Source organism: Bacteroidota bacterium, from assembly GCA_035506275.1.
Taxonomy (GTDB): Bacteria; Bacteroidota; Ignavibacteria; order UBA10030; family UBA8401; genus JAGVPT01.
In genome coordinates this window covers 1-57,671 of the sequence record DATJPT010000011.1, presented here as the reverse complement: position 1 = coordinate 57,671, position 57,671 = coordinate 1, and the positions used below count along the sequence as shown (strand labels likewise).

The 57,671-nt window shown below is 51.2% G+C and carries 56 protein-coding genes, 1 tRNA gene and 1 other RNA gene (1 of these 58 running past the window's edge); 10 read left to right on the top strand and 48 right to left on the bottom strand.

From position 1 onward, the window contains the following. The 3 genes in view from VMF88_09915 to purL are tightly spaced (at most 15 nt apart) and all read left to right on the top strand, a layout consistent with a single transcriptional unit that may run on beyond the window. A protein-coding gene (locus VMF88_09915; GenBank protein ID HTY11373.1) for an acetyl-CoA carboxylase biotin carboxylase subunit crosses the window boundary here: on the top strand, positions 1–1,474 show its 3' portion. 32 nt of this gene lie to the left of the window's left edge; 1,474 of the gene's 1,506 nt are visible here — the last part of the coding sequence; its start codon lies off the left edge, out of view; its stop codon occupies positions 1,472–1,474. Continuing rightward, a complete protein-coding gene (locus tag VMF88_09910) occupies positions 1,475–1,972 on the top strand; it encodes a biotin/lipoyl-containing protein (protein ID HTY11372.1) in 498 nt (165 codons plus the stop codon). It begins immediately after the preceding gene. A gap of 15 nt (positions 1,973–1,987) precedes the next feature. Further along, positions 1,988–4,246, top strand: coding sequence for a phosphoribosylformylglycinamidine synthase subunit PurL (gene purL, locus VMF88_09905; protein HTY11371.1), 2,259 nt, complete (start codon positions 1,988–1,990; stop codon positions 4,244–4,246). Positions 4,247–4,310: 64 nt separating this feature from the next. On the opposite strand, the gene VMF88_09900 is transcribed toward purL, so the two are convergent. From VMF88_09900 to VMF88_09845, 12 genes are all read right to left on the bottom strand, one after another. Continuing rightward, the gene (locus tag VMF88_09900) at positions 4,311–5,213 is read right to left on the bottom strand and encodes a diacylglycerol kinase family protein (GenBank protein HTY11370.1); all 903 of its coding nucleotides are present in this window, start codon (positions 5,211–5,213) and stop codon (positions 4,311–4,313) included. Further along, a complete protein-coding gene (gene dapF / locus VMF88_09895) occupies positions 5,213–6,061 on the bottom strand; it encodes a diaminopimelate epimerase (GenBank protein ID HTY11369.1) in 849 nt (282 codons plus the stop codon). Before dapF ends, VMF88_09900 begins: the two co-directional genes overlap by 1 nt. Before the next feature lie 62 nt (positions 6,062–6,123). After that, positions 6,124–6,492, bottom strand: a transfer-messenger RNA (tmRNA) gene (ssrA, locus tag VMF88_09890). 11 nt (positions 6,493–6,503) lie between these two features. Continuing rightward, positions 6,504–7,241 carry a transglutaminase-like domain-containing protein gene (locus tag VMF88_09885; GenBank protein HTY11368.1) on the bottom strand — a complete coding sequence of 246 codons (738 nt, stop codon included), beginning with the start codon at positions 7,239–7,241 and terminating at the stop codon, positions 6,504–6,506. Between the two features lie 123 nt (positions 7,242–7,364). After that, positions 7,365–8,213, bottom strand: coding sequence for an LOG family protein (locus VMF88_09880; GenBank protein ID HTY11367.1), 849 nt, complete (start codon positions 8,211–8,213; stop codon positions 7,365–7,367). Next, a complete protein-coding gene (locus VMF88_09875; GenBank protein HTY11366.1) occupies positions 8,210–8,713 on the bottom strand; it encodes a GAF domain-containing protein in 504 nt (167 codons plus the stop codon). Before VMF88_09875 ends, VMF88_09880 begins: the two co-directional genes overlap by 4 nt. Continuing rightward, on the bottom strand, positions 8,688–9,674 hold the full coding sequence (locus VMF88_09870; protein ID HTY11365.1) for a hypothetical protein: 987 nt from the start codon (positions 9,672–9,674) through the stop codon (positions 8,688–8,690). Before VMF88_09870 ends, VMF88_09875 begins: the two co-directional genes overlap by 26 nt. A gap of 96 nt (positions 9,675–9,770) precedes the next feature. Then, positions 9,771–11,579 (bottom strand): FliG C-terminal domain-containing protein, encoded by a 1,809-nt coding sequence (locus tag VMF88_09865; GenBank protein HTY11364.1) that lies wholly within the window; start codon positions 11,577–11,579, stop codon positions 9,771–9,773. 37 nt (positions 11,580–11,616) lie between these two features. Further along, positions 11,617–12,285, bottom strand: coding sequence for a flagellar motor protein MotB (locus tag VMF88_09860; protein ID HTY11363.1), 669 nt, complete (start codon positions 12,283–12,285; stop codon positions 11,617–11,619). A 4-nt stretch (positions 12,286–12,289) separates the two neighbouring features. Beyond that, on the bottom strand, positions 12,290–13,138 hold the full coding sequence (locus VMF88_09855) for a MotA/TolQ/ExbB proton channel family protein (GenBank protein HTY11362.1): 849 nt from the start codon (positions 13,136–13,138) through the stop codon (positions 12,290–12,292). 18 nt (positions 13,139–13,156) lie between these two features. Then, positions 13,157–13,864 carry a tetratricopeptide repeat protein gene (locus VMF88_09850; GenBank protein HTY11361.1) on the bottom strand — a complete coding sequence of 236 codons (708 nt, stop codon included), beginning with the start codon at positions 13,862–13,864 and terminating at the stop codon, positions 13,157–13,159. A 25-nt stretch (positions 13,865–13,889) separates the two neighbouring features. Further along, complete coding sequence (locus tag VMF88_09845) at positions 13,890–14,816, bottom strand: hypothetical protein (protein HTY11360.1); 927 nt, start codon at positions 14,814–14,816, stop codon at positions 13,890–13,892. 813 nt (positions 14,817–15,629) lie between these two features. On the opposite strand from VMF88_09845, the gene VMF88_09840 reads away from it, so the two are divergent. Beyond that, positions 15,630–16,604 carry a nucleoside hydrolase gene (locus VMF88_09840; GenBank protein ID HTY11359.1) on the top strand — a complete coding sequence of 325 codons (975 nt, stop codon included), beginning with the start codon at positions 15,630–15,632 and terminating at the stop codon, positions 16,602–16,604. Positions 16,605–16,746: 142 nt separating this feature from the next. Here VMF88_09840 and VMF88_09835 read toward each other — a convergent pair. Together VMF88_09835 and secG are read right to left on the bottom strand one after the other, a co-directional pair. Further along, positions 16,747–16,819: transfer RNA gene (locus tag VMF88_09835), tRNA-Lys, on the bottom strand. Between the two features lie 18 nt (positions 16,820–16,837). Then, the gene (gene secG / locus VMF88_09830; protein ID HTY11358.1) at positions 16,838–17,179 is read right to left on the bottom strand and encodes a preprotein translocase subunit SecG; all 342 of its coding nucleotides are present in this window, start codon (positions 17,177–17,179) and stop codon (positions 16,838–16,840) included. 369 nt (positions 17,180–17,548) lie between these two features. Between secG and VMF88_09825 the strand changes: the two genes are divergently transcribed. The 3 genes from VMF88_09825 to VMF88_09815 all read left to right on the top strand — a co-directional run bounded on the left by VMF88_09825 (position 17,549) and on the right by VMF88_09815 (position 20,223). Beyond that, on the top strand, positions 17,549–18,655 hold the full coding sequence (locus tag VMF88_09825; protein ID HTY11357.1) for a metallophosphoesterase: 1,107 nt from the start codon (positions 17,549–17,551) through the stop codon (positions 18,653–18,655). 113 nt (positions 18,656–18,768) lie between these two features. Then, complete coding sequence (locus VMF88_09820; protein ID HTY11356.1) at positions 18,769–19,341, top strand: thymidine kinase; 573 nt, start codon at positions 18,769–18,771, stop codon at positions 19,339–19,341. A gap of 54 nt (positions 19,342–19,395) precedes the next feature. After that, positions 19,396–20,223 (top strand): purine-nucleoside phosphorylase, encoded by an 828-nt coding sequence (locus tag VMF88_09815; protein HTY11355.1) that lies wholly within the window; start codon positions 19,396–19,398, stop codon positions 20,221–20,223. Positions 20,224–20,295: 72 nt separating this feature from the next. On the opposite strand, the gene VMF88_09810 is transcribed toward VMF88_09815, so the two are convergent. From VMF88_09810 to VMF88_09710, 21 genes are all read right to left on the bottom strand, one after another. Further along, positions 20,296–22,071, bottom strand: a complete 1,776-nt coding sequence (locus VMF88_09810; GenBank protein HTY11354.1) for a T9SS type A sorting domain-containing protein — start codon at positions 22,069–22,071, stop codon at positions 20,296–20,298. 330 nt (positions 22,072–22,401) lie between these two features. Beyond that, on the bottom strand, positions 22,402–23,064 hold the full coding sequence (locus tag VMF88_09805) for a response regulator transcription factor (GenBank protein ID HTY11353.1): 663 nt from the start codon (positions 23,062–23,064) through the stop codon (positions 22,402–22,404). Between the two features lie 66 nt (positions 23,065–23,130). Further along, the gene (locus VMF88_09800; protein ID HTY11352.1) at positions 23,131–26,103 is read right to left on the bottom strand and encodes a two-component regulator propeller domain-containing protein; all 2,973 of its coding nucleotides are present in this window, start codon (positions 26,101–26,103) and stop codon (positions 23,131–23,133) included. Between the two features lie 23 nt (positions 26,104–26,126). Next, positions 26,127–26,540, bottom strand: a complete 414-nt coding sequence (locus VMF88_09795) for a DUF420 domain-containing protein (GenBank protein HTY11351.1) — start codon at positions 26,538–26,540, stop codon at positions 26,127–26,129. Between the two features lie 4 nt (positions 26,541–26,544). Further along, positions 26,545–27,174: an SCO family protein gene (locus VMF88_09790; GenBank protein ID HTY11350.1), complete on the bottom strand. Its 630-nt coding sequence runs from the start codon at positions 27,172–27,174 to the stop codon at positions 26,545–26,547. Next, a complete protein-coding gene (locus tag VMF88_09785; GenBank protein ID HTY11349.1) occupies positions 27,171–27,950 on the bottom strand; it encodes an ABC transporter permease in 780 nt (259 codons plus the stop codon). Before VMF88_09785 ends, VMF88_09790 begins: the two co-directional genes overlap by 4 nt. Beyond that, positions 27,947–28,891 (bottom strand): ATP-binding cassette domain-containing protein, encoded by a 945-nt coding sequence (locus VMF88_09780; protein ID HTY11348.1) that lies wholly within the window; start codon positions 28,889–28,891, stop codon positions 27,947–27,949. The genes VMF88_09785 and VMF88_09780 overlap by 4 nt, the downstream gene beginning before the upstream one ends. A gap of 109 nt (positions 28,892–29,000) precedes the next feature. After that, positions 29,001–29,948, bottom strand: a complete 948-nt coding sequence (gene cyoE / locus VMF88_09775; protein HTY11347.1) for a heme o synthase — start codon at positions 29,946–29,948, stop codon at positions 29,001–29,003. Next, positions 29,945–30,970, bottom strand: a complete 1,026-nt coding sequence (locus VMF88_09770; GenBank protein ID HTY11346.1) for a COX15/CtaA family protein — start codon at positions 30,968–30,970, stop codon at positions 29,945–29,947. Before VMF88_09770 ends, cyoE begins: the two co-directional genes overlap by 4 nt. A gap of 19 nt (positions 30,971–30,989) precedes the next feature. Further along, entirely contained in the window at positions 30,990–31,958 is a 969-nt protein-coding gene (locus VMF88_09765; protein ID HTY11345.1) for a cytochrome c oxidase subunit II, read from the bottom strand. Then, positions 31,959–32,231, bottom strand: a complete 273-nt coding sequence (locus VMF88_09760; GenBank protein HTY11344.1) for a hypothetical protein — start codon at positions 32,229–32,231, stop codon at positions 31,959–31,961. After that, a complete protein-coding gene (locus VMF88_09755; GenBank protein HTY11343.1) occupies positions 32,228–32,434 on the bottom strand; it encodes a hypothetical protein in 207 nt (68 codons plus the stop codon). Before VMF88_09755 ends, VMF88_09760 begins: the two co-directional genes overlap by 4 nt. A gap of 3 nt (positions 32,435–32,437) precedes the next feature. Continuing rightward, positions 32,438–32,740 (bottom strand): cytochrome C oxidase subunit IV family protein, encoded by a 303-nt coding sequence (locus VMF88_09750; protein HTY11342.1) that lies wholly within the window; start codon positions 32,738–32,740, stop codon positions 32,438–32,440. An 8-nt stretch (positions 32,741–32,748) separates the two neighbouring features. Continuing rightward, the gene (locus VMF88_09745) at positions 32,749–33,333 is read right to left on the bottom strand and encodes a cytochrome c oxidase subunit 3 (protein HTY11341.1); all 585 of its coding nucleotides are present in this window, start codon (positions 33,331–33,333) and stop codon (positions 32,749–32,751) included. Positions 33,334–33,339: 6 nt separating this feature from the next. Beyond that, complete coding sequence (locus tag VMF88_09740) at positions 33,340–35,076, bottom strand: cbb3-type cytochrome c oxidase subunit I (GenBank protein ID HTY11340.1); 1,737 nt, start codon at positions 35,074–35,076, stop codon at positions 33,340–33,342. Between the two features lie 57 nt (positions 35,077–35,133). Next, complete coding sequence (locus VMF88_09735) at positions 35,134–35,826, bottom strand: carboxypeptidase regulatory-like domain-containing protein (GenBank protein HTY11339.1); 693 nt, start codon at positions 35,824–35,826, stop codon at positions 35,134–35,136. A 31-nt stretch (positions 35,827–35,857) separates the two neighbouring features. Continuing rightward, positions 35,858–38,419 carry a c-type cytochrome gene (locus VMF88_09730; protein ID HTY11338.1) on the bottom strand — a complete coding sequence of 854 codons (2,562 nt, stop codon included), beginning with the start codon at positions 38,417–38,419 and terminating at the stop codon, positions 35,858–35,860. 45 nt (positions 38,420–38,464) lie between these two features. Continuing rightward, positions 38,465–39,370: a cytochrome C gene (locus tag VMF88_09725; GenBank protein ID HTY11337.1), complete on the bottom strand. Its 906-nt coding sequence runs from the start codon at positions 39,368–39,370 to the stop codon at positions 38,465–38,467. Positions 39,371–39,394: 24 nt separating this feature from the next. Further along, the gene (locus tag VMF88_09720; GenBank protein HTY11336.1) at positions 39,395–40,174 is read right to left on the bottom strand and encodes a cytochrome b N-terminal domain-containing protein; all 780 of its coding nucleotides are present in this window, start codon (positions 40,172–40,174) and stop codon (positions 39,395–39,397) included. A gap of 21 nt (positions 40,175–40,195) precedes the next feature. Further along, on the bottom strand, positions 40,196–40,834 hold the full coding sequence (locus tag VMF88_09715; protein HTY11335.1) for a Rieske 2Fe-2S domain-containing protein: 639 nt from the start codon (positions 40,832–40,834) through the stop codon (positions 40,196–40,198). A 67-nt stretch (positions 40,835–40,901) separates the two neighbouring features. After that, positions 40,902–41,225 (bottom strand): 4Fe-4S binding protein, encoded by a 324-nt coding sequence (locus VMF88_09710; GenBank protein ID HTY11334.1) that lies wholly within the window; start codon positions 41,223–41,225, stop codon positions 40,902–40,904. Between the two features lie 326 nt (positions 41,226–41,551). Between VMF88_09710 and VMF88_09705 the strand changes: the two genes are divergently transcribed. From VMF88_09705 to VMF88_09695, 3 genes are read left to right on the top strand one after another with little or no spacing between them, the layout of a single operon-like run. Continuing rightward, a complete protein-coding gene (locus VMF88_09705; GenBank protein ID HTY11333.1) occupies positions 41,552–42,568 on the top strand; it encodes a hypothetical protein in 1,017 nt (338 codons plus the stop codon). A 4-nt stretch (positions 42,569–42,572) separates the two neighbouring features. Continuing rightward, positions 42,573–43,289: an SDR family NAD(P)-dependent oxidoreductase gene (locus tag VMF88_09700; protein HTY11332.1), complete on the top strand. Its 717-nt coding sequence runs from the start codon at positions 42,573–42,575 to the stop codon at positions 43,287–43,289. A gap of 3 nt (positions 43,290–43,292) precedes the next feature. Further along, positions 43,293–45,077 carry a M28 family peptidase gene (locus VMF88_09695; GenBank protein ID HTY11331.1) on the top strand — a complete coding sequence of 595 codons (1,785 nt, stop codon included), beginning with the start codon at positions 43,293–43,295 and terminating at the stop codon, positions 45,075–45,077. A 50-nt stretch (positions 45,078–45,127) separates the two neighbouring features. Here VMF88_09695 and VMF88_09690 read toward each other — a convergent pair whose 3' ends face one another. From VMF88_09690 to VMF88_09630, 13 genes are all read right to left on the bottom strand, one after another. Further along, complete coding sequence (locus VMF88_09690) at positions 45,128–45,604, bottom strand: hemerythrin domain-containing protein (protein ID HTY11330.1); 477 nt, start codon at positions 45,602–45,604, stop codon at positions 45,128–45,130. Positions 45,605–45,650: 46 nt separating this feature from the next. Further along, positions 45,651–45,950, bottom strand: coding sequence for a hypothetical protein (locus VMF88_09685; protein HTY11329.1), 300 nt, complete (start codon positions 45,948–45,950; stop codon positions 45,651–45,653). 50 nt (positions 45,951–46,000) lie between these two features. Beyond that, on the bottom strand, positions 46,001–46,357 hold the full coding sequence (locus VMF88_09680) for a metallopeptidase family protein (GenBank protein ID HTY11328.1): 357 nt from the start codon (positions 46,355–46,357) through the stop codon (positions 46,001–46,003). Positions 46,358–46,372: 15 nt separating this feature from the next. Next, positions 46,373–47,074: a Yip1 family protein gene (locus tag VMF88_09675; protein HTY11327.1), complete on the bottom strand. Its 702-nt coding sequence runs from the start codon at positions 47,072–47,074 to the stop codon at positions 46,373–46,375. Positions 47,075–47,267: 193 nt separating this feature from the next. Then, positions 47,268–48,638 (bottom strand): tryptophanase, encoded by a 1,371-nt coding sequence (locus VMF88_09670; GenBank protein ID HTY11326.1) that lies wholly within the window; start codon positions 48,636–48,638, stop codon positions 47,268–47,270. A 32-nt stretch (positions 48,639–48,670) separates the two neighbouring features. Further along, positions 48,671–49,204, bottom strand: coding sequence for an adenine phosphoribosyltransferase (locus VMF88_09665; GenBank protein ID HTY11325.1), 534 nt, complete (start codon positions 49,202–49,204; stop codon positions 48,671–48,673). 192 nt (positions 49,205–49,396) lie between these two features. Then, entirely contained in the window at positions 49,397–50,830 is a 1,434-nt protein-coding gene (gene glnA / locus VMF88_09660; protein HTY11324.1) for a type I glutamate--ammonia ligase, read from the bottom strand. 37 nt (positions 50,831–50,867) lie between these two features. After that, positions 50,868–51,335, bottom strand: coding sequence for an Lrp/AsnC family transcriptional regulator (locus VMF88_09655; GenBank protein ID HTY11323.1), 468 nt, complete (start codon positions 51,333–51,335; stop codon positions 50,868–50,870). A gap of 762 nt (positions 51,336–52,097) precedes the next feature. Next, a complete protein-coding gene (gene glnA, locus VMF88_09650; protein ID HTY11322.1) occupies positions 52,098–53,450 on the bottom strand; it encodes a type I glutamate--ammonia ligase in 1,353 nt (450 codons plus the stop codon). Beyond that, the gene (locus tag VMF88_09645) at positions 53,450–54,433 is read right to left on the bottom strand and encodes a serine/threonine-protein kinase (protein ID HTY11321.1); all 984 of its coding nucleotides are present in this window, start codon (positions 54,431–54,433) and stop codon (positions 53,450–53,452) included. Before VMF88_09645 ends, glnA (VMF88_09650) begins: the two co-directional genes overlap by 1 nt. A 213-nt stretch (positions 54,434–54,646) precedes the next feature. After that, on the bottom strand, positions 54,647–55,480 hold the full coding sequence (locus VMF88_09640) for a protein phosphatase 2C domain-containing protein (GenBank protein ID HTY11320.1): 834 nt from the start codon (positions 55,478–55,480) through the stop codon (positions 54,647–54,649). 91 nt (positions 55,481–55,571) lie between these two features. Further along, positions 55,572–57,098: an APC family permease gene (locus VMF88_09635; protein HTY11319.1), complete on the bottom strand. Its 1,527-nt coding sequence runs from the start codon at positions 57,096–57,098 to the stop codon at positions 55,572–55,574. A 47-nt stretch (positions 57,099–57,145) separates the two neighbouring features. Further along, a partial coding sequence (locus VMF88_09630; protein ID HTY11318.1) for an outer membrane beta-barrel protein occupies positions 57,146–57,671 on the bottom strand: 526 nt, incomplete at its 5' end.

Sequence of the window (57,671 nt, the reverse complement as noted above, 5' to 3'; positions counted from 1 at the left end):
CGCCAACAGAGGGGAAATTGCCATACGGATCCACCGGTCTGCCTCGGAAATGGGGATCGCGACTGTGGCGATCTTTTCGGACGTCGATAGAAGTGCTCCCCATGTTTTGAATGCAACCGAAGCATACCCGCTCTGCGGGAACCCTTCCAACGAGACGTACTTAAATATTGAGAAGATACTAGCCATCGCTGCAAAAGCAAACTGCGATGCGGTTCATCCTGGATATGGTTTTCTGTCAGAGAATTCCGAGTTCGCTCGCGCCGTGATTGCCAGCGGCCTGACCTTTATCGGGCCGCCAGCTTCAGCAATGAAAGCGCTCGGCGGCAAAACGTCGGCACGGAATCTCATGAAGGAAGCGGGAGTTCCGATCGTCCCAGGAACCACGACAGCCGTAAAAAACAGCAGGGAAGCGAGTAAGGCCGCTAAAGAGATCGGATACCCGGTGCTCCTCAAAGCGGTGCACGGTGGCGGAGGAAAAGGGATGCGGAAAGTCGACCGGGAAGAGGATCTCGAGCAAGCTTTGCTGCAAGCACAGTCTGAATCATCCAAGGCCTTTAATAGCGGCGATGTTTTCATCGAAAAATACCTATCTAATCCGCGCCACGTAGAGATTCAAATTCTGGCGGACATGCACGGTAATATCGTCCACTTAGGAGAGAGGGAATGCTCAATCCAGAGAAGACACCAAAAACTCGTCGAAGAGTGTCCGAGCTCTCGGCTGTCCGACTCATTGAGGTCAGCAATGGGAGACGCTGCTGTTGCTGCTGCTCGGAGTGCTGGATATGTTAATGCTGGCACAGTGGAATTTTTAGTGGATTCAGATAACTCATTCTATTTTCTAGAAATAAATACGCGTCTTCAAGTTGAACATCCGGTTACTGAGCTCGTCTATGGAATCGATTTGGTGAAAACTCAGATCCGGATCGCAGAAGGGGAATCGCTGCCGTTTAGGCAGGAAGAACTCGTCCCGCGGGGACACGCCATTGAGTGCAGAATATGTGCGGAGGATCCGTTCGAGAACTTTCTTCCGTCGACCGGCACGATTGAAGAATATGCTCCCAGCGGAGGATATGGAATCAGGAACGATTCCGGTGTGATGAGGGGAACAACTGTCCCTCACTTTTACGACCCGCTTCTTGCAAAACTCATCGTCTGGGGGTCTGACCGGAAGGAAGCTATTAGACGACTTGATAGGGCTCTTTCGGAGTACGTTCTCTCCGGAGTAAGCACAACGATTCCGTTTTGCTCATTTGTGGTGAAACATCCGGCCTTCATGAAGGGGGACTACGACATCCGGTTCGTCGAAAAGCACTTTCGGCCGGCCGAAGAGCCTCGCACGAACGAGGAAGAATTGGCTGCCTCATACATTGCAGCATTTGATTATCATTCATCCTCTGGCGAAGCAACGCCCGGCATTGGAAATCGGATGCTTGCTCCAAGTAAATGGAAAACCCTAAGATACGAAGAGCTATAAATGGCGAATGTCACCACTGTTGTCAACGGCAGGAAATACAGTTGGACCTTTGGGACCGACGGTTCGCTCGCGCTCGATGACAAGGAATGTCAAGCTGAAGTCCTCAGCGCTGCCGCTGGCTGTTGCACCGTATCGATCGGCGGAAAACTGTTCAGGGGACTGATATCTAGAAATAATTTACAATACTCGGTGCTAATCAATCAAAAAAAATACATCTTAGACATTGAACCTTCTACTAAAAAATCCCCTGGGTTTGGAAATAATCATGCTCAGAAGACTCATTCACAGATCGAAGTACGGTCGCCGATGCCCGGAATGGTAGTTCGCTGCGAAGTTAAGGAAGGAATGAAAATATCGCTGGGCGACGGACTTTTGATCCTCGAAGCTATGAAAATGGAGAATGAGATAAGGTCAGCTCATGGTGGGATAGTCAAAAAGGTTCTCGTCACAGACAGGCAAGTTGTAGATAAAGGGGCACTACTTCTCATCATTGAATAAAGGTCATTGAGCAACATGGGTACAGTTTTACATCAGGAACCGGTCGTAACCAAGGATGTAGCTCTTCAGCATGGACTCACAGAAGAAGAGTTCCAGAAAATTATTAATCTACTCGGTCGAACTCCTTCCTACACTGAACTTGGCATCTACAGTGTCATGTGGAGTGAACACTGCAGCTACAAAAATTCCATCGCACTCTTGAAAACACTCCCGCGATCTGGAGGCCGGCTGCTCGTGAGCGCTGGAGAAGAGAACGCCGGGCTGGTTGACATCGGTGACGGACTCGCCGTTGCATTCAAGATTGAAAGCCACAATCATCCATCTGCCGTTGAGCCTTATCAGGGAGCGGCAACAGGCGTCGGCGGCATTATGCGAGATATCTTTACTATGGGAGCACGCCCGATTGCCTCTCTTAATTCCCTGAGGTTCGGTGAGTTATCAGACGAGCAAGCCAGACAATTATTTCGCGGAGTCGTCAAAGGAATAGGGGATTATGGTAATAGTTTCGGCGTGCCGACGGTGGCCGGTGAAGTTTACTTCGACAAAAGTTATCAGGGAAACCCCCTGGTGAATGCAATGGCGGTTGGGATCGTAAAACACGCTGAAGTGGCATCCGCAATCTCTAAGGGCGTCGGCAATCCGGTCATGATTGTCGGCTCATCGACGGGCAAGGACGGAATTCATGGCGCTACGTTTGCTTCAGAAGAAATTTCCGAGGCATCGGAGAGCAAGCGCCCCTCTGTCCAGGTCGGCGATCCGTTCACCGAGAAGCTTTTGCTCGAGGCAACGCTTGAAGCGATCCGGGCTGACTTGCTTGTGGGCATACAAGATATGGGCGCTGCCGGAATTACCTGTTCAACGACTGAGATGAGCGCAAAAGGAAAGTCGGGGATGCGGATCGACCTCGACAAGGTTCCCGTGCGCGAAACGGATATGTCGGCATACCAGATAATGTTGTCGGAATCGCAGGAACGAATGTTGCTCGTGGTCAAACGCGGATACGAAGAAAAGGTGCACGAAATATTTGACAAGTGGGACCTTCACTCGGTCGTGATCGGCGAGGTGACTGATGACGGACTTGTATCAATTTTTCATAAGGGGGAATTGAAAGCACAAGTTCCAGCTGAATCGTTGGTGCTCGGCGGCGGTGCTCCGGTCTATCAACGTGAAACAAAAAAGCCCGGCTATATTGAAAGCCCAGCCGAGTCAATATTTGATTCCATCCATGAACCTCAAGACCTGAATGCCGTCGCTCTGAAGTTGCTCGGCAGCCCGAACATCGCCAGCAAGCGCTGGGTCTATGAGCAGTACGATTCAATGGTGCGGACGGGAACACGGGTTGGGCCGAGTTCTGACGCCGCGGTTATAAGGATCGATGGGACCGATAAGTTCCTTGCAATGAAGACCGATTGTAATGCACGGTACGTGTACTTAAACCCTAAGCTTGGAGCAGAAATTGCGGTAGCAGAGGCTGCCAGGAATGTAGTTTGTTCCGGAGGCAAGCCGCTCGGCATTACCAATTGTCTGAACTTCGGGAATCCATACAAACCTGAATCTTACTGGCAGTTCAAAGAAGCTGTCGAAGGGATCGCAATCGCATGCAGGACTTTTCAAACGCCGGTGACGGGCGGTAACGTGAGCTTCTATAATGAGAATCCGCTGGGAGCAATCTATCCAACGCCTGTGATCGGCATGGTCGGCCTAATCGAGGGCGAGAACCGTGTTACAACAAGCGCGTTCAATGACGCCGACGATGATGTTATTCTGCTGGGACCAATGCGGGGAGACATTAATGGAAGCGAATATCTGAAAGAGATCTTCGGCAATATTGGCAATAATGCGCCATACTTCGACATTGACGAAGAGAAAAGACTGCATGATTGCATCCTTCAGCTTATCGAATCCGGCCTCATACAGTCGGCACATGACATTTCTGAGGGGGGGCTCGCGATCAGTTTGATCGAGGCCGTGATCACAAGCCCGCGTCAAACCATTGGATGTCACGTGATCATCCCGCAACATCAACTGCGTGAAGACTTCCTGCTGTTTGGGGAAGAACAAAGCCGAATAGTCATTTCTGCAAATCCTCTGCATAGAGCTGCTATAGAAAGGGCTTGCGTAAGAAATCAGATAGCATTCACGCACATTGGAAAAGTGACCGCAGATCAGCAGATTCGAATTGGTGCGAAAATTAGTCTGAGCAGGAAGGGCACCGAGACGACTTATTTTGATTCGATTGGAGAAATAATGGACGGCGGCAAGAAAGCAAAATGATTTGTTCAGGAAAAGGATAACTTTACATAACACATATTATATCGTAATATGTGTTATTGGGAGCCTAAGGAACCAGGACTTTGATTGCGGCAGCCTTTACTTCCAGTCTCACTTCTCGTATATCTAATCCTAAGACCTCACCATCCACATGAACCGGCAGATCCGTGTTTGATGCAACTGAGAGTTTTTTTGTCCTCTTGAGCTCGATCTTCCCAAACCTGCCATGCCTTCCAATGAGCACAAAAGGAAAAATTCTTAAAATCTCTGACATAGAAAGGTTCTTCGCGAGGCAAACATCCAACATTCCATCGTCGAGGATCGCATCCGGCGTCAGAAAAAACCCGCCCCCGGAGCTTTTGCCGTTGCCTATCGATATCAGCAGATGTTTTCCCGTGCTCTCGAATTCGGGACTGATTGCCGTTGAAGCTTCCGCTTTGTAACTAGCCAACACCTTTATCGCAGCTATACCGTACTTTGCAAGACCGCGGACCCAAGAAATTCGTCCCGCTTCATGTGCAACCTGTGCATCTAATCCAATTCCGACAGAATTGATAAAGAACTTCTCCGTTGTTCGTCCGGACGAATTTACTACTTCAATATAACCGAGATCAATCGTTTTAATCGATTGTCTCGTAATTGATTGTAACGAGTTGCTTAATCGTTTAGAATAAGCGAGTGTCCTTGCGAAATCGTTCCCGGACCCGAGGGGCAATATGCCGAGTGCACAATCTGTCCCTGCGATGCCGTTGACCACTTCGTTCACTGTTCCGTCGCCGCCGGCCGCTACAAAAATTGGATAATGCTTGCTCATCTCAGCAGCGACCTTCGTAGCATCACCCTGGCACATCGTAACGTGTAGGTCAAACGGAATGTTCTTTGCCTTAAAATGGTCGCGAATGGACGGGATCAGTTCCTCACTTCGTCCGCGGCCTGAACGAGGGTTAAGAATGAGATAGGTCGGGAGCACTAATCGAAGTCGACGATGGATTGAGAAGAGAATTCATAAGATATTTTCCCACTAAAGACAACATGAGCGCTGCCGCTCAATGACACTTCGTGGTACTTTCGGTCCCCGTTCTTTTGGAAGCCGATTTCCAACGATTCGCCACTCCGAACTTGAAGTGAAACGGGAGCTGGCGCATTTTTGACCTCATGAATAATCAGGGCCGCCGCAACAGAGCCGGTCCCGCAAGCTAAAGTCTCTGCTTCAACTCCCCTCTCATAAGTTCTTATTACATAAGCTCCTGAAATATTTTTCTCAATAAAATTCACGTTGGTACCGGCGGGAGAGAAAGATCTGTGGTATCGGATTTCTTTCCCGATTGCCTGAACATCGACACTATCGAGATCGGGTCCCAGGCTCCTGTTCTCTTCAAGAAAAATAACGCAATGCGGAGAACCCGAATTCACAAAATGAAAATGAACCAGACGGCCGGCCACTTCAACGTCTTGATCCATGCGAAAGTCCGTGGGGTCTTTCATCTCAAGTCTTACCCGGTCGTGCAAAACTGAAGCGGCATAAATATGTTCCAAGGCCTCGAACCTGATCTCGGGCTTAACGACAAGATGCTTTAGGTATGCGTACCGGCTGATGCACCGACCGCCGTTGCCGCACATGCCCCCGTAGCTTCCGTCTGCGTTGTAATACTTCATCAGGAAATCTGCCTTTGCACTTGGTTCAAGCAATAACAGTCCGTCTGCGCCGATACCTCTTCTTCGGTCGCATACCTGCTGTGCAAAGACGTCGGGAGCAGAAACAATGCCGCTGCGGTTGTCCACAACGACAAAATCATTTCCTGCTCCGGACATTTTCATAAAATCAATATGACGGATACTCTGCTGATCCATCGGATGCGCTAATACGGTTCTGAAAACTCTCGTGGAGGTGCGGGGATTCGAACCCCGGTCCGGAGTGATGACCATTAGACCTTCTCCATACTCAGTTCATCTCGTGAACCATTCGCCGTGAGTTGACGGACGAACTCATCACTCTCAAAGCTATCTGGGATAGAACTTCACTAATACCTCTCCAGCGTTGGCATTAGCACGCCCGACTAAAGTCGACACCTTGCATAAAACCAGTCAGGTAGGGCCTTATGAAGATGCGCAGCTTAAGGTTTAGTTAAGCAGCGAGTGCGTAGTTGTAGTCTGCACTTAAGTTGGTTCCGCTTTATTTACGTGCGACTCGGAGAGCACGGTATGCTTATGTCTAACCATCTTCTACCCCGTCGAAACCATTCACCCCCTCATAGCAAATCTAAACATTCCTGTGAAGAATATCAATACACTGCAAGAGGGATTGCATTTTTGCGGTCTGATTTTCTTTATCGAATACCAACACTAAATTACGCAACATTCGTTCAAGAATTTGTCTGCTTGAAACGGGCTCAAGATATTCTTTCTGAAAAGTATAGCCTAGTTTACCTAAACTTTTTTTACAATCGTCGATCGAGAGGATTTTTCCGCCATTAAAAGGGTCTGCGAGCAGCGACTTGTTTCCAAAATTGTACCTGACAATGAAGTGCCCCGGCATTCCAATGCCTTCGACGGGAAAATTCAATCGGCGCAGAACGAGCATATAGATCACCGAAAGCGTGATAGGGACTCCCCGCTTCGTCTCGATCACCTTGTTGATGTAATGATTTTCAGTATTGTAGTAATCCGACTCATTGCCGCTGAACCCTTTTTCATGCGAAAAATAAGCGCCGATCTTGACGGCAAGCTCTTCAGGCTGCTCGGACGGATCCAAACGGGGCTGAAGCTCAGCTGCAAAAAAATTGAGAAGGTCGGCGTACACCCTCATATCCACACTCGGGAAAGCGTGTTTCGCGATCAAGAATGCTCCTTCTTCGAGATCAAGATCATCCTTGTGTTTTGCGCAGAACCGGCGCAACTGCTCCTTAAAAGCATTCAGAGAGATCTCGTCAAAGATCTCCCGCAGCCTCTTCTGCATCAACGAATCGTCAGTTTGAAGGTAACTCTCCAGGACTGGCAAGACCTGTTCTCCGGACTGAAGCAAATGATCCTTGGCTGAAAAATATATCGATTCATCTTCATCATCTAACAGATAAATCAGTGATTTAACTCGAGTTAGATCTATTTTTTCAAGTCGTTTCATTCACCAAATTGAATTTTCTGGATAATTTTTATTCAGACCTTCTTTCAATAGGCCAAACGCTTCCTTCGGAGAGTCGGCAAACCTGAACAACTCAATATCGTCTTTGCCGATCATCCCGCATTCCTCAAGATATGAAAAATTTATCACATGCTCCCAATATTCCCTTCCATAAAGTATCACGGTCATTTTTTTCTTGATCTTATTAGTCTGGAGCAGGGTCAGAAGCTCCATAAGTTCATCGAGCGTTCCGAACCCTCCCGGGAAGGCGACCAGTGCTTTACCTAAATACATGAACCAGTATTTGCGCATGAAAAAGTAATGGAATTCAAAGTTCAACTCCGGAGAAATGTAGGGATTGGGCAATTGTTCAAACGGCAAGCCGATATTCAGGCCGATTGAGCGCCCCTTCGCCCGTGAAGCCCCTCGATTGGCAGCCTCCATAATTCCCGGTCCGCCGCCCGTGCAAACAACGAACCGTCCCTTCTCTTTTAGCGACCGGGACCATTTCGTCAGAAGGAATGAAAGTTCCAAAGCATCCTCATAGTAAGCGGACATTTCTAGCGACTTTGCAGCCCTCCGGTACTCTTGCGACCGTTCAAGAACCTCTACCTTTTTCTTCTTGAGCCTTGCTGTCACCTCCGAGAGCTTCTTCTGGGCTGCGTCTGGGGATTGAATCCTCGCCGAGCCGAAGAAGACGATGATATCCTTGACGCCAAAATATTTGAACCGGCTGAGCGGCTCGAGAAATTCAGAAAGAATCCTTATTGCACGGGCATCCTTGCTGTTCAGGAACGAAAGATTCTTGTACGCATGTAACGGACGCTGTTGCTTCTTTTTTTCTGTCGTCAATTGGTGCCTTGGGGTGATTGAACGAATTTCTTGGTTATGATCTCCGCTATTCTTTCGAGCTGGACTTTATCTGTTCCGTCGAACGAATTGAGGTGGTTGCTGTCCACGTCAATGACGCCAAAAATCCGGCTTCCGGCAAGGAGAGGAACAACAATTTCCGACTTGGACTCGGGGTCGCAGGCAATATGCCCTGGAAATTTCTCTACGTCGGGAACGATGATCGTTTTCCTTTCTTTGACCGCCGTCCCGCACACGCCGCTTCCAATCTTGATCCGGACGCAGGCGACTTTCCCCTGAAACGGCCCGAGCACCAACTCTCCGTTGACAACGCGGTAGAACCCGACCCATGAATACGACGAAAAGGTCGATTTCAAAGCCGCGCTGACGTTCGCCATATTTGCCGTGAGATCGCTTTCATCTTCGACGAGCGCCGCAATTTGAGGATACAGCTCAGCGTATTTTTCCTTTTTCCCGTCAGCAGTTATTGTGATTGTTTCCATTTATTTTTCCATTGTGATCGAATATCCGGCCGATCGTGATCGATGTCTTGCTGTTGTCAACCAAGTATCGCGCACCTAGGAGTGCATATTCTTTTCTGATAACAGCGAGCGCAATCCGATGATCCCCGTTGCCTGTCAAGACCCCATTATTCAACAGAATTCCTACTTCCTTTTGCTGTGAAAAAAGTCGATGCTTTGTTGCGTCAGAGAATTCCGGTTCGACATGAATTCTGCAAAGCGTCCGCTGGACTTTTTTATACGTATCAAGCCGCGCAACAACCTCTTGGCCGATGTAACAGCCTTTGGTGAAGCTCACCTGGTCCCACAGGTTCAGCTCCAGCGGATTACATTCAAGCAATACCTCAGGTTCGCTTTGAATGATGCCATGCTCAATACAATAGAGTTCAAAAGCTTCACGGCTTACTTTTTTTTCAACTAATTGATCAACTACAGGCGGCGGCTCAATCGCCTCATCCCAATAATAGAAAATCGCTTTCCCGCCGAAATACGGTGAATGGAAGCAGCTTCTTTGGTCTGCATCGAACGAATGCTCATCGGCGCTGGGGGAATTCATTTGAGCAAAGAGGAAGCCATCTCCTGTGCGGTCAACAATCTTCACGTCTTCCATAATGATGAACTTCTCGAGCCATTGCCGGACCTGCATCCCTGCACCTCTGCCGGTTATCCCCACGAGAAAGTCTCCCGCATGATGTACGACGATTGAATCGATGACTCTCCCCTTTTCCGTCGTGAGCACCGTCTGTACTGATTGTCCCGGGCGAAGATCCTTCAGATCATTTGTAGAGATTCTGTGAAGAAAATCGAGCGAATCTTTTCCTTCAAGCCGAAGAATCCCGTGGCCGGAAAAATCGACGACCGCATCACCCTGCTCCAGAAGGAGCAACTCTTCATTGAAGGCTGGCGAGCGGGCCGGCGGAGTATATGCTGTGCGATCGTTCATCACTACTATTTTAACAATCCTGAAATAGGAAAAAATCCCCAAAAAAAGAGGAGCACCTGAAACAAGTGCTCCTCCTTGCACAAAACCTGCACAATATCATTGAACCTGTGCTTCTTCGGTTTCTTCCCCCGTTTCGAGGGAAGCTGCCTGGACACCGCCGGCCTTGATATACTGCCTGACCATCCGGGTAATTCGCCGGCGCGCCTTCAATTCATCGTCCGGCGAGACCGCTTTCATAGAATTCAGCCGGTCCTCGAGAATGATCCTTGACTTTGAAGGAAGCACCGAGAGGAACCGCTCGGAAATTTCATGAGGAGCATTCTTTAGGGCGATCGCGATCTCGTCGCCGGAGATATCCTTGACGATCTGACGAAGAACCCTTTCATCCAGCTGATTGATCGCGTTGAAGGAAACGCGCTGGCTCGTGATCTCGCGGTAGAGGTCCAGGTTCACCACTTTAATGAATTCAATGATCGAGGATTCGGCCGATTCATCGATATTATCGAAGATGTCGAGAAGGAGGTCCGTTCCCTGAACCTGGACGTTGTTGATCACCGGGATCGTGGCGGCCTTTGCAGCAAGCTGCTTTGCCACGGAGACATACGTGTCCGACGTCAGCCGGCGGAGTTTTCCAAGCTCCAGTGCAACCTCTCCTTGCTGCATCGACGGCAAATTCTTCAGCATCGAGCTTGCGATCGGCGTCGTCAACTGAGACAAGATAATGGCGATTATTCCCGGGGGTTCGTCCTTCATCAGCAGGTACAGTTGAGGCTCGGATAACTTTTCGAGAAACGCAAACGGGTTCTGCTTCGAATTTCCGGCTTCCGAGAATCTTTTCACGGCGAGCTGATTCTGGAAGAACGTCAGCGCCTCTCGCGCTTCGGCCGGCGTGCTTTCGCGCTTTTCCAGCGTCAATGCCTGAAGCGCCTTCATCTCCTCGATGGAAAAATGATCGCGCATCACCTGCAGGACGTTATTTCCCAGTTGACCGATGATGACGGTCAGCCTCTCTTTTTGATTCGCATCCGCGATCATGTCCCTGATGACGTGCGACGTCAGATCTGATTCCCCGGCGCATGAGACGATGAGGTTCGATTTCACCTTATCGACCTCTATGGCTTCCTGGTATTCTGCGTTCGAATCGGCAATGGCCTGTTGAGCAGAGACGGCGGGAAGCTCCTCGGCCTGCGGCGACTGCTGCATCATCGCTTCCGCGGAAGATTCTTTCTTCCCTCGTGAAAGAAGGACAACGATAAGAATCAGCAGGAGCACACCGAGCGCAATCAACAGCAGCGTTGTGGGGTTAAAAAAAGAATCCTGCGGCTTTGCCGGCGTAAGATCGTTCGAGGATTTTTCCCCTGCACGCAATTCTGCGTCCTGCTTTTCTTTTTCGAGCTGCTGTATCTGTTTTTCCTGTTCGGCCTTCTGCTGTTCGCGCTGAATCTGCAATGTGCTGGCCGGGAACGACATCTCCTGGAGGTCGACCCGATCGCCCCGGACCTTGTTCAACTTGCCGGTGTAGAACGCGATGTTCGTCAGCAGGTCTTTCTCTTCAGGGGTTCGATTCTTATCGATGAGCATCTTAACGACGATCGACTCGACGCCGAACTGCGGCTTTTCAACTTCGTCCGATGTCTGCGGCTGCGCCTGGAATCCTGAAACGCCGGGAAGAAGGAAATCTCTGTTGTCTCCCTTGGACTTTGCCGGCGTCGAAAGATCGACGAGCGTCACTTCCGCGGTCACGAGAAAATTGAGGTCCGAGAAGTACCGGCGGATCTCCATTGAGATGCGGTCCTCCAGATCCCGTTCCATTTTTTTCTTCTCAAGCTCAAGGTCGACGGCAAACAACTTCGCCTGCGCTACCACCGCAAGCAGAAGGATAATCTTTGTCAATCGAGTTTTCATATGTGTTCCAGGATGTTTTGAAATAGCAATTTCGTCTTTAAACGTCGTTGTGGTAGTAAATCCGAATGACAACTCGGCGGTTGTCGTTCCGGGCTTTCTCGGTAAACTGTCCGGTCACAGGGTCTTTTTCTTTGTTTTGAGGACGTGCATCGGCAAAGCCGGTACTCGACAGGCGCTTCCCTTCGATCGCTACCGTGTCCTGGAGGTAGTGAACCACTTCCGTTGCTCGGGCAGACGATAACTCCCAGTTCGACCGGAATTCCACGGTGCTCCGCAATGGCGTATCGTCGGTATGCCCTTCCACCGATATAAATGCGTTGCGAGCCTTGACGAAATAGCCCAGGATCTTTCCGATGCTGAAAATAGCGTCGTATCCTTCCGGCCGCAGCGCAGCTTTCCCGGGGGGGAACAGCAGATTGCTGCCGAACCTCAGCTCGATGCCGGCGTCGGTCATCACGACGTTGACCTGTCCTTTCAACGAGGAGTTCTTTTCGATCGTGGTCATCAGCTCTCTCGACAGCGTTCCAAGGTTTGCTTGCTGTTTCGCGGCTTCGGTGACGGATGAAGCCAGGCTGTCGAGTTTCGACTGGTCGGGAATCGACAGCGATAACAGCAGCGTAAACGATGCAAGCATCGCCGTCAACAAGTCGATATAGCTGACTTGCCAGTGCTGTTCTTCCGACTTTTTTCTGTCGCGTCGTCTCATACGCCTACGCTCCGCCTTCGGGTGAAAGCTGCGATACTGACGGCACCGACAATGCGCGGCTCTGCGGGATATACGACGAAAGCTTGTCCTGAATGAAGACCGGATGTCTCTTGTCCTTGATCAGACAAAGGCCTTCAACGATCATGCTTTTCAGGAGGGCCTCCTCATCGGTCCGTTTCTCGATCTTATCGGCGAACGGCGCGAAGATAAAGTTGGACAGAAACAAGCCGTACAGCGTCGTCGTAAAGGCGACGGCCAATGCCTGCAGAATCGGGCCGAAGCCCGCTGCAGCATCGATCTTTGTCGAGAACATCTGGATCAGACCCACCGTCGTGCCAAGCATGCCGTAGCCCGGGGAATAACGGGCTGCCGCCCGGAAGACGTTGACATCCGTCGATTCACGCTGTGCCTCGTTATCAATCCTGGCATCGAGGATCTCTTTGATCTCTTCCTTCTTATAGCCGTTGACAAGCATAAGAACGCCGTCGCGCAAAAAAGGATACTTTATCTGATTGGCATAATCCTCGAGGGATTCAATGTCGTGTGTGTTGGAGTATTGGGCAATATCCTTGATGGTCTCGAGATAGACCAGGAAATTGATCCTGTTTCGTATGTACACAAAATAGAGAGCACGCGCGGCTCCAAACAACTCCCGGAAATTGTAGCTGATCATCATCGAAGAGCTGACGCCGAAAAAAACGAAGATGATGCCGGGGATGTGGATATAATGAATGAGCGATTCCGGAACATATCCCTTCTGCAGAGCATCGACCGTCTCCGACTCTGCGCCGATGATCAAAAGCACATACGCAGCAATAGCAAAAAGGACATAACCGATAAAAGTTGAATTCATACGTGGCCTTTCAGTTAATTACATCCGATAAAGTATGGCCCGCACATTGTCCATCGACGGGTCGAGCTCGAGAGCTTTTTCCCAACTCTGCTTCGCCTCGGGGAACTGCCGAAGCATGTAGTAAATCGATCCGCGTACGGCGTACGCAAGCGCCATGTTCGGCGCGGCATCCACTGATTTATTGATTTCAGCGAGCGCCTGTGCATACCGGCGCTCGGAGAAAAGTGTCTGCGCTTCCTGAAGACTGTTGAGCGCCCTGTTGTAATCGGCATCGTCCTTTGTGTACGTCCCCTGCCGCGGCTGTTTCTTTTTGACGTTCGAGGTGTCGACGATGTCCTGAATGTCCGATGCGAGATCTTCCTTTTGAGGCTTCAGCAATTCATCGGCCGCGCCGTTCGTGCTCTTCTTTCGTGCAGGAGTTTGCTTTGGCTGTTCTTCTTCCTCATTTCCTCCTTGGACGTTCTTCCGAAGCCCTTGTCCCGAATAATCGATCGTGAAGTCGATGTCCTTATTGTAGAGGTCGAGCAGGACATCCATGTTGAGCGTCGGTGTATTCAGTTTGACCGAAGCGGGAGCGGATGGAGTTCCGGTCTCCTTGGAAGAGGCCGGCTGAACTTTCGCCGCGCTCTTCGATGCCGAATCGGACGGTGCGCTATAATTTTCCTGAGCCGCGGCACCCAGCGCTAAAGACCATACCATTAATGAGACACCTAAAACTCTTTTCATAAACTATCCTCGATGAGCATGTTCATCACAGAACAAAATTCACTTGGATACCGTAGAGCGGTCCGGCAACATCCGAATGGTCGAAGGTCTTGTTGATGGAGATCATGTTGTAGAAACCGGTAATGCCGATGTTGCGGCTCAGCCGCAGCGACAGTCCTCCGTAGTACGACTCTGCGATGCCGCTGTTCTTGAAGGAAATGTTGAACCCTCCCGCCACGTCGAGCATCAAAATTCCCGGACCGATTTGATCGTTCCCAATGATCTCGAACGAAAATCCCGGCATAGCGATGATTCCCATCAACCCGTATTTAGAGGTTCCCATTAAACGGCCGTCAAGATAGAACTTCAGGAAGTTCAGAATGGTCGCCATCTCGTTCAGCCGGTAGCCGACAGAATAATAACCGACGTTGTTCCCGCTGTCTTTGACGCCAAGCGTATACGAGGACCCTAGATTGAAGCCAAACGTGAGGTAATTTTCAATAAGCCCCGTTTTTCGCTTCAACGCATATTCAGCGGCAAGCTCCGCCCCCGCATCCGAAGGGAGCACACGATAGTCGGCCTTCAACTCTTTGCTCCAGACCGTGATGCCGTTCAGGTCGTTGATATTCACAAACATGATGATCTGGTTGGATGAAACCAACACGTCGGTTGAGACTATACCGTCGACATTGTGGGCTTTCGCATAGGTGCGAATTTCATCCTCGGTGTAGGTGTTCTTCACCTGGAGCGTGCTGTCGGTTGCTTTGAACGAAAGCGTTTTCAAATCCTGTGCGCCCACTGTAGCGAAACGGTGGTCTTTGGTCAAAGCATTTTTTAATTTCCCCTCAAAATAGCTCGAGAGAAACTGGATCTCTGAATACGACAATTCTTCCTTGAACGGCCACCGGACTTTTGTCTTGTAAAGGAGCAGCGTTCTGATGCTTGGACTGACTTCCCTCAGAACCGGTGTCATTGAAGACAGCGCGGTATCAAGCGCAATATCAAATTTTGGGAAAATAGAGATAAGCTTCGAGTTCTCAATCGATACCCCTTTTGTTTCTGACTGAGAATCTTGAGTTGGCGGTTGCTGCTGGGCTTTACTTGTGTAGGAGAGAAAGGAGACTGCAAAGACGAACAATAATGCTACCAGAAGATAATTGCGCCGCGATTGCATGATGTTTGTCTGCTCATTGTGATTGGAAAAGAATTAAACAACGCCTACAGCGCATCCCAAGAAACAGCACTACATTTTAGAAGTAATTACCGCAATCAATTTAAATACTTCTTGCAAACTATCTCCTAATCTGCTGTAATATAAAAGAAAAATTAGTTTTGTCAAGGAGAAACTAGGTATTGCAAACCGCTTGCGATGGGCCTACAGGCCCTCGTGAGGTCGATTTTGCCCAATCCTGCCATGGGTTTGTTGAAAATGAGCCAGATCCGCGAGCGAGATATGTTAAACCCGCCGAGCAAATTCTGCGTTCGCAGCGGAACGTTTTTCCTCACCTTTAATGTTCTAGATGTAGAACGGATGTTAGTGTCGCCGAATACTCTCTTGCAATATAGTTAATCGCGCATTGCGCCTGCTTGACAGTGGTTTTTCATTTTCCTAATTTCATTTTGACCTGTGCAACGATGCCTCCCCTCATTGTTGCACCTTGAAAGGGTCAAGCCCGGTGTTCCCCCCAACACCGGGTTTTTTATTGTTGCTTCTTATATCCCCTTCCGCTACCTTCAGCGTCGATCTGGTCGCTCCCTGAAAGATATTGAACAACAGGACATCAAAATGAAAAAGACACTCTTTCTCTTGAGCATTTTTTTTATTCCTCTTTTTGTATCGGGAAAAGAAAAGCAAAAAATAATTTTCGACTGCGATATCGGCGGAGACATCGACGACGCTTTTGCCGTCGCGCTTATCCTCAACAGCCCGGAATTCGATGTCCTTGGCTTCGTTGTCGACCATGGCAACACGCCGCTGCGTGCAAGAACTCTTTGCAAGCTTCTATATGAAGCCGGGAAAGACTCTATTCCGGTTTTCGTCGGCGCTCCAACCCCCGGAATAGTCGGCGTCGACAAGGAAATTGCCGGACGCTCCAATCAATTCTATTGGTCCGATGGATTTGACAAAGTAGCCCCGTCGAATATGAACGCGGCAGATTTCATCATCTCCAGTCTGAAAAAGTATCCCAACGAAGTTGTTCTCTTCACCGTAGGCCCTGTCTGCAACATCAAAGAGGTCATTAAGAAGGATAAAAGTGCGCTGAAACTTGCCAAACAAATTGTCTCGATGTTTGGCTCGTTTTACATGGGATACAACGGCGGGCCGATACCGGATGCCGAGTGGAATGTAAGGGCCGACATCGAGGCCTCGAAAGCGTTTGTCGCAGCGGATGCAAAGAAAACGTTCGCGGGGCTGGATGTGACGACATTTGTGAAGTTGAATGAAGCAAACCGGAACAGACTGCTTATGCGCCAATCGCCTTTGACAAATGCGCTGTGCGGGCTATATTCTCTCTGGTTGTACGAGAGCTTTGCAAACGCCGACCCTACTTTGTACGATGTGGTTGCAGTTGGCTACGTCCTCTGGCCGGAACTTTTCACGAGCCGGAAAGCTCATATCCATGTTGACGATGCAGGGTACACCATGATCGACAGTACACGACCGCCGAACGCCGAAATCCTCATGACGATCAATAAAGAAGAATTCATGAAGCGAATCATGGAGCGATATCTGAAGCAGGACCTGGAGCCGAACAAGTAGAAATGACGGAAAGGTTCTTCGCGGGAGCGGTGAAACAAAACCGCGGGGAAAAGCACCGGGGGAAACTGAAATCTACGCTGATATCTGATTACCGTAAGTAGACCAGAAACCACCTCCTTGATTTACTCTGGGGGATTTTCAGTGCACCCACCAGGACTCGAACCTGGAACCCACTGATTAAGAGTCAGTTGCTCTACCAATTGAGCCATGGGTGCAAATGACGCTACGCAGTTTTACTTTGCAGGAGCGCTGACCGGCGCCGGCTGGCTTTGCGGAGGAAGCTGCGCAGGAGGAACCGAAGTTTGCCCGCTCTGAATCACGCTTTCTTTTGAGGAGGCGCTTTTCCCTGGCAAGAAAAAGAGGTTGATGATGAGCGCGAGAACTATGAACGTCGTCGCCAATATTGTCGTCGCCCGGGTCAGGAAATCGGCGGTCCTGCGAACTCCGAAGACCGTTCCAAAATTGCCCCCTCCGAACGCTCCCGCCAACCCTCCCCCTTTGCTATTTTGCATCAGAATAACGCCGATCAAAAGGACACAAACGATGATCTCAATTGCGATGAAAAAGGTATACATATCTCGAAATCCTCCAAAATAAAAAAACCCCGCAGTGCGGGTACTTAAACTCTATAAAAATAGCCAAAGAAATGCCAAGAATCAAGGAGAATTTTTAACGAAACCAAACCTTCACCACACTTGTTATCATTCTAAACGCTGGTCCCTACGTTTATGCGAGGGAAAATTTGCGTAATTTTATTATATTAAAATGATAAAGAAAACCAGTTCCTTGCACAATTGCGGTCGACAATGAGCGGAACACCCCTTTATTTTTTCTTTCGAGTCATCTTTCCGATCTTAATTTTTACTATCCAATGGTTTCTGTATAGGAAAACAGAAAGGTTCGTTAAGAGCTTTTCAACGGCCCCCCGCTGGTTCGCAAAAGCAGTGCCGTACGTCTTCGGGTTTTTCAATCTCGCGTTCCTTCCTCTTCTCTTCATCCACTCATTCACGAATGAACTGCCGCATTGGTTCTTCTACGGCATAGCTTACCCGATTTACGTGTGGCAAGGAGCGACGTTTTTTCTCTTCGTGGTCCTATCGATTGTACGAATTCTTCGAATGCCGTTCACGGCCCTGTTGCATGTAGGGAAAATGTTCGCCCCCGTGAAAGAAAAAATTATTGTCATGAAATCCACACAGAAGTTCCAGAGATTCGATGGATCGCGGCGGACCTTCCTGAGAACCGGAGCTATTGCCCTGTCGGGATATTCTTTTGCCGGAGCGACCAAGGGCATCATCGACCGGAATGATTACGACATCATTGAGCGGACGGTTCGGATCCAGAATTTGCCGGATGAATTCAAGGGATTCACTATCGGTTTGATGAGCGACATTCATTCCAGCGCATTCATGACGAAACCGGAAATGGATGATTATGTCGCCGCACTCAACGGGCTTAAGACCGATGTCATTTTTGTCCCGGGGGATTTTGTTAACAGCCAAACTGAAGAGGTCTATCCTTTCGTTGAAGCATTTTCCTCTCTTCACGCCCCATATGGTGTCTTCGGCTGCCTGGGGAACCACGACTATTACGCCAATGTCGACGTCGTTGCGAAGGAAGTGGACGGATGCGGGATCAAGCTTTTGCGGAATGATGCCGTTAGAATTACGAAGGGAAATTCGTTCATCAACCTTGTTGGAGTCGACGATATACCCATCGAAGGAACGCCGGAAAAATATCTTCACACAGCGTTATCCTCCGTCCAGAATCCAAACCCGAGGATCCTGCTTTGCCATAAACCGTATTACCTTGAATCGTTCGCGGATCATAACATCGACCTTACCCTCGCCGGTCATACCCATGGCGGCCAAATTGTCTTTGCCAAGGTTGGAAATTTGATCGTTTGTCCTGCAGCGCTCTTCTCCAAATATGTCTGGGGACTCTACAAGCTGGGAAATTCACAAATGTACGTCACGCGCGGAATCGGAACCGTCGGTGTTCCGTTCAGAGTCAACTGCCCGCCGGAGATCACGAAGATCACGCTTCAATAATTTCTTTCTCATTTCCCGTTGCAGGTCGGCTCTCAATCATTCCTTGCATTTCCGTCCTCATTTTTCTATATTTTTCCACAATTCAGCAGCCATATATCAGAATATTTTTTCTCATGGAAGACGCCCCTCATTCTTCACCGAAAAATACCGGATGGATCGAAGTCATCGCCGGATGCATGTTCAGCGGAAAGACCGAAGAGCTGATCCGCCGCATGCGCCGCGCACAGATCGCCCGGCAAAAGGTCATGATCTTCAAGCCGCGCATCGATAATCGCTACAGCTCCAGCCATATCGTGTCGCACAGCGAACAGTCGCTCGTTTCGACAGTCGTCGATACGCCCGAGGAAATATTGAAACAGTCTGCCGACGCTCAAGTGATCGGCATCGACGAAGGGCAGTTCTTTGCTCCGACCATCGTCGATGTGTGCGAACGTCTCGCGAATGCCGGAAAGCGCGTGATCGTGGCGGGGCTCGACCAGGATTACCGCGGCAAGCCATTCGAACCGATGCCGCAGCTTCTTGCTGTGGCGGAGTACATTACGAAAACTCTTGCAATCTGCGTTGTGTGCGGAAATCCTGCCGACCGGACCCAGCGCACTTCCGAGTCTCACGAACGCGTTGTTGTCGGAGCCAAAGATGTGTACGAGGCGCGGTGCCGCAACTGCTTCGAACCGCCGAAAGATTGAAGCGGGCATTGTTCTTGACCGCAAAAAAAACGTTCAGAATAAACCGCTGCATCTATGAATAGAGATTACAATGAGCACATTGCAGCTTCGGTTGAATACATTAAGGCAAAAGTAGGCACCCTCCCCCCGATCAGCGTCATTCTCGGCTCCGGCCTTGGCGATTTCGGAGATCTCCTCACCGAGAAGATTTCTCTCGAAACAAAAGACATTCCCTACTATCCGGTTTCTTCCGTTGAAGGACACGCAGGCAGGCTCCTTTTTGGAAAACTCAAATCGGCCGAGAACTCTTCTGCCGGCCTCCTGGTCTTTCAGGGAAGAATTCATTTCTATGAGAGCAACGACACCGACATCGTCGTTTATCCGATCGAAGTGGCTCGGAGGTTGGGAACAAAAACGCTTGTGGTCACGAATGCGGCCGGAGGAGTGAATGCGAGCTTCATCCCCGGCGACCTTATGATCATCAGCGATTACGTCAATCTATCGTTTGAAAACCCGCTTATTTCGCGTGCAAATGAGAAGGCAAGAATTTCCCGCCCGGAATTTAGCCCGAATCTCATCGCTCTCGCCAGGAAAGTAGCCTCTGAACACAATATTCCTGTGAAGGAAGGGATTTATTGCTGGACGAAAGGGCCGTCGTACGAATCCGCCGCCGAGATCAGGATGATGGCCTCATGGGGAGTCGATGCGGTTGGAATGTCGACGGTGCCGGAGGTGATTCTCGCGTCGAGTTACGGAATGGAAGTGCTCGGCATCTCCTGCATCACAAACCTGGCTACCGGACTTGCTCCCAGCACCCTCAACCATGATGAAGTGCGGGAGGTAGCAAATAAGGTGAAGCACAACTTTTCTTCCCTCCTTTCAAAGATCATCATGCAGCTTTGAAAAAGGAAAAAGGCTGTTCAATCGGATGAACAGCCTTCTCTTTTCCTGCCAATGCGATTCCACGAAATTGCTCTATTTCAGGAGCAACATCTTCCTGATCTGCATCTTCCCGCCAAATTCCAGCCGCGAAAAATATATTCCGCTGGCTAACCGCGAAGCATCAAACGTCACTTGATGGGATTCCCCGGCCGTTGCAGCTCCATCAAACAATGTTGCAACTTCCTGTCCGAGAATGTTGAAGACCTTCAATACCGCTCGCCCGTCAGAGGGAACGGAAAATTGAATCTGCGTCGAGGGATTAAACGGGTTAGGATAGTTTTGCTGGAGAGAAAATTCGGTCGCCACGGCCGAGGCGTGTGGATTTACTTTCGTCACGCTGCCGCTGCTCGATACGTGCTGGGCATAAATATCGGCCGGTCCGCCGAATGACGAGGCGCGGAGATCGTACCAAGCCACGATCGCTCCTCCCGCATCATCGGAGACGATGACAGGTTTCGTCTGGAACGTGGAGGGGGTGGTAGAAACGGGATTGCCCTCATTGTTGTTGGTAGCGTTCGACCACACGGGCTGCCCACTGCTATTCACCCGTTGAGCAAAAATGTTGACGCCGTTTTGCAGGCCTTGACTCCAGGCCACGATCGCGCCTCCGCTGCCGTCTGTCGTCAACACTTCAGCGCTGGTGTTTGCAGCGAAAGCATGAGGGTTCCCTCCCCACGGCAACGATCCGTCGGAGGCAATTTTCTGAACATACGCATAGTTCTCGCCATCTGACCACGTCAGAAGGACTGAGCCGCTTCCGTCCGGAATTAACGATAAATTTTCCTGGCCGGTCGATTTATTGGAGTCCGCCATAACTCCGAGTGAATCTGAAGGCGAAATCCAGGTGAGCGCTCCGGACGCATTGACACGACCTGCATATCCATGGGGGGATGATCCGCTTTGCGATTGTTCCCAGGCATAGATGACGCCGCCAGCATTATCAGAGGCGATCACTTCGTTTGCTTGCTCTTGCAGGAACGAAGGCTTCGGCGCGAGGGCAACCCCCGTCGTATCCCAACGACGATTACCGGCGCTGTCGAGTCGTTGCGCGAACAGGGAAATTCCAGTTGAGAAAGCGTTTCGCACATCGGTCCACGCAATGATTACGCCGGAGGTTCCGTTCTGCAAAAGCCGCAAATCGTCATAGCCACCGACCGGCAAGGCACCGCCGCTAAAGCCGTTCATTGCCGAGGATGACCACCGGATGTTGCCCGAGCTGTCAATCCGGGAGATGACCAGATTCTGAAACCCGCTGTAAAGATTAGCCCAGGCAACGTAGGCGCCTCCAGAACCGTCCGAAGTACACGCAGTCGTTACGCCGAGTGGATAGAAGAGCTGAAAGGGAAGCGGACCTGCGATCTGCAAGGCAGAATCTCTCCACATTCGCGTACCGTGAACACTGATACGCTGGGCAAAAATCGCCGGAGCGGCGCTTCCGAGCGCGGAATCTCTGTAGTCCTCCTCCCACGAGACAATAATTCCGCCGTCTCCAACCGCGGCTGCCTGAGGATGGGCCTGAATGAGGCCGGGGGGAGAGATTTCCACGCCGTTGGCAGCCCACACCGCATAGCCATTCTTATCCAGATGTTGGGCGAAAATCTTTGGATTCTTATCTCCCTCGCGCAGATCATCCCAAACGATGAAAGCTCCTCCGTTGCCGTCTTTCAACATTACCACATCAGCTGCCGTATGGCCACCAGTGTCGACAGGAGTGTTCTTAGACGGATCGCTGGCCCACTGGGCAAACACAGAGCTGAAGCCCCAGAATAGCGAAAGGAGCGCAAACAGAAAACGGAAAAGGTTCTTCATGGATCTGATCCCTCCATATGGTTGATATGAGCTACCTCTTTATTACCTGCCTAAACTTTCTTGGAATCTATTCTTCCAATGAATGCATCGAATCGGATCGAGCGATCCATCATTGGAAAGCGCTAAAATCTCTTTCTGACTCGGATATGGCGACAACTTGCGGCTTGGGGCCGGCAATATTCTACGGGGATGAACGTATAGGAAAAATACCATATACCGGAAGGTGTTACAACTACATATCTATGTAGTTTTCTTACAACCGGTGATTATTGTGATGGAGGTCAGGTTGAGGCTGTTGAGGGGCAGAAAGAACACATCGATACCGGTGCATTAGAGGGCCTTGTTTTTTAATGCTTTTGCCACCGCTTCGGTGCGGGATCGAACATGGAGCTTTGCATAAATATTGCGGAGATGAAAGCGGACGGTATTCACGCTGACAAATAACTTATCTGCAATGACCTTGTATGTATATCCTTCCGTTAACGCGAGAAGAACGTCGAGTTCCCGCTGAGACAGCGTGGAGAAGACCGTTGATGGCTTTGGCTGCTGAAAATATGTCAATACTTTCCGTGCGACTTCTCCCGACATCGGCGCTCCGCCCGCGTACGTTTCCTTGATGGACGTGAGAAGCTTCTCGGGTGTTGTCGTCTTGAGCAGATAACCCACCGCTCCCGCTCGTAGTGATTGGAATATCTTCTCTTCGTCACTGTGGACGGTCAGCATCAGGCACTGGATATGCGGATAGCGTTCTTTGAGGATCTCAACCCATTCAATGCCCGACTTGTCGGGCATGCCGATGTCCATCAGCACGACATCGGGCGGGTTTTCATCAAAGGTCTCAAGAAAGGTCGATCCGCTTGTATAATCGGCACAGGCAAAGCCTTCCGCCTGGTCGATGATCATTCGGATCCCTTTTCGCATCTCATCGTCGTCATCGATAACGGCGACACGGATGACGTCATCAGCGTCCGTTGCTCTCGAGTTTGTCTTCATTGTTGGAAATTTGGCAAAAGGAATCTACTGTTTTCCCTACGGCGAGGCAACTGCATAGATATGTAGTTATGGGGCGGCGGGGAATATCGCTTGAATTCGAGTCCCCTTCCCTGCCTGCGAAATCATCGTGAACGAGCCACCTGAGCCCTCGGCGCGCTTTTTCATGTTCGTCAATCCGTGCCCTGTATGCGAACCGCCGGCCTGGAAACCTTTCCCGTCGTCGGTCACAGTCAGCACAACGCGGTTTCCGTCCTGTAAAAATTCCATGTTCGCTTCCGAACAGTCGGAATGGCGGACGATGTTGGTGATCGCTTCCTTGGCGCAGAGCAAAATATTCCTCGCACGCTCAGGAGGGAAATGAAGGGCAAAGATGTTGTCGTCGATGGTGAATTTTAGCACAATGTTCTTTGCTTCACACGCCTCAAATGCAAACAAGCGAAGGCGCTGAACCAAGCGCTCAAGAGGCTCTTCTGTCAAACCGAGCGACCATACAACATCGCTCATCGATTCGACAAGATCGCGGGCGGTGTCCCCGATCCTTTTTAGCGATTCACCGGCGGTGCTTTCGCCCGGATCAACGCCCGCCTTGCCCGGCATGTCCCGCTCGATGACGGAAGAGAGTATCGCGATACGCGTCAGGCCTGCGCCAATGTCGTCGTGCAGATCGGCCGCAAGGCGTGATTTGATCCTCTCAATTTCGATCAACCGTTTCACACGGGACCTCACCAAAAGGAAGGAAACCGCAACGACAATCAATACGCTGGAAACAATAAACCACCATTGCCTCCAAAGAGCCGGAACAATTCTGAACGAGAAAGTAGCGGCTTGGGTACTCACCGTCCCGTTCCCGTTGATTGCCCGCGCCATAAAGGAATAATTCCCGGGCGACAGAGCAGCAAACATGATGAGATGATTTCGCGTTGGAGCGCTCCATCCGGTGTCGGCCCCCAAAAGCTTGTACTGATACTGGACCGCTTTTTCGTCCTTCAGGCTCAAACCGATGACGTCGAGCGAAATGTTATTCTGGTCGTAGGCAAATTCATGAGATGAATCGGCGTCTACCTCCACGCCGCTGACAAGAATGCGCGAAATATAGACCGGAGGAGGGATATTCCCCGACACGTCATGCCGGCGGTCGTAAAACGTTATGCCCGCATCGGTCACGAGCCACAACACCCCGTCTTTCATTTCTCCGCAGGCATAGACCGGAGGCCCGCTCAGCTCTTTTTTTGAATGAAACTTGATCATGCTGGAAGCCGTCATTTCCTGAAACCCCAGTTGGGTACCTAACCACTGGTGCCTATCGGCGTCGAGGATCATCGACCACACTGCAGTGCTCAGAAGGCCCTCGTTCAAAGAAAGTGGGTGGAACATGGAGTCGCGGAGGTATGCTATACCCCCGTAGCGTGTCCCGGCCCAGATGACCCCCGCGCTGTCTTGGAGGATCGAACGGATCGATTGGTTCGGAAGCCCATCCTCACTCGTGAACCGCCTGCCTCCGCCTTGAAATTTCTTTGATGAGGGAAGAAACGTCAAGCCGTTGTCGTAGCCCCCGAACCAAAAGTTGCCTTCACGGTCTTCACAAATCGCCCGCGTTGAATTATCCGGCATTCCGTCTTCCGCCGTGTACGATCGCAAAAAAGGCTTCGCCCGCTTTGGATCAAAAAGATAGAGACCGCGATTGTCGGAAATGCTGCACCAAAGATATCCTTCCCTGTCCTTGAACAAAAAAATCGGCATCCCCCCGGAACGATATTCGCTCCCTTGACGCCACCGGTGCTGGATAGTCAGTGAGGACGGACCTTCTTTCCGTGATCCGATCGCGAAACAGATGATATCCCCCCCCTGGAAACCCGCCCACAATGAGGAGGGGGGGTCGAACAATACTGTGTATGGTTTTTGATCAGTGACATCGCTTAACTCTTTATGCAGCGTCGACTGCCATGCAGCATTGTTTCCCTTCCATAATTCATAGATCCCATTCCACGAGGCAACCCACAGGTGTTCATCCTGATCCATTGCGGCCGCAGAGCCGTTGGGCGGGAATATCAGGCCGCTAAGCGGATACGTAAACACGGTCCGGTTCGCCAGCTTCGCAACTCCCTTGCTCCCCAGGCCGAGCCACAGATCTCCTTCCATGTCAATAGCGGCGGAGGAAATAAAATCCTCCGGCAAACCGTTCGAAGTCGAACAAAAAGGAATGGGCGCAGAGCCGGTATCCGGAAGACGATAAATCCCCCTTGTCGTCCCGAACAAAAGGCCGTCGCGATCGTCCAGCATAACATTGATGATAGCATTTTTTATGACGAGCCTGCGCAGAATTTCACCGTCGCGCATTTGCACGATCCCGCCATTCGACATTCCGATCCAGAACGTCGTATCATCAGATGCATATATACATTGAGGAACTATCGCAGGCTTACAGTGAAGATTGACGACCCGCGGATCATCAGAATCTGGAGGGAAAGCATAAAGCTGGTCGGACATAAGGACCCATATCGTTCCGTCCGGTGATTGGGCAACTCCGACCACCGTCCCCTTTATGACCGCCGGACGTATCCGTCTGCACTCATTATCTGCCAGCGTAAACAACCCATTGTCCGTCCCGCACCAGAGTACGCCGTGGCGGTCCTCCATTAACGCAGTGATAATGTTGGAAGAATGTTCTCCGTTAATTCGGTATGTCTGGAACTTGTTACTCCTCCATTTGCTTATGCCTCCTCCGTTTGTCCCAATCCATATCGTGCCGGGGTGAGCCCGGCTTTCCACGATGCAATTGACACGGCTGTACGACAGCCCGTCGGCGACTGTAAAATTCCGAAAAACCTCCCCATTGTAGAGGCTCACGCCGTCATTTGTTCCGACCCAGACGTATCCGCGAGAGTCGCAGCATAGGGCGATGACGTAATCCATCAGCAATCCGTCTTTTGAGGTGTAATGGTCGAACGGGTATACTTGAGCGAAGGAAGGCGAAACGCCCGTGAAGAAAAGATAAAGAAGGAACGAAACCCGGGACCCTATGTTATTGAATCCGCTCACGTTCTTCTTGACGATAGTCTGGGTTACAAATGGTAGAGCATGACATACACCACTACACCGGTGACAGAGACGTAGAGCCATAACGGCAATGTCAATCGTGCAAGCTTTCGATGCTTGTCAAAACGCGACGAGAGGGCCCGAGTGAGCGTCACGATCGCCATGGGGACAATGGCCATGGCAAGGATCGTATGCGAGATAAGGATGGTAAAATAGACCGGCCTAATGAAACCGGCCCCCTTGAATGGAACTGAACCAACGTGAGCGTGGTAATACAGGTAAGAAATCAGAAACGTGATCGACGTTGCAAATGCGGCAAGCATGACCTTTTTGTGGATCGAGCGCTTCTTATTCAGGATCAATAGATAGCCGGCGACAAGAAGAAGGGCCGTCGCTCCATTCAGGATTGCATTGATGGTCGGGAAGATCTTCAGATCCATGGTGCTAATTTTTTTCCGAAGCGAGATCTTTCGCATCGGCGACGATCTTTTCCAGGGACTTTTCGTCGCTCGAGTCGTAATATCCGCGAATGACCCCCTGCCTGTCGACCAGGACAAACATCGTGCTGTGAATGATCGGCTCGATAGCGGAGCCGGAATCCGCGGCGACGGCGAGGTGGAATCCGTCGCGCGTCAGGAAATTTATCTTTTCTTTTTCTCCGGTGAGAAATAACCAGCGTGACGGCGAGGCTTTATAGAGCTCTGCATAATCTCTAAGGACATCAGGAGTATCCCGTTTCGGATCGACGCTGAACGAGACCAGAAGCACGTTCTTCTCATTTTTTAATTGTTCCTGGAAGCTGGCCATCGTGCTCGACATAATGGGGCAGCTCCCGCCGCAGTTTGTAAAGATAAAATCGGCGATCCAGGCCTTCCCTTTCAAGTCCGATAACGGAAGTTTCTCGCCGCTCCGTTCAGTAAGGGTCACATCGGGAACAATGCTGAGTCGGGGCAATGCGTTCTTCGGCGGGGCCTTTAGCTGCGTGTACAAAAACGAGAACACAACCGCAACAATGACAAACCCTAAAAACCCCCAAAGAAAAATCGATCGAAATGAAGCGTCCGAGGCTTTCATGCTTTATTCCTAACTGATATCATTGACCCTAAGAAGACAGCTAAACAAAAGATGAGAATGATACTACATGCGACAAGAAAATCAGACGCTTGACTCGATACCCGGTGGTAGAGCATCATGCGCGTAGAAGAAATTGAGTATGTCAGCGGGTTGACGGCCATGACGAATTTCAGCCATCCGGGCGCCCCTTCCATCGGGAAGAGCGATCCGGAGAGAAGCCACAATGGGATAAGAAACAAATTCATGATCGCATGGAATCCCTGCGTCGATTCCATTCTCCATGCGATGAGAAATCCAAGTCCCGTGAGACCGAACCCTATCGCAATGAGCAACACCAAAAGCGCGATAAATTGGAGAAGTGTAAAAGAAAAACCAACCAGTGGCGCGAGAGCCAAAAAAATGACCGCTTGGATCACCGCGAGCGTTGTGCCTCCAAGGATCTTGCCGAGTGCAATGCTGGCCCCAGAGACAGGGGCAACAAGCACGGATTGAAGCAACCCCTCGGACCTGTCCTCGATGATCGATATCGTGGAAAAGATTGCAGTGAACAACATAATCAATAGTAACGTCCCTGGATAAAAATATTCGAGGTAATTCGCCCCCCCAAGAGAAGATGTTGTCTTAAAGGAAGTGCCGAGCCCCGATCCGATGAAGAACCAAAAAAGGATCGGCGATCCGATAACCCCGATCATCCTTGACCGTTGGCGGAAAAATCTGATGAGTTCGCGCATCCAAAGCGCATAAGCCGGGAGCAGCACTTGGTCCTTAAAGTTCATCCCTCCGCCTCGTCGGAATCGATCGGGTGCATCTTATGCCCTGTTTCATGGATAAAAACGTCCTCGAGCGTCGGCAATCCGACTGCAACGGCATTCACTTTTCCGGGAAAGGCCTCGATGATCTTGGGAACAAATTGATGTGCCTTTGCTTTTTCAACTCGAAGTGTGCCGTCCACGATCGTCGACGTAAGCTTGAATTTTTTCTTCAGCAGGGTTTGAAGTTCTTCCGGCGCGTTGGTGACGATGGAAATAATCTCTCCGCCGACCTTCTTCTTTAACCCGTCCGGCGTCCCAAGAGCGACAAGGTTTCCTTTATCGAGTATCGCCAAACGGTCGCAGTGTTCGGCCTCCTCCAGAATGTGCGAGGTAACAATGATCGTGATCCCGTCGGTTTTTCTGATCTGAAGCAGATATGCCCACAGATCTCTTCTGGCGGCCGGGTCAAGTCCCGTGCTCGGCTCGTCGAGGAGTAAAAGAGCCGGAGTGTGAAACAGGCCTTTGCAAATTTCGACGCGTCGTCGCAAACCCCCGGAGAGCGTTTCCACCAGATCGTCCTTTCGGTCCCCAAGCTTCAGACCGGCGAGAAGTTCGTTGATTCTCCGCTTGGCTGCCGCTCCATGGAACCCCTGGAGCAGCCCTTGGAAGCGCAAGTTTTCCATTACCGTCAATTTGAGATCAAGGCTCGGAGACTGGAAAACGACGCCGATCTGTTTTCTGACCGCGGCAGGTTCGTGAACGACATCGTGGCCGCACACTTCCGTCTTCCCCCCCGAAGGAGCAATCGCCGTCGAGAGTATCTTAAACATCGTCGTCTTGCCGCCGCCGTTGGGGCCAAGGAGCCCGAAGATTTCTCCCTGATGTATTTCCAAGGTGATGTTGTTAAGCGCTCTCCGCCCCGGATAGTCGTGGGTGAGATTTGATATTTTAACGATCGGAGCCATTATCAGAATGAAAGAGTAAGAATAATATAGAAAAAAAATAGACGAGAAGCCTCAGGCCATGGTATTGTCTCGCCTCAGCAGCGCGGGACGGTCCCCGACGGCATCCGCGTTATACTTTATCGATCACCATGAGGAAAAACAAGACCGGGAGGTACACGAGCGAAGCAAAAAACAACCGACGAGCGGATTGATTCGTTTTGGCGGGGTTCTCCTCTTGATCTGCGGCGAAGGTTACAGCGAACATGATCCCAAAAAAAAGGAAACCGATTCCTGCTACCAAGGCGCCGATGAAATAAGAAATTGAGGTCATACCGATGACGGAAGGGACAAGGCTCAATGGAATGAGCGCTGCGCAATTGCCGAGAATGTGGCGCGATGTTCGCGCGCCGTTCCGGTCGACGACGGTCAAGAGCTTATATCCCGCCCTCGCATAATCTTTTCTATAAAGCCAGGCGAGCGAAAAGAAATGAGGCATCTGCCAAAAAAAGAGGATCGCGAAAAGCACCATGGCCGCGAACGTTATCTCGTTCCGGGCCGCGGCCCATCCCATCAGCGGTGGAAGCGCTCCCGGAATTCCGCCGATCGTCGTCGCAACGGGAGAAATCCTCTTTAAGGGAGTATAGAGAAACAGATATGTTGTCAACGTAACGACTCCGAGAAAACCGGTGAGCACATTGACAAAAAATGTCAATTCAAGAAGGCCGATGCTCGATAAAAAGATCCCGAAAAGAAGAACCGTCCCCGGCAGAAGATGTCCCGAAGGAAGCGGACGTCTTTCTGTCCGTTTCATCAGCGAATCATAATTCCGCTCCAGATACTGGTTCAATGTCCCCGCTCCCCCGCCGACGAGAGTCGTTCCGAGAGCGAGATGGGAAAGGAGCCACAATTCACCGACGTTCCATTGACCGGTATGCCCCAGATAAAATGAACAGACCGCGGTGAGGACAGAGAGCGACGTCAGCTCCGGCTTCATCAGCTCGATGAAATCGGCAGCAACTTTCCACGCAGGACGTGAATATGGAAACGCTTGCTGAAGTACTTCTGCGTCGCCGTTCATGCTATCGCTCTCTCTGCTGAATAGACAAAAGAGAATCTCTTGACCTGAACCTGATAGACCCTCGCAAGATGGAACAGCAGCAGTACCGAGGTCACCAGAATCAATGCGCCCGTTGCAACATGTGCCGTCGTGACATCCACTGCCTTTTGAGAAATAACCGTGAAGGCTCCCAGAAAAAGCTGCGCAATGATCAGATAAACAAGAATTCGTCCTAACATTTTGATCCGCGGCGGCATTTGCTTCGCGCTCATGATCCTGACCGAAAATGTTATTGCGACGGCCGAGACGGCAAGAGCCCAGAATCGATGGAGCATGTGGATCAGGATCTGAGCCGAAGTCACCGGACCATCGGCAAAAAGGCGTTGATTGGAATCGATGAGCTCTTGATTGTACCTGGCCACAGATTCACCCGAGAGCGACGGAAAGATCTGCCCATAGGCTAACGGAAAGTCAGTGACCGCAAGTCCCGACCCGGTATGCCGCATGAGCGCGCCGAGAATTAGCTGGATATAGACGCAGAGGATCAAGACAATCGAAAGCCTGAAAAGCGACGGATCCGCAGATTGCGAAATACTCGCAGCGTCATTCTTCCACCAACGAGAGGTTACCAAGGCGATGGTGCAGACGATCGCGAAAAAAGTCTGGGCAAGCGTGGCGTGCGAAACAGAGAGAGCGGTCGGCAGAAGAAAGATCACCGTCAACCCGCCGAGCAGCCCCTGCGCGATCACTGCTCCGAGCGCTGCGATCCCCAGAAACTTTACCCAGCGGCGTTCTTCTTTCTTCCACAGCCAGACCGTAAGAATGATCGTCAGCAATCCGACGAATGAAGCGATCATCCTGTGGCCGTGCTCATACAGGATTCCGCCGACCATCGGGGGCATCACCATCCCGTACGAAAGGGGCCAATCGGGAACGGCGAGGCTTGAGCCGGTACTGGTCACCAATCCGCCGGCGATGACCAGGCAGAAGGTGCAGCAAGCGGTGAACACTGAAAACCGATGAAGGCTTTTATCGTATTGCAAGAGTCCGTTCCTTCGTAAGCTACTTTGCCGCCGTCGTGGAATCGCGCGGAAGTTGAGATATTTGATCCGCCATCCATGCGTCGTAGGCTTCTTGTGTGTCGACGCTCAGGTATCCGCGCATGCGGTAGTGGCCGAGTCCGCATAATTGAGCGCAGGCAATTTCTGTCGTCACGTTCGGCGCTGCAAGCACCTGGGTATAACCGGCATCGAGGAGAGGCTTCACAACATCCGGAGTGAACACGTCCCCTTTCTTGACGATAACGGCGCTGTCTGTGCCGACGTAATTCCGGATCGCGATCCGCTCGAACAATTTCGACGATGTATCGCCCGCGGTAAGCTGAAACGGTTCGGCCATCTCAGCGATCATCTGGTCCGTAGTTTTCGTAGGAGTGAACCAGAGTGGTATGACCTGCCCCGGAATTGCATCCTGTTTCACGCGCATCGTCGGCAAATTGAAGCTGTGAATAACATCCTTCGTCGATAAGCGGATGATGACCGGTTTATTCACCGGAACGTGCAGTTGATTGATCGTCGTAATATCATCTTTCGCATTCGGGTCGGTCCGGTCGAGTCCGATCGGATTGTCATCCGAGACGAGAGAAATATCGGTTCGTCCGAACACTCCGTCCTTCCCGGGATAATGGACGTTCCATGCAAACTGTTCGGCGACGACGCGGACCACCGTGGCGTCTTTCTCCTCCGGGAAATTATTCACACGCTTTGCCCAGAGCGGGACAGCAAATCCGATCAGAAGAACTGCCTCGAAAAGAGCGACGGCGACCTCAAGATAGCTCGACAAATGGCTTTTCACTCCAGCATAATCGGCGACCGGATTTTTCTTTTGCCGGAATCGTATGAGCGTATAGATGAAGAACGCTCCCCATCCGACAAACAGCACAAGCATGAGCCAGTGGATGACGGCCAGCATATTATCGATTGCCGGCCCGTGCGCAGAACCGTCGACGGGAAGGTGCAGAAATTCTCTCATTTAGTGAATACCTCCATTTTCATGTGTCGGGTGTTCGGATTCGGCCGCAAGGTACAGCCGTGCACGTTTGCGCAAATACAGGAAGAAGGAGGTCATCGCCGCGAGAACTCCTCCGGTCACCCCGATCATGCTGAGGATCGCGAAATTCATACCATTCGTTGCCGGCGAATCAGCGGCGCCGTAACACGACCCGCATGCAAAGGCAGAATTCGGAAGAGAGGCCAGAAAGAACAGCGCCGCAACGGCGAGACTACGTTTGAGAGCAGCGTTCATAAATACCCCACGTGTTTGAATTTGCGGATGAATTTAGATTCATAGTACACCAAACCGGCCGCCAGCAGGATAAAAAAGAGACCGACGATCAGCCCAATGCTGCTCGATTCGGAAACGAACGAATCAATTCCCCATCCCCCGACGCCTAACGACAGGACGATCGAGATGGAGATAAAAAAAACATGAAATGCTTTGAGTGACATAGATCAATGTATCCTATCTGCCATTGCAACGATTGGGATAAAGATTATCGCCAGAAAGAAAACAACTGTTAATCCCAGCGCTGCGTAGACCAGTTTTTTTTCTGAAATGAGATGCATGAAATAGCTGGCGACGAGAGAGCCTTTGATTGAAGCGATGATCAGTGCCACAATGATGGCGGGAACGACGCTCAGGTTCAGATACGAGATCGTCACGGTAATGATCGTCAACGCAAGCAGCGTCACGAATACGGTGATGTACACTTTGACGTGCTTTTTGACATCTTCAGCGGCGTGTGTCAGTTCCATGCATTCTCCTACAATAGATAGAGGACAGGAAATAAGAATATCCAGACCAGGTCGACGAAGTGCCAGTAAAGGCCCGCAACCTCAATCCGGTTCGTGAACCGTTCTGGCTCTGTTTTCCACATTTTGCTCCCCGGTCCCCAGAAATATGTATTCACGATCATTCCCCCGATCACGTGAAGGCCGTGGAGCCCCGTCATCGTGAAATAGATCGCAAAGAAGGTGCTCTTGCTCGGGATCTCGCCCGTCGCGAAGTGATGCGTGTATTCGAAATATTTGATGATCAGGAAGACAAATCCGAGAAGAATCGTCGCCCCCAAATATCGTTTGAACTTTCCGAATTCCTTCGTCATCAGCGAGGCCCACGACATCACCATCGTGATACTGGAAGTGATGAGTACGGCCGTATTGACCGTGGCGAGAGGAACATCGAGGACATGATGGGGCCATTCGACAGCGTTGACACGAAGCAAAATATATGAGGAGAACAGCGCTCCAAAGAGCATTACCTCCGATGCGAGGAAGAGCCAGATTCCAAGCTTGGCGTTGATCAATCCGGTGTCCGGTCGTGCCTTAATTGTGTAGGGAATTTCCATCGGTGTTTAGGCCTCCATCGGTTGATTCTGCGGAATAAAATCCTTCTTCGCTCCGGGTACGCTGTATTCGTACGGCGGGCGGTATACTTCGGGGACGGTAACGAAATTTCCGTGGGGCGGCGGAGTCGGCGTCGCCCATTCGAGCGTCGTCGCATGCCAGTAATTCTCCTCCACCTTCTTCCCTTTTCGAATGCTCCAGAAAAGATTCACGATAAAGAAGAGCTGGAACACGCCGAGCACCCAGGCGCCGTGAGACATGAATTCATTCCAATGCAACACCGGCTGTGCATGAGCGTACTGGGCGCCCCCATCCCACAAACGCCGCGACACTCCGGCCAAACCGACAATGAACATAGGCATGAAGATCGCGTTCATGCAAATGAACGAACCGAAGAAGTGTATTCTGCCGAGCGTCTCATTCATTTTGCGGCCGGTCAGTTTTGGGAACCAATGATAAATGCCTGCAAACAGTGCGAAGATCGTTCCCGGTGCAACAACATAATGAAAGTGGCCGATCACATAATACGTATCGTGCAACGGAATATCCGTCGCCGACAAGCCTAACGGCAGCCCCGTCAATCCGCCGATGCCGAACATCGGAAGAAAGGCAAGGGCAAAAAGCATCGGCGTCGTAAACCGGATCGACCCTCCCCACAATGAAATGAAGAGAGCGGTGAGAATAACTATCGATGGGATGGAAATGATCATCGTCGTGGTCTGGAAGAACGTGCTGATGATCGTTCCCATTCCAGTCATGAACATGTGATGCGCCCAGACGATGAAGGACATGAAGCCCAGAAAGATCGCCGCGTAGACCATCGACCTGTAACCCCACAACGGCTTGCGCGTGTTGTTGGCGATCACTTCCGCAACAATTCCCATCGCCGGCAAGATGAGAACGTAGACCTCAGGATGTGCAAGGAACCAGAAGAGATGCTGCCAAAGAAGCGGACTGCCGCCGCCGCTCACGTTCAACGGCTGTCCGGTGACAACCAAACCGCTCGGAAGGAAAAAGCTGGTACCCGCCAACCGGTCCATGAGTTGGAGCACGCCGGCCGCCTCGAGCGGCGGAAATGCGAGCAAAAGCAGGAACGACGTTACAAACTGCGCCCAGACAAAAAACGGGAGCCGCATGAACGTCAAACCTTTCGCTCTCAACTGCACGATCGTCACGATAAAATTCACTGAACCGAGCAGCGATGATGTGATAAGAAAAACCATTCCGATAAGCCAAACGGTCTGCCCTACCGTTGCGATGTCTGACAGAGGAGGATACGACGTCCATCCGGAATTTGCCGCCCCCCCCGGCAGGATGAAACTCGTGAGCATCGTGACGCCCCCCATGAAGTAGACCCAGTAACTCATCATGTTGAGTTTCGGGAAGGCCATATCGGGCGCGCCGATCTGGAGGGGCATCACGTAATTTCCGAAGGCGCCGACGGCGAGAGGGACGATTCCAAGAAAGACCATGATCGTTCCGTGCATCGCGCCGAGTTGGTTGTAAAATTCCGGAAGCATGATACCTTGTGGAGCGCGGTCATCTCCGAGCCACGAACCGATGATCGGTATCGGCTGCCCGGGATAAGCGAGCTGCCAGCGCATGATCATCATGAGCGTGAAGCCAAAAAGAAGAAAGAGAAGACTCGTAAATCCGTACTGAATGCCGATCACTTTATGGTCCTGTGAAAAGACATATTTTCGCCAGAACCCGAGATGGTGGTCGTGAGAGTGGTTGCCCTCCATTGTGTGACCCTTCTTATGACAGATGGATGAATAGAAAAGTTCTTTTCAACCCGCGGGCTATTTTCCTGCGTATTGAAAATTCGCCGTTGCCGCTTTGTCAGAAACGGTCACTTTGATGTCCTGTGTGCCGTATTTTTCATGCCATGCTTCGACGGTATACGTCCCGGGAGGCAGCCCCTTGATTGTGAATTCTCCCTTGTCGTTGGAGACGGCGTAGAACGGATTGTCGGTCACGCCGGCGTAGCAGTTCATCCAATTGTGCACTTCGCACTTGAACTTCACCATGATCTCCGGCTTGTCGAACTTTTTCGTCATTTTCATTCCCTTCAGCGGCTGCGCATTGTTGAACTGCGGGCTGTTCTTGGGAAGCGCATGGATGTTGTGAAGCAGCGGATCGTCGTTCCGGATCTCGAGCGGCTGTCCTGCCTGGATCCCAAACACGTGGGGATGGTACTGGCATCCCTGTTGCGCTAAAACAACGGGTTCTGTCGGCGGATCGTATTTCTTGTTCAATCCATCCTTGATGTAGACAAATACATTCCTCAGGGTCCCGTTGTCGTTGACGATGACCTCCTCCGAGTTGACGGGTTTCGGGTGCATCGACAAGCATTGCTTGTCCGCATTCATCTTGATTTGGGGAACGACCGGCTGTTTGCCGTTGAAAGAAATTTTTCCGGTGATGTCGCCGGCATAGACCGAGGCTGCACAGAGCAACAGCGCCGCCAGAACTACCGCGTTAATTGTTTTCATTGTGTCTCCTTAAAAGATTATACGATAAGAGCTATTTTTTCTTTCCAAGGGTGAATAAATGGTCGCGCAGAGCTTCCATTTGTTTGTGCGCATCTCCGTGCAGCACATCCGGCATCGGCGATTGCCCGTCGGGGAAATATCCGGGCATCATCGTTCCAGGCTGGATCGCTTCGGGGTTCGTCAACCATGAAACGATCCATTCCGGCTTCAATCGGTTCCGCGCCAGCTCAAGATTCGGCGCGACGCTCTTCGGATCGATCTCGGCTCCGCCAAGCTGGTGGCACTTGATGCATTGAAACTCGTTGAACAGTTTCGTCCCTTCCCCGAGCATCTGCGGGTCGGGTTTGAACGCCGCATAATCGCGCATTTCGAGGTTCAGCTTCGAGAGGCCGAGAAAATACTTTGTGATGATGTTGATCTCTTGTTCCGTAAGAGAGAATGTCGGCATACGCACCTTCAGCCAAGGACGGATAGGCGACGGCGCCTTCAAAAAGTCTTGCAGCCACGGCTCCTGCACCTTGGCGCCTTCGATCGTGATCAAGGGAGGCCCTTTCGTCGGGTCGTCGAGAATCGCGCTGAAGTATCCTCCCCGATCCTCAAGCTGATGACAATTGATGCAGCCGTAACGAATGGTCAATTTCTCTCCGGCATCGATATCAGCAACGCGCTGAGTTGCCGGCTCCTGATATTTCATCTGCGGATTGTCGCTGCGGAAGCCGAGCAGGAGAGTCCGCAGTTCGCTGATCTCATCATCGGAGAAAGCAAACACCGGCATTTTTTGAACGATGCGGTCCGTCTGGAACACGCGCGAATTCTTCAGCTTGTTGCCGACCCAGTCGTACCATGTATGACGGACTTTTGTGTCCCCGAAATCCATCTGGTCCACGACCTTTCTCCCGAAATCGGAGAGGTTGACGCTCACCTTGTTCGCATTTTCCATCCCTTTGATCTCATGGCATCCGAAGCACCCGTACTCACGGATCAATTTTGCGCCTTGAGCAATTTTTTCGCTCGAAGTAATATCCACATTGAACGCTTCCTTCGGACGGTCATCGTTCATCGTCATGATGTATGCGACAATGTCCCGGGCTTCCTGATCTGTCAATCGCAGGCTCGGCATTTTTGTCGTCGGATTGTAATGGCGCGGATTCTTGATCCAATCAAAGATCCAATCCGGATGCAGCTTGCCTGCAGCGTGCGTTAATTCGGGGGCGATATCGTAACTCGACCCCCGCGCATTGCGCACCCTCTCGTCGTCTCCGATAACGTGGCACGCCTTACAACCGAAGGTTTCGAAGTGCTCTTTTCCCTTCTCCGCCGACCCGCCCGCGTAGGAGCCTCGAGGATGTTCGAATTGAAACGAGCTCTCCTTTCCGATGCTAAACAAGTAGGCAGTGATCGCGCCTGCTTCTTCCTCGCTTAATTTGAAATTCGGCATGCGTGTATGAAGGTTGTAATCCTTTGGGTTTCGAATCCAGCGGTACACCCATTCCGGCTTTACTTTGGCGGGAAGAGAATTGAGTTGGGGTCCGATCTTGGGAAGATTTGCATAACCGTCGATGTCGTGACACCCATAACATCCAGATTCAAGAAACGTCTGCTTTGCTTTAGAGAAGTACGGGGCCCCCTTCAACGCCTGCCGGCTTGGATGGCAGGAGATACATCCCGCATAGACGTCCTTGCCGTGCAAAAGGGGTGTTTCCCAATAAGGGTCCTCGTCTCCGTGTGCGGAGCCTGCGGTCAACGCAAACGCCTGTCCGCGATGACAGGATGAGCATCCGTATCTTTCCGGGTTGTGGATTTTCAGGAGGTCGGGGTTGGAATGGATCGTGAAGGGCTGCGGAGCATCAGCCATATTCTTGTCTGCGTAGCCGGCATGACACGTCTGACAGCGGTCAACGCGCGCTTTCACTTCGCCAAAATTCGACTTGTCAAAATCGTTCAGCAGCACTTGCCGGATTGCGATCGGACTTTTTTTGATCCCTTCAAGTTTTGCCTGCAGTTTATTCGCGTCGGCATAGAGAGCCTTCAACGCAGCCTCGAGACTGTCCGCAGCATCCTTGAACACGGCGATCTCTGCATTACTGGACTGAATATCCTTATCGATGTCGTCCATTTCTTTGGCGTGTTTATCAATTTCGACGCCGATATCGTCCAATTTCTTCTTCAGCTTTTCCGTAGGACGTCCTTCATGCAAAGCGGTTTGATATTCGTAGTATGCGGCATCCGAATTGCTGCGCGCAAACCTCCAATCGCGTGTGGCATCGGCCAGCTTTTGCTGAAGGTCGTCTTGTTTCTTTACCGCCTCGAGATATTCCCTGCTCTCCATCTTTTTCTTCGCTTCGGCAAGACGACCTGTGATCTCGGCAACGGCGGAACTGTCCACGGCAGCGAGAGCGTCTGCATACTGAGCGGCAACTTTTTCCTCGCTGAGTTTGTAATATTCGCTTTGATGCGTTTTCCACGGCCGGCGGACCACCACTTCATCGACGACAGCCCAAAGAGTCGAAAGGAACAAGAGGCCGCTGAACACCACGTAGAACGTGGAATAATTCCTGTTTTCAACCGGCGTCTCTGATCGCTTTTGGAACATGAATCTGAACTCCTTATGAAGGAAGAATAAAAAGTGTCCGATGCACTACACGTTAAACCAGGGGGTCACCCAGATATATTTTATCGGGTATGCACCCAAAAAAGGAGGCGCGAGGCGAAGCACAATTTTCAAGACGACAAACATCATTGTCAAAAAGAGTCCAAGAACCAATGCGTAACGGCCGAGCCCAAGTTTTTTGACAACGTCGGAATTCCTGAACTTCATGTAGTGCCATCCCCCGAGCCCGCCGTAAAAAGCGGCGATGAACAAAAACCCGAAGACCGAGGCCGCGATGTTCAGGCTATTGTCGGGATGGTGGGTCGGCATTCCGAAGTACTCGGACAGATCGACATTGTTCAAGACGACCACTTTATGAAGGTCCCAATCCTCCCACGGAAGGAAAAAATTCCAACCAGGTCCACGCATGAACGTGCCCAGCACGATAAGGGAAACCCAGAGGATCAAGAAACCGAAACAAAATGTAAGGATCGCAAATTTCCGATCCTTAAAGGTATAGTATCCGTTCCCCTTTTCGTTGATATCGACGTACGGAATAATCATGAGCCCGACAATGATGATCGACGGAAGGACGACGCCGGCGATCCACGGATCAAAGTACACAAGGAGCTCCTGTAGTCCCAAAAAATACCAGGGAGCCTTGGAGGGATTCGGCGTCAGCGAAGGGTTCGCGGGCGCTTCCAGGGGGGCGTTGATAAAAACCGACCAGACAACGAGAATAAAGAGGACGAGGAGCATCGCGAGAAATTCAACGCGCACAAGATACGGCCACACCTGGACCTTATCGTCCAGCGCCGCCTCTTCGGGAGTTTTGGCCAGGTCGTTCTTACGCGCCTTCGTCCACGCAAGCCACGAATAAAAGATCACAAGCAGCAGCAAACCGACGATGGGAATATTGTCCGGCTTGCTGACGAGTTCCAAGAGGTGTTTCATAGTTCTCTAATGCTTGATGTATTTTTAGAAATTCTTCTTTCCAGTATCCGGCCCGGAGATCCCACCGTCTTTTCTGATGCGCCAAAAATGCACGACCATGAATATAGACGCGATCAGAGGGAGAAAAATGCAATGTCCGACGTAAAAACGAAGAAGCGTCGGGGGACCAACCTGGGTTCCGCCGAGCAAAACAAACCGAACGTCCGCGTCAGGCCGCATTCCCAGCTGCGCGCCGAATGGACCTTCGCTCCCCAGCAGCGGAGTGGCGCGCGCCATATTCGTACCGACAGTCACCGCCCAGATTGAAAGCTGGTCCCACGGGAGCAAATATCCGGAAAAGCTGAGAAGAAAGGTCAAAAGAAGAAGAACAACTCCGATCACCCAATTGAACTGCCTCGGAGGCTTGTACGAACCGGTGAGAAAAACGCGGAACATATGAAGCATCACCGTGATCACCATCGCATGAGCTGCCCAGCGGTGCATGTTTCTGATCAGGGGACCGAACGGAACATCGTTCATCAAATATTTCATGTCTTCGTACGCATACTGCGCTGTCGGTCTGTAGTAGAACATCAAGATAACGCCGGTCAGCGTGAGGACGAGAAACAACAGGAACGTGATCCCCCCCATCCCCCACGTGTAGCCAACGTTCGTCGCGTGCCGAGCGATACGGACAGGATGCAGATGAAGAAAGACGTTGTCGACGATCTGCAGCGCGCGGTTGCGGGGAGTGTCGTCGTATTTGTGTCGGAAGATGGATTTATAAACTTCGGTCTTACGAAATTTTTCCATCGGGCTAATCATGAAGCATTCCTTTCAAAAGAATCAACCGGTGTATTTTAGGTACGATCCGGGGAGCCCCCACTGACCGAGTTCATAGCGAAACTTGATGCTCTTGTCGATGACTATCTCGCCGTCATCATTAAGCGTAATTTGCGCGCGCTCCAGCGGCCTCGGCGTAGGACCTTCAAAATTGATTCCACTTTTGTAGTAGCCGCTTCCATGACACGGACACTTGAATTTGTTTGCGTCCTCAAGCCAGTTCGGCGTGCATCCTAAATGAGTGCAGATAGCGATCAGCGCGTAGAAGCCTTCCTTTTCTCTGACGATCCAAATTCGCTGGGAATCCTTATACTTTTCGTTCACTTCGCCGATGATGTAGTCGCTGGGAAGGCCTGCTTTGAATTTGGTCGGAGGTTCAAACAAGACACGGGGGAACATGTAGCGAAGCGAGCCGACAGTCGAGATGCCGAGAAAACCGAGAAACGAGAGCCAACCGGCGAAAGAAAGAAAGCTCTTTCTTCCCATCCGCCAGACACCGGGGTCGTTCTCCGGAGCCCGGTCTTGTTTTGGCTTCTTCGGAATAGGGATCGCCGTGATCTGTGCGGGCGCCGCTGCCGCAGGTTGCGGTTTCGGCGCAGGCTGCTCTTCGGCCGGCAACGGAGGCGTTAATTCATCTGCCATCAGAACGTCCTTCTGACAAAATTAGTCAAAAATACCTTTGATGAGAATAATGGAGAAGCAGGCCCCACTACGCTGCGGCGGAAACAGCAGTTTCATCTTCACGCTTCACCATATCGATCACCTCCCACGGACAATACTTTGCACAGAGCTTGCATCCTATACAGACTTCCTCGTCGACAATAACAATCCCGTTGACGTTGTTGTGGAAGTTATCGATCGGATTTTCAGGGCCGGGGACCTTATAGAGGCAATCGACTGGACAAAATTCAATGCAGACTTCGCATCCCGTGCATCCCTCGGGATGGATAATGGCAACAAGAGGTGATTTCTTCTTCTTCTTTGGCGCTGCAACGGAAACTGGCTGCTGCGGTGCAGTAACAGATTCAGACATAGCACGAAGATTTCTAAAATACGTTCGGTATGAAGCTTATAAGGACCTTGAAAAACGGCAACTTCTCAAGGTGTAGTGTGTTCGAGCATGCAGCGTCGAACTCTTGAAAAAAATATAACAAAATATGTTTCCTTTGTCAATAAGAAAAAATTGTCATTGAAGAAGTTAGAGGATTGGTCTCGCCGAAGACATGCGCGGCTTCATATAACCGTTGAATATGTCAACAACAACTCTTATTATTAAACAAGATTCGTTTGCACGTCATCGGAACTTCGTTCCGGAAACACACTTCCCACCGCTACGATCCTATCAAGAGAGGTCACAGTATGAAACACTTTCTGCTCATTGTTTGGTTCCTCTATTCTACGGCAGACTGTCAGTTGGAGAAGGAAAAACATCTCGCCAACATCAAACAAATTACGTTCGGCGGGTTGAACGCAGAAGCATATTTTTCCTCCGATGGGAAAAAACTCATTTACCAATCCGCCAAGGGAGGGTATCCGTGCGACAGGATGTTTACGATGAATATCGACGGCACGGGAGACACGCTCGTCAGCACCGGAACGGGAAGAACAACCTGCGGATATTTCTTTCCCGACGGCAAAAGGATCATCTATGCCTCAACCCATCTCGGAGGAAGCGGCTGTATGCCCGACCCCGATCGCTCCCACGGGTACGTATGGGCTGTCTTTAAAACGTACGATATTTTTTCAGCGAACCCGGATGGCTCGGACCTCAAGCGTCTCACGACAACGGATGGTTACGACGCCGAAGGGACGATTTCGCCCGACGGAAAGACCATCGTCTTCACGTCTGCGCGGGACGGCGACCTGGAGATCTACACGATGAATGCCGACGGTTCGAATCAAAAACGATTGACATACACAAAAGGGTATGACGGCGGAGCGTTCTTTTCACCCGATGGAAAGCAGATCGTCTATCGCGCTCACCATCCGACGACGCCCGAGGATCAAAAGGAAGGAGAAGACCTGCTTGCGCAAGGCCTGGTGAAACCGACGAACATGGAGATCTTTCTCATGAACGCCGACGGCTCCAACCAACATCAGATCACGAACAACGGCGCTGCGAACTTCGCTCCGTTCTTTACCCCCGACGGAAAGCGGATTATTTTCTCTTCAAATGTCAACGACCAAAAGGGATGGAATTTCGACCTGTACCTGATCGACGCCGACGGGAAGAACCTCGAGCAGGTAACGTATTCGGATGCTTTTGACGGGTTCCCGATGTTCAGCCCGGACGGCGCCAAGCTCGTCTTTGCCTCGGGACGGAATGCAACACAGCGGAGAGAGATTAACATTTTTATCGCCGATTGGAAACAATAAGAGGATGAGGCTCGCGCACAAAGTTGCCGTCATTACCGGAGCGTCGCGAGGAATCGGCCGGGCTGCCGCCAAGCGGTTTGCCCGCGAGGGGGCCGTTGTCTGCCTCTGCGCCCGACACACTGAACTGCTTCGCGCGGTGAGCCTTGAAATCATGTCCGAAGGGGGAAGATCGTTTTTCGAACAGACGGATATTTCTGATGAATCGCAGGCGGAAGATTTCTTGTCGTCGTGCGGGAAGAATTTCGGCGCTATCGACATCCTCGTAAACAACGCTGGTATTCTCGGCCCGCGCGTTCCCTTCTCGCATTACCCTTCCCAGGAATGGGCAAAAGTTCTTTCTGTAAATCTCGACGGCCTTTTCTTTATGACGAAACATGCGATCCCCTTCTTTTCCGAGCGCGGCGGATCGATCATCAACGTTTCATCGACGGTCGGAAAAGTTGCAAAAGCAAATTGGGGAGCCTACGGCATTTCGAAATTCGCGACTGAAGGGTTCACAAAAGCGTTGGCGGAAGAGTTGCGTCCTCACAATATCCGGGTCAACGCCCTCAATCCCGGACCGATCGCAACCGAAATGAGGCATGCGGCGTTCCCCGATGAAGATCCCCGCACACTGAAACACCCGGACGATATTCTTGAAGCGTTCGTCTACCTTGCTTCGGATGAATCGAAGCATGTGACAGGCCAGTCCATCGACGCACAACATTTTACGAAAGGCTGAAGCATGAAAAAAATTCTGACCTCCTTCCTCTTTTTCTTTCTTGCTCTTCCCGCTGCCGGTCTCAATGACTCGACATCCATTTACCTGAAGCAACACATCGGGTACTTAGCATCGGATGCGTTGGAAGGAAGAAAAGCCGGGAGCAAGGGGGCAGAGCTCGCGGCGGAGTACATTGCACAACAATTTCAATCCCTCGGCCTTGTCCCGCTCGGAGACCACGGAAGTTATTTCCAACATTTCAGCTTCATCTCCGGAGTGAAGCTGGGAGAGAAGAATTCCTTTTCCCGTAGCGACGGGAAGGGAACAACATCATACCAGCTTAATAGAGATTTTAGGCCGCTGGCATTTTCAGCGGACGGACAAGTTTCCGGGCCAGTGATCTTCGCTGGATATGGAATCAGTTCGACCAACCCGCAATACGACGACTATGCAAATGTGGACGTCAAGAATAAGATCGTCCTCGTCATGCGCTATTCTCCGGGAAATGATAACCCGCATTCGGAATTCGGCAAATATTTGCCGCTCCGGTACAAAACGCTGACGGCGAGAGAAAAGGGGGCGAAAGCGCTTTTGGTGGTCACAGGGTCGGCCGACGATTCGACGGACGAATTAATTGCACTCAGGTACGACAACTCTTTCAGCAACAGCGGACTCCCTGTGTTCAGCGTCTCGCGCGCCGTTGCGGACAGTTGGCTGCGCGCCGCCCATACGACGGTTGATTCCCTGCAAACACAGATCAACACGCTGAAGAAGCCGGCATCGATCGACATACCGAACGTCGTGCTCTCCCTGTCTTCCGACGTTGTCGAGATCAAAGACTCGTCTTCGAACGTTGCCGGCCTATTAAAGCTTGACGGCACCCAGAGCGATGAGTATCTCGTCATCGGCGCGCATTATGATCACCTCGGCTGGGGAGGCGAAGGATCCGGCTCTCTTGCCCCCGACAAGCATGAGATCCACAACGGTGCCGACGACAATGCTTCCGGAACCGGCGGCGTCATCGAGCTCGCCCGTCTTCTTTCCCATCAAAAAGCATCGTTGAAACGGAACATCCTTCTTGTCTCATTTTCCGGCGAAGAAGAAGGGCTGCTCGGCTCGGAATATTACGTCAAACACCCCCTCCTGCCGCTGAATAATGCCGTCGCGATGATCAACCTCGATATGGTAGGAAGGCTGAAAGACAGAACATTGACGGTGCAGGGAACCGGGACTTCGTCGAGGTGGGATTCATTGGTTGGAGCATATAATGCAGACTCAACATTTATCCTGAAATCAGTGAAAGATGGATACGGTCCAAGCGATCACTCATCCTTTTACGGAGCGAACATTCCGGTTCTCTTTTTCTTCACCGGAATCCACGAGGACTACCACAAACCATCCGACCATGCCGATAAGATCAATTACGACGGCGAGGCCCTGGTACTTGATTATATCAGGAGGATTGCGATCGACATTGACGACCATACTCCCCGCCCCGATTATTTGAAGACCTCATCGTCTTCGAATTCAGAATCCCGAGGATTCCGAGTCTATGTTGGAACCGTGCCTGATTATTCTGACCAGTCGGATGGGATGAAGATCACCGCCGTTCGCGACAACAGCCCTGCGGCAAAAGCCGGCCTCCTTGGAGGGGACATCATCGTCAAGTTTGGGAAGTTTGAGATCAAGAATGTGTACGATTATACCTACGCCCTTCAGGAATATAAACCGGGGGATGAGGTTGAAGTGGTAGTACAGCGTGGGAATGAAAAAATAGTGAAGAATGTCAAACTGGAGAAAAGAAATTAACGCTTTTGCGGAAACGGCATTCCTTCGGCATGCGGCCTATGCGGCCCGGGCTAGAGCATCCGTTGAGCAACTTTACGAAGTTCTTCTTTCGTAAAGAATCTCTTCACAAGGGGGAAGAGAATTTCATTTTCCTTGTGGATGTGGTTCACCATCAGCTGCACAATCCCCTCGGCCGCTTCTGCCAACTCCTGCCGGGCAACGCTGTCCTCGTGGCCCTCCTTCAACGCCTCGATGCTGTAGCGCAGTTTCTTGTAGATTTTCGCCATCCGCTGATGGTCTTCGCGAAGCACGTTTGTCGGACCGTCAACATAGCGTTCAACGAGAGGGAACAGCGCCGTCTCTTCTTTGCCGTTGTGCACCCGGACCTCTTCGTCCACGAACTCCGCCGCTTTCAAGAGCTGTTTGAACGCCTTGTCCGAGTACCCGTTCTTCTTTATGTCGGCCGCCGATTTTTTTAAGATACGCAGTTGAACCAGCGCAGTGTCATGTTCTTTTAGAAAGATCGCTATCGGATCTCGAATTGCCATTGATCGTTCACATCATGATGGGGATTGGAAACTTCTGCGCGGAGCGTCAAGCAGTCTCCACATACGTCGTGTACTTTGCTTTTCCGTTCTTCATGTATGTCGAAAGTTTTTCGCTGAGCGCGTCGGCTGTTTGGTCCTCGATCTCCTTGAATTGCGCGTACGCGTCTTCTGAGTCAGCGATGTACATTTCCGAAAAAGAATTCTTCTTCCCTTTCTGCTCGCCAACCACATAAACGATGTGCGGGTTTGAAGCATAATGAGACTTGAGCTCCTGCACGGCTGCGAGAAATCCTTCCCGCTTCTTCTCGTCAATCTCGTACTGCATCGTGAGTATCACTTTTGCCATCGATAAATCCTTTCAATGATTTTTCAGTGTAATTATTATCTCACCAAACATTACCACGATTTCATCGCCGAGCGCACCTGGCGTTCATCCATTCCAAAGTAATGCCCGACCTCGTGGCACAGCACTTCATAAATCTTGCTCCGGATCTCATCATCCGAAGTGCAGACGCGCTCGATATTGTTTTGATAGAGCGAGATCCTGTCCGGCAACACGGGGGACATACCGTACCATGCTCCTCTCTTTGTCAACGGAACGCCGTGATACAGTCCGAGCAGCATTGACCGCGGCGCGGGGGAGACAGGCGCATCTTCGACAACGATCTCCACGTTCTCAATTTTCTTTTTGAAGAGCGCCGGTAAATGATTGAACGCTTCTTCTGCAATATCCTCGAACCGGGTACGATCCATGCGTTAATTCTGAGATCAAACAATCAGCCAGGCGAACAGCTGATAGAGCGCTGTCGAGAAGACCAGGCACACGATCACCACCACCTCAAGCGCTTTCCAACTGGAAATCTTGTGCGCGATACTTAGCCCGATCCTCGCGAGCTGGATCGACCATATGCCGGCGACCGCATCGAGCAAAAGCAGCACGGCATAGACCACCGGCTTGACTTCCATCGGCGAGGGGGCGGTCGAAAATAAACGCAACCCTAAAGCGCCCAGTTCGATCGGCAAAATAATGGAGACCGACAAAAGAACCGGGGTGAGAGACCAGCCGACAACCGCATAGGTGTTCTTCATCGTTCCTTTTCCGCCAAAAAATTTCACCAGGCCGTGGAGTGTCGCCGCAAGAACAACGCCTACGGGAAGCGCGATCGCCAGCCCGACAACGACACCGAGCAAGAGCAGATAAAGCAGGTTGTCGAACTCGTTCCCGGCATGACGTGCCCACAGCAAGGCGAACGAGATCGCGATTCCCAGAAACGTCATCTGAAAGAGAACGTAATTCTTATGCTCAGCCACTATAATTCTGTGGAACGCTTCTGAAGGCGATTCTACGATACGCCACAGGGTCGAAAAAAAATCGAGGTTCGGCACCCGGTCCTGAATAAAACTTCCGCATTTTGCGCAGACCGTTTCAAGGTCGTCATTAGGATGCGCACAAACGGAGCACGAAATCATCGATTCGCACCTTCCAGGAAGATCTGTTTGAACACACAGCTTTTGAGGCGGTGTAAAATACGAAGTTTTGCGCTTGTTTGCAACGATTTAAGAACGGGAGGATAAATTAAACTGCAAGGCGAAATCCGGGGCAAGGAAAAATAAAGCGGCAAAAAACCGCAGGAAATGATTTAGCTATCCGGACCTTACCGGCTCACAACGGTTCAAACCGTGCCGTAAAATGACGAAGTTGAGGCGCTTCGTACACAAACTTGAATCCAGACAATTTCTTCCGGTTCGTGAACACTTCAACAACACTTTCGATCACGTAATCGATGTGACTCTGGGTATAGACCCTGCGAGGAATTGCAAGTCGGACTAATTCCATCGACGGCGCAATATGTTTTCCAGCAGCATCATACTTTCCGAACATGACGCTTCCGATCTCGACGGCGCGTATGCCGCCAACGGTATATAACTCGCAAACGATCGCTTGCCCCGGAAATTCCGCCGGCGGGATGTGCGGAAGGAACCGCTTCGCGTCGATATAAATAGCATGCCCTCCGGGGGGCTGCAGGATCGGCACTCCCGCATCGGTCAGCTTATTTCCCAGATATTCGACCGAGCGAAGACGATACGTGAGGTAATGCTCATCGAGAACTTCATCAAGACCTTGAGCGATAGCCTCAAGATCCCGCCCTGCAAGCCCGCCGTACGTCGGGAATCCCTCGGTCACGATCAAAAGGTTCCGTGCTTTCGTCGCAAGCTGCTCGTCGTTCATCGCAAGAAATCCTCCCATGTTCACGATGGCATCTTTTTTTGCGCTCATGGTGCAGCCGTCGGCATAAGAGAACATTTCTTGTGCGATCTCGCGGGCGGTCTTGCCGGCATATCCTTTTTCCCGCTTCTTGATGAAAAATGCATTCTCGGCAAACCGGCAGGCGTCGAGAAACAAGGGGATGCCGTATTTCTTCAGAACTCTTTTTGTCTCTCTGATATTCTCCATCGACACGGGCTGACCGCCGCCCGAATTGTTCGTCACGGTGATCATGCACAACGGAATATTCTCGGCGCCTTTTTCCCGGATGAATTTTTCAAGAGCCGGGATATTCATATTTCCCTTAAAATCCGCGATCACTTCGGGGTGGACTCCCTCCTCCGTCGGAAAATCGACCGCCTCCGCTCCTGAAAATTCAACGTTTGCACGGGTCGTATCAAAATGCGCATTGTTCGGAATCAACCTCCCCTTCCCTCCCGTGATCGAGAAAAGAATTTTCTCCGCGGCACGCCCCTGGTGTGTCGGTATGATGAACGTGAAACCGGTAAGATCCCGTACGACTTTTTCAAACCGGAAAAAACTGCGCGCGCCGGCATACGATTCGTCGCCGTCCATGATTCCGGCCCATTGTTTCGCGCTCATCGCCGATGTTCCGCTGTCGGTCAGCAAATCGATAAGGACGTCTTCCGCATGAATGAAAAAGGGATTATAGCCTGCCTGTTTCAAAATGTCCGACCGCTCTTCGAGTGTCGTGAAACGGATAGGTTCGACCGACTTGATCTTGAACGGCTCGATGATCGTTTTCATGGATAACTACTTTTTTTTGAAGATGGCCCCGCTTATTCGCTGTCGTACGAAATAAGCGAGAAGATGTCGTATTGCGAAAGACGTTTTCGCGGATTCAAAAAAGAAAGCTCGATGAGGAATGAAAGGGAGATGATCTTTCCCCCTAATTGTTCCACTAATTTGCATGCTGCTTCGATGGTCCCTCCCGTCGCAAGCAGGTCGTCGTGCATCAGGACCCTCTCCCCCTTTGCGATCGCATCCCGGTGAATTTCGACAGCGTCGGTCCCGTACTCAAGCTGGTATTCCTGTCGGATCTTCTCCGCTGGGAGTTTCCCCGGCTTTCTCACGGGAACGAATCCCGCGCCAAGCCTGTATGCAAGCGCTCCCCCGGCAACAAATCCGCGCGATTCTATTCCTACTACTTTATCGATGCGCTGATCCCTGTACCGATCATATAAAATATCGATATACATGCGATACGCTTCTTTGTTCATCAGAAGCGTCGTAATATCACGAAAGACAATTCCTTTTTTAGGGAAATCGGGAACACTTCGAATCGAGGCAACCAGAGTCTGGGATTCCTTCATATCATTCACTGTGGTCGTTTTTGAACCGGGTGCGCGAGGGGGGAAAATCGTTCATACAACACGAATAATGTCCGACATCGACTGGTGGACAAAAATAGAAAAATCTCATCCGAAAAGCAATCAAGGAAAAATGAAAAACCCTGCGGCTGAACAACCACCGCAGGGTTCTCGTGAGTCGTCCTCCCTCAACGACTATACGTCGTAATAGAGATGGAATTCATACGGATGCGGACGGAGCGCCATCGGCTTGACTTCCTTCGTCATCTTGTAGTCGATCCATGCATCGATCACATCCTCCGTGAACACGTCTCCCTTCAGGAGAAAGTCGTGGTCGCGCTCAAGGGCGTGCAGCGCGGCTTCGAGCGATCCGGGGGCGGACGGAATGTTCTTCAATTCTTCCGGACTCAGATCGTAAATGTCTTTGTCCAGCGGGTCTCCCGGGTCGAGCTTGTTCAGAATTCCGTCCAGGCCTGCCATCATCATTGCGGAAAAGGCCAGATACGGGTTGCATGATGCGTCGGGCGTACGGTATTCGACACGCTTCGCTTTCGGGCTTTGTGAATACGCAGGAATACGGACCGAGGCGCTTCTGTTGCGCTGCGAGTATGCAAGATTCACCGGCGCCTCAAATCCGGGAACGAGCCGTTTGTAAGAGTTCGTCGTCGGATTGGTCAAAGCGCAAAGCGCTGGGGCGTGCTTCAGCAGGCCCGCAATGTAATGAAGCGCCATATCGCTGAGATTCGCGTACCCGTTTCCAAAGAAGAGGGGCTTGCCCGCTTTCCACAAGCTCTGGTGAACGTGCATGCCCGATCCGTTGTCGCCGAAGATCGGCTTCGGCATGTACGTGACGGTCTTGTTGTGTTTCTTTGCAGTGTTCTTGATGATGTATTTGAAAAGCAGGAGCCCGTCCGCTGCGCTGACGAGCGGCGAATAGCGCAAATCGATTTCCGATTGTCCTGCCGTCGCAACCTCGTGATGCTGCGCTTCAACGTGGAGTCCGGCGTTGATAAGATTCTGCGTCATTTCATTCCGGAGATTCATGATCGAATCCGCCGGAGGAACCGGGAAGTACCCTTCCTTGTGGCGGATCTTGTAACCCAAGTTCGGGTTTTCAGCGCGGCCGGAATTCCATTTTCCTTCGTCCGAATCAAGGAAATAGTAGCTCGAATATTCGTTCGAATCGTAGCGAACATCATCGAGGATGAAAAACTCCGCCTCCGGGCCAAAGAACGCAGTGTCGGCAATGCCAGTCTGTTTCAGGTACGCTTCGGCTTTGAGCGCAATGTTTCTGGGGTCGCGGTCGTATTTCTGCTTTGTGAGCGGGTCGTACACATTGCAGACCAGACTCAGCGTCGGAATCTCGCAGAACGGATCAATGATCACCGTCGAAGCATCGGGGACGATCAACATGTCGCTCTCATGGATCGCTTTCCATCCACGGATGCTTGAGCCGTCAAAGCCCAGCCCGCTTTCAAACGTTTCTTCCGAAAGCTCGTAGATGGGAACAGTAAAATGCTGCCACTGGCCTGGAAAATCGATGAACTTAAAGTCCACCATTTTCACGCCTTTTTCTTTGATCAGCTTAAATACACTGTCGACTGCAGTGCCACCTTCTTTTTTGGCCATAGTGTTCCTCTTGATGATTGATGAAAAGAGTTTGTGATTAGGTCGTTTTTGTCTTGTGCACTTTTATCCGCGTGGTTTCTTTTGAGGATGAAAGCACCATGCTCGTCGCCGTCTTAGTGACGCCGAGCCATGATTGAACTTTCCCGAGAAGCCTTTCCAGGCTTTCAGTATTCTCGGTCCTTACCTTCAGCAAGTGGGTACCTTCGCCGGTTATTCCGTGGCATTCAAGAATGTCGTCTGTCGCATTCACATGCTCCACAAATGCGGCGAAATGTTTGGACGAATCCATTGTCACAAGAACGAACGCGGTGATGTCTTTCCCCAGCAGCTTATGGTCCAGCTTTGCGTGATAGCCGGTGATAACCCCGGCCTCTTCCAGTTTACGCAGCCTTTCGCTTGCCGCCGGCAATGAGAGACCTACAAGCTCCGCAAGCTCGTTCCTTCTTGTCCGCCCCTCTTTCTGCAGTATTTCGAGAATCGTAACGTCAATGTCGTCTAAAATCATGGGGATATTAGCGATAATTCGTCAAGTACGGTTATTGTGCTTAATTATTTAACTTTTTTTGAGAAATACTTGACGAATATAAGGAATGCTCGCCGTTTTGTCAAGAGATTTTTGGGGGTTCACATTTTACCGGCATCTCCTGTGCGATTCCAGTTCCCTACTCATAAACGAAGAGCCGACCTTTGGCGAAATTCCTCCAAGATCGCCAAAACGAACCCTAGAACAAAACCCGCAGAGACCATCCGCCGAATAGCTCCGTAACCGATCATGATCGCCGACGCAGTCAAAAGAAGGGCGAGCATGAAGGGTAGAAAAATGCCCCGCGGCTCGATCCGGGAATCCCCCCCAAACTACCGTCAAGCTAGACCAGCGATCGAAGTATTTTGCCGGGAATGAAGCTTGCGTTCTCCATCATCCAAATCCGCAACCGCAAGAATTCCGGGCGGGTTCCTGCGGCCGGAGGCAGAACAATTTAAGCCTCCCTCTTGATCATTGTTAAAGTCTTCAGAACCCGGATGGCATTATCTTTTGCAGAATCCTAATAATGCTTTATTTTAATTAATAATTTTTGATTAAGACTTTACTAATATAAAGTTCCTACGCGCCTTTGTCAAGGCCTTTTTAAAAAATAATTCTCGGGAGGGGCCGAAAAATAGGCGCCTTCAGAGACCGTCATAGATGCAGACGGCCTTTTCCGTACCGCCGGTTCAAAAAAGATGAAATGAAATTACAAGGAAGGAAATTTTCGGCAGGGATGGTCGCCTAATAGATCGGAAGATATTTATCCAATTCCCATGGAGTGACTTCAATACGATAGTCTTCCCATTCCAACCGCTTCGCGCTGACGAAGCGTTCGTACACATGAGCACCGAGTGCTTCGCGAATGACCATGTCATCTTCCAATTCGGAGACCGCTTCATCCAGGGAACTCGGGAGAATGCTGAAGGGCGTTCCGCTTTGGGAACTCGGAGCAATGTAAACATTTTCCTCGGTCGCTTCGGGTATAGGAAGTTCTCTCCTGATCCCGTCGAGCCCGGCCGCCAGCATAACGGCGAACGCCAAATACGGATTGCAGCTTGGGTCGGGGCACCGCAATTCGATTCGCGTGGAACTCGGCGTGTGTGCCCGAGGAATACGAATCAGCGCGGAGCGATTGATCCGCCCCCAGCAAATATTCACTGGCGCCTCGAATCCCCGCACGAGCCGTTTGTACGAATTCACGAGCGGGGCGAGGACAACGCACATTCCCCGTGCATGGGCGAGCTGGCCTGCGATAAAATGCTTCGCAATTTTCGACAGACCATGCGAGTCCCCCGCATCGGAGAAAGCATTCGAGCCGTTGGCTTTATATCCGAGACTCTGATGCACGTGCATGCCGCTTCCGTTAATTCCGCGGATCGGCTTCGGCATGAAGGTCGCGTACAAACCTTTTTGCTGAGCAAGAATTTTAAGCATCGCGCGGAACGTGACGGCATTATCGGCGGTCTTCAGCGCATGGGAGTATCGAAAATCTATCTCATGCTGGCCCGTCGAAACTTCATGGTGCATCGCCTCGGTCTCGATGCCGAATGCGGAAAGCATGCTGCTCATCTGCCGCCATAATCCCGTTGCCACCATATCCGTCGGCTGGTCGAAATAGCTTGCGCTGTCCTGCGGGCGAGGGGGAATGACACTGCCGTCCGGATTGGGCTTCAGCAGAAAGAATTCCAGCTCAGGTCCGGTATGATAGACGAACCCCATTTTGTTCGCTTCGTCGAGCACGCGGGAAAGGACCGCCCGCGGATCGCCGAGAAACTGATTGCCGTCGGGAGTATGAACATTGCAAATGAGACGCGCTGTCGTCTCGGTGCCGCTGAGCCACGGCAGCACGGCGAACGTCGACGGGTCGGGGATCAGATACATATCGCTCTCCGCAATCCGGGCGAAGCCCTCGATCGAGGAGCCGTCGAACCAGATCCCGTGGTTGAGCGCTGAAGGAAGTTCCGAAATGGGAACAGTGATATTCTTCACAGAGCCTGCAACGTCGGTGAATTGCAGGTCAACGAATCTGACATCGCGTTCTTTGGCAACCGCTAGAACGCGGTCAATGGCATTATCGTTAGCGGATGGAGGCATTAGTGCATCGATTTAAGTACGAATGCGAGGATCACGATGACACCAATGAGTATCACCGTGGAAACAATTGTTCGTGCAACCGGCGAACGCAAGAAGGCCCGCGTTCTCGAGGGAGCTTTTACGCGATCAAGGATGGAAATATCAACCTGTTCAAGATTGTCAAGGTCGTGAACGAACTGGTGCATGTCGCTGTAGCGATCCTTCGGCTCCCGTTGGAGACTTTTTGCAACGACCGCAGCCAGTTGAGGCGAAATGCCGGATTGAATTTTATCCAGCCGCGGAATATTGCCGCTCAGATGCTGCGCCATGACAGCAAGATTTGAATCTCCGCTGTACGGCGTTCTCCCCGTCAGCAACTCGAAAAGCATTGTTCCAACCGCATAAATATCGGTGCGAACGTCCCCCCGCTGCCCTTCGATCTGTTCCGGGGCCATGTAATCAGGGGTTCCGGCAGTGCTGCTCAAGTTCGCGTACGTGACCCTGAAAGATTTTTTCGTCAGCGCGAGGCCAAAATCGAGCACGACCGGCTGACCTGCGGCGGTGATCAAAATATTCTCCGGCTTGATGTCCCGATGAATGATCTGATTATCGTGACAATGAGCGATTCCATCAGCAATCTTTCTGATCAGCCCGACCGCTTCGGCTGGCGGCATGGGCGCTGCCCTTGCGACAAGCGACCGCATCGATTCCCCCTCAATCAGCTCTGTCACAAGGTAAGGCGTACTGTTAAACCGGCCCGATCCCAACCCTTTGAGAATTGCAGGATGCTGCAGCGTTCGCATCACCTCAAGCTCACGCTGGAATCGTTCATACTGGGCTGGATCGCCGATCGACATCTTATCAGGAATCTTCAGGACGACTTCCTTACTCGTCAGCAGATCAAAAGCGCGGTAAATGTCGCTCATTCCGCCTTGAGCAATGTGGGCCTGAATTTGAAAATGGTCGAACTGATCGCCGATCTGAAGCATTGATATTCTAGCCATAAAAGCTCTCGCAAGTTTTGGCACCGGCGGAGGACGTTTTGACGCCTCGTCCATCGTCAGCGCCATGTATTTTCTGCTGATAGTTCGGTGATTTTTCCAACGTATGGCTTGCGAGCAGGAGATTATACCAAAGATTCCCTACAAATGCAATTCTCTCCCACCGGCCGTTGTTGAGTTTGTATTGATTGATGCTCCGCATCCTTTGTGACCCGGTCATTTAAACAACCGCCGAATGGCCTGGGGCAAAGTCCAAAATGAACTCTTCTCATCCTCCGCTTTAGACGGCGCGAGCCGGTGAAGATACAGAAGAATCATCGAAAGGTTATCGTCACTTCCTCGTTCCATGGCGAGATCGACGATCTTCTTGCAAATATGTTCACGGTCTTTGGACTGTGAAATAATATCAGCAAATTCATCATCCTGAATCGTCGCCCACACTCCGTCCGAACAAAGAACGATGATATCGCCCGGCTTCGCCTGGACTTGAAATATGTCAGGCTGCACAAACAACTCCATGCCAAGGCATTTATCCAGCATTGACCGCTGGCTGTGCGTTCGCACTTTTTCCGGTGAGAGGACTTTCATTCTTACCAGCTCTCCCACGCGTGTATGGTCGTTCGTCAGACATTTCGACTTTTGCTCGCGGATCAGATAGGCGCGGCTGTCGCCGATGTGTGCGATATGTAATTTATTCCCCACGATATTAACTGCGGTTAACGTGGTCCCCATCCGGCCGGCACCGAGACGCTGGGCGGTCTGATAGACGCTCAAGTTCGCATTTTGAACTCCTACACGGAGTTTTTGAGATGGGGGAACCCCGTTCGCTGCATAAAATGTTTCGAAAAAAGTTTCGAGCGCCAATGCACTCGCAACTCCCCCGTGAGCATAGCCCCCCATGCCATCCGCAATGCCGTATAAATGCCCGTCGGTGAATGTAAGGTTGTCGACGGGATCACAAAGACGAACCGCATCCTGATTATCCTCGCGGACATTTCCCATGTGCGTGTAGCTGTACGATTCTATCTCGACGATCTCAGAATCCGTCATTCATACTCCTGGTACAAACTAGGAGGGAGGAAAACGCAATGACATTTTCCTCCCTCCGCATCGCTGCTAAAATGCTGTCCACATTTATCCGTTATGATCCGGTGGTCGCTGGAACGATCGCTTTGCCGATCTTCTTGCTGTTCCATACAAGATAGACGACGCTGACAACACCCCATCCGCCGGTAATATAGAGAGCCATTTTTGTGGCATCTTCGGAAACTCCAGGTGTCGTTAATCCGATAAAGACAACGCCGATGAGCAATCCGATGTTCCCGATCAGGCCAAGGAAAGGAATGATCGCATGCTTCACACTGTGGAATTCTTCCCGTCCGACAAACGTCACGAAGGTCAGACCACAGATGAGAGCGTAGAGGGCAAACGTGCCGATGTTCGAAGCCAGTGTGATACCCGTTAAGGCCGTGACATTCAGAACGCCGATGCTTCCGAGAACGGCGGACACAACCACAAGGACCCATACCCCCACGTGCGGGCTGGCATGCTTCTCGTGCAGGGAACCGAGCATTTCTGGCATTTCCTTGTCCTGGGCCATTGCAAAACTAACTCGCACGGCAGTATTGATCGCAGCGAGCGTAGTCCCCACAACGGCGAGAGCAACGGTGATAGCGATAATAATCATCAGAATAAATCCGTTTCCACCGAGCATCGCATCGCCGATAAGACGAACCAAATCTCCGATGGGCGCGCCCGAGGCAGCCGCGGCATCCATGCCCGTGACGATGCTTCCGTCAGGATTCGTAAACGTCAGTTTTTCGCACACTGCATAGTTTGCCGCAAAATATTCGAGCAGGTAAGCGAAGAGCCCTTGAATGACCAACGAAATGAGAACGCCGCGTGGAATGTCTTTCTTCGGATTCAATGCTTCTCCCGCTAATGATGTGGAAGATTCGAACCCAACAAGAATCAGGATCGCAATCGTCGACTGAAAGAGCATCGCCGAGAGGCTGTGCGGCCAAACGACAGAGATCGCGGCTGGATGAGCCCATTGGGTGGCATGAAGGGGATTTTGAACACGGAACATGATCGCCAGTATGCTGAAGCCGATCAGCGAAACCAATTGAATCACATTGATGGCGATGGCAACATTCGTCGAACCGGTGATTCCGCGAACTGCGATCAACCCGATAAATAAGGAGAATACAACGGCGATTCCGATCTGCTCGGGAATGGTAATGTTGATATTGAATTGCCCGAAAATATAGGTAACGAGCACAGCCATCATCGCTACCATGACGCCGGGATAGACCCAATAAAACAAGTGGGCAGCCCATCCCGTGAGAAACTTGGCCAAACGAGCGAAGCGACGGTGGGATGCCTTGTCACGGTCAAGGAAGGCTTTTTCAGCAAAATAGTAAGAACCGCCGGCGCCGGCTTCCGGATAGCGTCTCGCCAATTCAGAGAATGCTATTGCGGTAAGAAATGCAACAATGAGAGCTGCGACGATACCGGTCCACATGTCCGTCGCACCGCCATTGTTCGACGCTTGCACTTGGAATGTGATCCACAAAAATGCACCGGGAGCGATAAGCGCCATTGCGTTCACCGTGACACCAGTGAGGCCCAGCGTCTTTTTCATGGTGGTCTTTTTTTCTTCAGCCATATTTACCTCTCGAGGTTATTGGATGATTGTTGAGAATATTTTCTGAGTCAGAACGTTGCGACAACGCCGATGAGCAACGTCGGCTGCGACTGCGCCGAAAGCGACGGGCTCGCACTGGCCGTGTTGAAGAACCCAGGATTGTTCGACAGATCGTCCCTGAACTCCACCCTCGTGATCAACGGGTCGAAAAGATGGTACTCATAGGTCACCGTCACCTCTTTCAGGGTCTCCTTCGTGTCGAATGGCGTCGGTGCCCCGGTCAAGGTGTAGAGATAGGGGTCCGAATAGACCTCTTCCCTCAAGGCAATGTCCGATTTCGGGCCGAGCGCATACTTCTCATACAAATCGATCCCCTTCCACATCATCAGCGGACCTGCCGAACCTCCTAAACGCTCCTGCCCGTAGTCGGCGTTCACAGCCAGCGTGAGGTTTTCGTTGACCGCCTCGGTGATAATAAAGTCTGCCACATCCTTCTTCCCATACGGCGCAAGAAAGGGCTGTTCAAACCCGCTGATACCGTTAAAGACGATGCTCGTGCTCGAGGAAGCCGTATAGTTCAGCGTCAATCCGAGC

Coding starts and splice junctions, on each gene's coding strand:
- VMF88_09910 (HTY11372.1), top strand. CDS start 1,475: ATGGCGAATGTCACCACTGTTGTCAACGGCAGGAAATACAGTTGGACC.
- purL (HTY11371.1), top strand. CDS start 1,988: ATGGGTACAGTTTTACATCAGGAACCGGTCGTAACCAAGGATGTAGCT.
- dapF (HTY11369.1), bottom strand. CDS start 6,061: ATGAAAATGTCCGGAGCAGGAAATGATTTTGTCGTTGTGGACAACCGC.
- VMF88_09875 (HTY11366.1), bottom strand. CDS start 8,713: ATGGAAACAATCACAATAACTGCTGACGGGAAAAAGGAAAAATACGCT.
- VMF88_09870 (HTY11365.1), bottom strand. CDS start 9,674: ATGAACGATCGCACAGCATATACTCCGCCGGCCCGCTCGCCAGCCTTC.
- VMF88_09865 (HTY11364.1), bottom strand. CDS start 11,579: ATGAAAACTCGATTGACAAAGATTATCCTTCTGCTTGCGGTGGTAGCG.
- VMF88_09860 (HTY11363.1), bottom strand. CDS start 12,285: ATGAGACGACGCGACAGAAAAAAGTCGGAAGAACAGCACTGGCAAGTC.
- VMF88_09855 (HTY11362.1), bottom strand. CDS start 13,138: ATGAATTCAACTTTTATCGGTTATGTCCTTTTTGCTATTGCTGCGTAT.
- VMF88_09850 (HTY11361.1), bottom strand. CDS start 13,864: ATGAAAAGAGTTTTAGGTGTCTCATTAATGGTATGGTCTTTAGCGCTG.
- VMF88_09845 (HTY11360.1), bottom strand. CDS start 14,816: ATGACACCGGTTCTGAGGGAAGTCAGTCCAAGCATCAGAACGCTGCTC.
- VMF88_09840 (HTY11359.1), top strand. CDS start 15,630: ATGAAAAAGACACTCTTTCTCTTGAGCATTTTTTTTATTCCTCTTTTT.
- secG (HTY11358.1), bottom strand. CDS start 17,179: ATGTATACCTTTTTCATCGCAATTGAGATCATCGTTTGTGTCCTTTTG.
- VMF88_09820 (HTY11356.1), top strand. CDS start 18,769: ATGGAAGACGCCCCTCATTCTTCACCGAAAAATACCGGATGGATCGAA.
- VMF88_09815 (HTY11355.1), top strand. CDS start 19,396: ATGAATAGAGATTACAATGAGCACATTGCAGCTTCGGTTGAATACATT.
- VMF88_09810 (HTY11354.1), bottom strand. CDS start 22,071: ATGAAGAACCTTTTCCGTTTTCTGTTTGCGCTCCTTTCGCTATTCTGG.
- VMF88_09805 (HTY11353.1), bottom strand. CDS start 23,064: ATGAAGACAAACTCGAGAGCAACGGACGCTGATGACGTCATCCGTGTC.
- VMF88_09795 (HTY11351.1), bottom strand. CDS start 26,540: ATGGATCTGAAGATCTTCCCGACCATCAATGCAATCCTGAATGGAGCG.
- VMF88_09790 (HTY11350.1), bottom strand. CDS start 27,174: ATGAAAGCCTCGGACGCTTCATTTCGATCGATTTTTCTTTGGGGGTTT.
- VMF88_09785 (HTY11349.1), bottom strand. CDS start 27,950: ATGAACTTTAAGGACCAAGTGCTGCTCCCGGCTTATGCGCTTTGGATG.
- VMF88_09780 (HTY11348.1), bottom strand. CDS start 28,891: ATGGCTCCGATCGTTAAAATATCAAATCTCACCCACGACTATCCGGGG.
- cyoE (HTY11347.1), bottom strand. CDS start 29,948: ATGAACGGCGACGCAGAAGTACTTCAGCAAGCGTTTCCATATTCACGT.
- VMF88_09765 (HTY11345.1), bottom strand. CDS start 31,958: ATGAGAGAATTTCTGCACCTTCCCGTCGACGGTTCTGCGCACGGGCCG.
- VMF88_09760 (HTY11344.1), bottom strand. CDS start 32,231: ATGAACGCTGCTCTCAAACGTAGTCTCGCCGTTGCGGCGCTGTTCTTT.
- VMF88_09755 (HTY11343.1), bottom strand. CDS start 32,434: ATGTCACTCAAAGCATTTCATGTTTTTTTTATCTCCATCTCGATCGTC.
- VMF88_09750 (HTY11342.1), bottom strand. CDS start 32,740: ATGGAACTGACACACGCCGCTGAAGATGTCAAAAAGCACGTCAAAGTG.
- VMF88_09745 (HTY11341.1), bottom strand. CDS start 33,333: ATGGAAATTCCCTACACAATTAAGGCACGACCGGACACCGGATTGATC.
- VMF88_09740 (HTY11340.1), bottom strand. CDS start 35,076: ATGGAGGGCAACCACTCTCACGACCACCATCTCGGGTTCTGGCGAAAA.
- VMF88_09735 (HTY11339.1), bottom strand. CDS start 35,826: ATGAAAACAATTAACGCGGTAGTTCTGGCGGCGCTGTTGCTCTGTGCA.
- VMF88_09730 (HTY11338.1), bottom strand. CDS start 38,419: ATGTTCCAAAAGCGATCAGAGACGCCGGTTGAAAACAGGAATTATTCC.
- VMF88_09725 (HTY11337.1), bottom strand. CDS start 39,370: ATGAAACACCTCTTGGAACTCGTCAGCAAGCCGGACAATATTCCCATC.
- VMF88_09720 (HTY11336.1), bottom strand. CDS start 40,174: ATGATTAGCCCGATGGAAAAATTTCGTAAGACCGAAGTTTATAAATCC.
- VMF88_09715 (HTY11335.1), bottom strand. CDS start 40,834: ATGGCAGATGAATTAACGCCTCCGTTGCCGGCCGAAGAGCAGCCTGCG.
- VMF88_09710 (HTY11334.1), bottom strand. CDS start 41,225: ATGTCTGAATCTGTTACTGCACCGCAGCAGCCAGTTTCCGTTGCAGCG.
- VMF88_09705 (HTY11333.1), top strand. CDS start 41,552: ATGAAACACTTTCTGCTCATTGTTTGGTTCCTCTATTCTACGGCAGAC.
- VMF88_09700 (HTY11332.1), top strand. CDS start 42,573: ATGAGGCTCGCGCACAAAGTTGCCGTCATTACCGGAGCGTCGCGAGGA.
- VMF88_09695 (HTY11331.1), top strand. CDS start 43,293: ATGAAAAAAATTCTGACCTCCTTCCTCTTTTTCTTTCTTGCTCTTCCC.
- VMF88_09690 (HTY11330.1), bottom strand. CDS start 45,604: ATGGCAATTCGAGATCCGATAGCGATCTTTCTAAAAGAACATGACACT.
- VMF88_09685 (HTY11329.1), bottom strand. CDS start 45,950: ATGGCAAAAGTGATACTCACGATGCAGTACGAGATTGACGAGAAGAAG.
- VMF88_09680 (HTY11328.1), bottom strand. CDS start 46,357: ATGGATCGTACCCGGTTCGAGGATATTGCAGAAGAAGCGTTCAATCAT.
- VMF88_09675 (HTY11327.1), bottom strand. CDS start 47,074: ATGATTTCGTGCTCCGTTTGTGCGCATCCTAATGACGACCTTGAAACG.
- VMF88_09670 (HTY11326.1), bottom strand. CDS start 48,638: ATGAAAACGATCATCGAGCCGTTCAAGATCAAGTCGGTCGAACCTATC.
- VMF88_09665 (HTY11325.1), bottom strand. CDS start 49,204: ATGAAGGAATCCCAGACTCTGGTTGCCTCGATTCGAAGTGTTCCCGAT.
- glnA (HTY11324.1), bottom strand. CDS start 50,830: ATGGCCAAAAAAGAAGGTGGCACTGCAGTCGACAGTGTATTTAAGCTG.
- VMF88_09655 (HTY11323.1), bottom strand. CDS start 51,335: ATGATTTTAGACGACATTGACGTTACGATTCTCGAAATACTGCAGAAA.
- glnA (HTY11322.1), bottom strand. CDS start 53,450: ATGCCTCCATCCGCTAACGATAATGCCATTGACCGCGTTCTAGCGGTT.
- VMF88_09645 (HTY11321.1), bottom strand. CDS start 54,433: ATGGCTAGAATATCAATGCTTCAGATCGGCGATCAGTTCGACCATTTT.
- VMF88_09640 (HTY11320.1), bottom strand. CDS start 55,480: ATGACGGATTCTGAGATCGTCGAGATAGAATCGTACAGCTACACGCAC.
- VMF88_09635 (HTY11319.1), bottom strand. CDS start 57,098: ATGGCTGAAGAAAAAAAGACCACCATGAAAAAGACGCTGGGCCTCACT.